The organism is Arachidicoccus rhizosphaerae (assembly GCF_900107765.1).
Classification (GTDB): domain Bacteria; phylum Bacteroidota; class Bacteroidia; order Chitinophagales; family Chitinophagaceae; genus Arachidicoccus; species Arachidicoccus rhizosphaerae.
In genome coordinates, this window is the sequence record NZ_FNQY01000007.1 from 1 (window position 1) to 57,671 (window position 57,671).

A 57,671-nucleotide genomic window follows, 5' to 3' on the forward strand; every position below is an offset into this window, starting at 1 on the left:
GTAAGCGTTCGGCGAGAACCGTCATTGTCATTAAATACCCGGGATTTACTTTTGCCATCTAAAATTGATAATTATGACAAAGGTAAATCGGGAAGAAGTTATGGCGTTAATCAACAGCAAGCCTGATGGGCAGCGAGTCAAGAATTTCTGCGCAGAAAAGGGAATCACTGAAACGTTTTATTACTACTGGCGCAATAAATTAAACAAGAGTAAATCAGATAGTGTATCTGCCGGATTTATTCCCGTTCGTATTAAGGATATCTCTCAAAACGGGCACCTATTGGCGAGTATTGATTTACCGGGAAAAGCCGTGATCCATGTGTATGATGCGACAGTTATAGCTGCGCTCATGCATATTTTATAGCCGTGTGCTCCGGAGACTGTCTGATTGCAGATTTATCAGCTCTGCTCCAGTGATGCGGCAAAAGCTCTTTGATATTTTTCTGTTTATGTGTACTGATACGACTGATGACATCCTTTAGATATTCATAGGGATCTACGCTGTATTCCTTACAGCATGCCATTAGCGAATACATCAAAGCGATCCGTTCAGCGCCATGATGCGATCCGGCGAACAGGTAGTTCTTGCGACCTAAGGCTAAACTTCTTATGAGGGATTCGATTCCATTATTATCTATGGGGATAAATGTATAATGAGTATAGGTCAATAACTTATCCCAACGGCTCAATGCATAATGTATAGCTTTACCGATAGGTGAGTCCGGCAACACCTGCGAAGCATTGGCTATCAGCCATTGTTTCAGTTCTTTAAGGATAGGCAGAGCCCTGGTCTCCCGCACTTCCACAATTTGTTTATCATTTAACTGCTGTTCTTTGATCTCCCGCTCAATATGATAGACCTTCTGGATCTCTGTCATATAATGATTAGCCCTCACCGGGTCATATGGTAACGCTTTTTCGAAGTACCTTCTTGAATGGGCGTGACAATGCACCAGGGTAATATCTTCCCTGCCGCCTACACGCGCATCCTCATAACAGGTGTAACCATCTACCTGCAAAAATCCCCGATAATCCTCCAGCATCTCTATCGGCCCCGATTTATCCCGGCCTCGCCGGTAATCAAACAGTACCAGACGCTTCTGAGGGTGTCGGTAGACCCACATCCAGCCGCGGTGTGTTTTACCTTTTTTGTCGCTATCCAGTACCCGTATATGGCTCTCATCCGCCTGAAGGACTGGACCGGATAAAACTTCTGTTTTCAGTGCATCCATCAGTGGCGCAAGCATTACATGGATACTGTCCATCCAGCCGTTGACAGTTCCGGCAGCCAGTTCGACGCCCAGATAAGCAAAGCGCTTCAACTGCCTGTCTATGGGCATATGATACAGAAACTTGTCTACAGCAATAGCTGCCAGCAGGCCTGCTTCAGGAATACCTTTCTCAATGGGTCCCTGCACCGATTCTGCCTGTACAATATGACGTACACGTGTCTGTTCGTCTATCTGGATATACTTTGGATAAACATACCTGTTAACGGTCAGTTTGGAGGGTTGATAATCCAGCCGCTCTGTTACGTCCTGGCCGATTTGAACATAACCGGTCAGATCCATCTGTGGCTCTTGCGTAATGGTATTTCTTTCTAAATGAGCCGGGAATGGGTTGCGGCCAGGGCGGACATACATTTTCTTTACAGGTGCGGGCTTTTGCTTTTCACCAACAGTCGTCACCCCTTTTACTTCAATATTACCAATCTCCTCTAAGGCAAACAAAATAGGCACCTGGCCAGCAGCGTTGGCTAAAGGAATGAACCGTTCCGTTTTGGAACCATAGATCACCCTGTTCTGCTCGTCAATAATTCTTTTCTGTTCTTCTACCTTAAGCTTAAGACCTTTGTTCTCGTCCAGCAAAGCAGCATTCTCTGCCCGCAGCGTCTTTACTTCTGCGGTCAGCTCATCTACTCTTTTGATCAGCGCATGAACAATATTTATGAGGTCCTTACTCATATTGCAAATATATGTAATATAAATTATCTAATCAAAATATTATACCACATTTTTTATTGAAAAACGCTTCTTTTTTCTATAGCGTTCCAACACCACACCACTGATCATTAATTGCAACTCGTATGCTTCTATCTGTCCATTAGGCGGTACGGCAAATGTACCTTTTACGAGGCGTTTGTGGAAAATCTCAAAGCCATCCTCTGACCACCGAAGCAACTTACACTGATTTTTTCGTTTGTTGATAAATATAAAAATATCTCCCGACAATAAATTTCCCTCCATATGGGCATTCACAATGCCACCGAGCCGATCGAAGCTGTATCGCATATTGCAGGCGTCTTGATAAACGTAGTAGCGGCAAGTATTTGAATAAGAGATCATATTCCAATAATTAGCCGGCAAATCTAATCTAGCTACTCATAAAGGCAATGACGGTTCTAGCCGAACGCTTACCTTGATACTGATCCAGATAAGGACAATAGTCGATTAGAACAGATTGTAAATATTAAGGCTGAATGCAGTAAAAAGATAAATTGGTTTGTTGTTGAAAGTAATCCTTGTTTCGAAGTCTGGTTATTCTATCATCAAGAAAATGAACTTCCCAATACCCCGATACCAGAAACCTGTAATAGTTGGAAAACGCTGGTAAATCAACTTATTGCAGGAGGGTTCGACTCTAGAAGACATCCGATTTTCATTGAAGATGCAATTAATAATGCCCAATCAGCTCACAAAAACAACAATTATGTTCTAGAATCAGGGTATACAGAAGTATATCTTCTGGGACAAAGCATAATGACAATTTTGGCTGAAAAAATCAGGATAATCAAGCGTAAAATGTAGAGCATTTATTGATATTTGGAATACCTGTTTTCCGAATTTCTTGAAAATTGATGCAGCAAAAAACTTGGAGAGATGTTCATTTGATATCGTTTAAATTACACCCTCGCGGCAAAAATGGATTTTTAAGATTTCGCACCATTGCAATTAGTCAAGAATATAGAGATTCATTAATAAATAGGGATTGCCCGTAAAATTCTCCCCCAGTCCCCTCGATTTAGGATGCCTTTACTGCTGTCCACATCTGCTGTAAAAACTGCTGCATAACACCGACATTTTCCACTGTGTTATTGATTAGTAGAAAGTTGGTGCCAGCCTGCTTGAGCTTTGCTTTATTAGTGCCTGTCTGCAGATAATTCAATATATTTTTGAATAGTTCACTGTCAAAATAAGGTGAATCGTTTTTACCAATAAAATAACAGCGTAGCACCTTATCCTTTAAAGTCATCTTCTCAAAACCCAGACTGATGGCCAGTTTTCTGCTTCGGATTACCGCAAACAAATCATCTACCTGTCTTGGAATAGGCCCAAAACGGTCAATCAGTTCCTGGTAGAAAGTCTGTAGTTCCGCTTCATTGTCTGCGTTATTAAGTCTGGTATAAAGTGCCAGCCTTTCTGTGATACTTTCCACATAAGCGTCAGGAATTAAAATTTCCTGATCTGTATCCACTGTACAATCTGAGACGTAATCATCCTGCTGAGAGATCTCTTCTTTGAACAGGTCTTTAAAATCGCTTCTTTTGAGTTCTCTGATGGCTTCCTGCAAGACTTTCTGATACATTTCAAAGCCGATTTCTGCCATAAATCCACTTTGTTCACCTCCCAGCAGATTACCGGCGCCTCTGATATCCAGATCGCGCATCGCAATCTGAAAACCACTTCCCAGATCACTGTATTGTTCGAGGGTCTGGAGTCTTTTTCTGGAATCAGCGGGAAGCGTACTGAGCGGTGGCGCCATCAAATAACAAAATGCTTTTTTATTACTCCGCCCTACGCGGCCTCTTAACTGATGCAGATCGCTTAATCCAAAATGATGGGCATTATTGACGATAATGGTATTGACATTGGGTATGTCTACACCGCTTTCCACTATATTGGTACAGACCAGCACATCATATTTCCTTTCTACAAAATCCATGATTTTCTCTTCGAGTTCCTTGCCCTCCATCTGGCCATGGGCAAAGGAAACGCTTAAGTCCGGGCAAAGTGTCTGTATGAGTGCTGACATTTCTTTAACCCCTTGGATGCGGTTAAAGATAAAAAAGACCTGACCGCCCCTTTCAACCTCAAAATAAATGGCTTCTCTGATAAAGTCCTGATTAAAAGTCACGACTTCCGTCTGGATAGGCTGCCGGTTGGGTGGGGCTGTATTAATGATACTCAGATCCCGGGCTCCCATCATACTGAACTGTAGGGTTCTTGGGATGGGGGTCGCCGTGAGGGTTAAAGAATCTACATTGGTTCTGAGTGTTTTTAGTTTCTCTTTATGACCCACCCCGAATTTTTGTTCCTCATCGATGACCATCAGGCCGAGGTCCTTGAACTTAACAGATTTGCCGAGCAGAGCATGCGTACCTACAATAATATCAACTTTACCTTCTGAGAGTTTCTGGAGGGTTTCTTTTTTCTCCTTAGCAGATTTAAAGCGGTTGATATAATCCACCGTGACCGGAAAATCTGCCAGCCTTTCAGAAAAGGTTTTAAAATGCTGGTAAGCTAAGATGGTCGTAGGTACCAGTATGGCCGCCTGTTTGCCGTCGATGACCGCCTTAAAGGCGGCTCTGACGGCAATTTCTGTTTTTCCAAAGCCGACATCCCCGCAAATAAGTCTATCCATTGGGGCAGCGCTCTCCATATCTTTTTTAACGTCTGCTGTTGCCTTACTTTGGTCCGGGGTATCCTCATAAATAAAACTGGCCTCCAGCTCGGTCTGCATATAATTATCCGGGGAGAAGGCAAAGCCGCTCTGTGCCTTTCTCTGTGCATATAATTTAATCAGGTCAAAGGCGATCTCTTTGACCTTGGTCTTGGTTTTTTCTTTCAGCTTATTCCAGGAATCGCTGCCCAGCTTATTGGCCTTGGGCTGCGTACCTTCCTTACCGGTATACTTAGAGATTTTATGCAGGGAGTTGATGTTGACATACAGAATGTCGTTATCCTTATAAATAATTCTGACCGCCTCCTGAATGGTGCCGCCTACCTCCAGTTTTTGCAGGCCGCTGTAGCGGCCGACACCGTGATCTATATGCGTTACGTAGTCTCCGGGCTGTAAATCCCTAAGGGTTTTTAAGGTTAGCGCCTTATTTTTATTAAAGGCCTGTTTTATATGGTATTTATGGTACCGCTGAAATATCTGATGATCCGTATAACAGACGACTTTTAAGTCGTCATCGATAAAACCTTCATGGATACTGGTTGCAACAGGGGTGAACTGAATCTCCGTCTGCAAATCAGCAAATATGCTGTGCAGCCTTTCCAGCTGTCTGGGCTGCTCAGAGAATAAGTAAATCTGGTATTTATTTTTTTCAAAGGTCTTCAGATCCTGGATCAGCAGGTTAAAATTGCGGTTAAAGGCAGGTTGCTGCCTAGTCAGAAATTCCAGGGATTCTGTAGTAAAATGACTCTGATAGCCAAATTCGATAATTGATTGTTGGATAAACTGCTCCTGTATGTTTGTTGCCCCCTGAAAATCTTCCTCCCTGATCTCTTTGAGTATTTTAGTCTCATCCGGATCATCCTGAATCTCCTGCTGTAGTCCGTCCTTTAATTTTTGCTGGAACTCTTCCATGTCCCGGTACTGCTTTGTTATCTGCTCAGAGATAACGTCCCAGTCTTTAATCCAGTAAATAGTGTTGTCCGGCAGAAACTCCAGTAAGGAGACTTTTTCTTCCTGCTCAAACTGCGTCTCTACATTCGGTATAATGGAGATCTGTAACAATTTACGTTCGCTGAGCTGGGTTTCGGGATCAAAAAGCCGGATACTGTCCACCTCGTCGCCAAACAGCTCCACCCGGTAAGGCTTGTCGTTGCCAAAGGAGTAGATATCCAGGATACCGCCTCTTAAGGCAAACTGCCCTGGTTCATAAACGAAGTCTGTCCGTACAAATCCATAATCCACAAATAATCCCATCAGAGAATCCAGCTTTATGGTGTCATTGGCCTTGATATGGATAATATTACCACTTAAGGTCTTAGGCAGGACGACTTTCTCAAATAAGGCCTCAGGGTAGGTGACCAGCGCTCCGGTCCGCTCCCCTGTCGGGGCGGAAAAACGGGTCAGCGCTTCCGTTCTGAGCATCACATGAGAGGCGTTCAGCAGCCGGAAGTTCTTTCTGGTTTTAAAAGAAGAGGGAAAATAATAAATATTCAGCGCACTGGTTAACCCGGATAGTGTATTATGAAAATACGCCGCCTCCTCACTGTCATTAAGGACGAACACATGGTTTAATGCGGCCAGATCCTTATGGTTAAATAAAGTGGCTGCCACAAATTCTGAGGCGGAGCCCTGCAGGTTTTTCAGAAAGATTTTTTGAGGGCCGGCCATAGCATACCTGTCCACTAAAGGTTTTAAGTGGGATGCATCCAGGTATTGACCCAGTAAGGTTTGTAAGTTCATAATGCTTCCGCAAAGTTACGAACAGGTAGCTTACCAGCCAATAGAGGTTTGCCGGTTGTAAGGGTAAACCACAAAAAGCCCGCAACCAAATGAATGGTTACGGGCAGGTGGTTGTTTGAAGTCTGACTCTAAATAGTTGACTTATACCTATTTGGGTGAATGGAGCCCTTACATAATTGCAGGCAGCGGAGCCCAGTAGAAACTATGGGTCTCATCATTAGGCTGTCCTACTATAGTTTCCTCTGCGGAGGAGCGGTCCTTATTGGCCTGGGCCACCGTTTCCGTACGGATCAGGTCAAACCATCTGGCTGCCGGTTCCGGGCCCGCAAATTCCCAGCCTCTTTCCGCGATAACGGAGTCTCTGAAGGCTGTTTGAGAGAGGCCTGTCTGAAGGTCCTCCAGGCCGGCTCTTTTACGAACCTGATTGATGGCGTCATAGGCGCTCTGGTCTACACCGGAAGACATGGCTTTGGCCTCTGCGTAGGTCAGTAATACTTCCGGATAACGGATAATATACATGGTGGCACTGCTTTCCCAGTTAGACATTGCGTGGGTCAAAGGATCTACCAGCAGGCCGGTCTCCCTGTATTTCCAAAAATAAGGGTGTGCTTTTAACAGCTTGGTATAATCCACGGCTTTACTATGGTCATTATTCTGATAGTATACTGTCTGATAGGTAGCGTCTTTTCTGGGACCAGCGGGGAATTTATTATAAAAAGAAATTTCTCCGAATAGTTCATCCCAGCCGCCTTCTTCTCCGGCTGCCGTGTTCATGGGGCCCATCTGGTTTTGGTTGGCCCAGCTGAACACATAATTATAAAATGCGCCAAAGACGATTTCTTTATTGACGTGATGCAGTCCGTCCCAAAGGTAAGAGCAGCTGTCCAGCAGGCCATAACCGTATTTAGAAGCGTTGTCAATGACCTCACCCGCTTTTTCAGCAGCCAGCGCATATTTATCGGTCTGTTTAAGGGGCCAGCCGGCCATGGTCAGATATACATTTGCCAGCAGCGCTTTTGCAGAGCCCGTAGTTGGCAGGGTCTGATAACCGCTCACAACGGATTCGCCTGTCCAGGCGTCAGGCAGCATGCTTTCTGCGTTTTTCAGATCAGACACAATCTGTGTATAGATCTCGTCAGGAGTGGACAAAGAAGTGGTATCGGTGGTGACACCCAAGGGCATCGGAACAGAACCCCAGGTTCTGGTCAGGAAAAAATAATCCATGGCCCTGAAAAAATAAGCCGCACCGGCTGCATTATTACGCTCGGTTTCAGTTGCCTGAGTGGCATCCTGATACTTTAAAATCAGCTGATTGGAGGATTTGATCACCTGATAGAAATAATCCCACCAGATAATCATCTTGGCATTGGAAGAATTGGGCTGATAGGTGTCAAAATCGGAGATATCGAATTTATTACCCCCTCTCCAGGTGGTGATGTCATCCGATCCGAAGGTGCAGGCCAGCCCGCCTGTTTGGTTCCAGGCCAGGTTATTCAGGACGATAATGCCTCGGACAGCCGCGTCAAGGTCGCTGGCTGATTGGTAGAAATTGGAAGGCGTGATGCTGCTTTTGGGATCCTCCTTCAAAAAATCCTTACTGCAGGAGCTCATGGTGAGCAGCGCCATGCCTATGATAACAAGATATTTCATGCTTTAAAATTTTGCTTTAGTTAGAAAGTGATGTTTAAGCGAAGGGTATAGGTTTTAGCGGAGGGGTAGGTGTTCAGGTCGATTCCCGCCTGTGTGTCACCACCGCTACCGGCTGCTACCTCAGGATCCAGCCCTTTGTATTTTGTAATCGTAAACAGGTTCTGAGCGCTTAAAGTCAGAGAAGCTGCGCTGATATTTTTGATCTTAGGCAGCCTGTAGGTAAGCCCTAAGTTTTTAAGACGGGTATAGCTGCCATCTTGTAAGAAGTGGCTGGAATATAATCCGTTATTATTGGTCTTGCTGCCAACGGTCGGGAACTCGGCTCCCGTATTGGTGGAGGTCCAGTAATTAGCCGCGGTTTTCAGGGTGGGGTAGCTGGAGGCACTGGTGCTGGAGCTGATAATGGCGTAGTTTTCATTATAGATATCATTGCCATAAGACCCCTGGATATAAATGTTTAAAGTAAAGTCTTTATAGGTGATGTCATTGCCAAACCCTAACTGATATTTTGGCGTGGCAGAGCCCATCACCATACGGTCATCCAGACCGCCACTTACATTATTGCCATTTGCATCTACAAAACGGTTGTCGCCTGCGCTGTAACCTAAAGCAGCGTCTGCCTGCTGGTAAATACCTGCCCATTTGGTCAGATAGAAGGATCCCATAGGTTTACCCACCTGCAGGGCCTGCACCTGAGCGCCCAGGATACCGCCAGTACTGCCTAACAACAATAAACTGTCCTCTCCCAGATCTACTACCATATTTTTGTTGTAAGACAGGTTCAGATAAGTGGACCAGTTAAAATTATCGGTGGTCACAGGGGTCGCATTAATACCTAATTCAAAACCTTTGTTATTGACTTTACCGACGTTCTGGTACAGGCTGCCACCTCCGTTATAATTGGCAATCGTTGTGGCCAGTAGCAGATCCGTCGTGTTTTTGTTATAGTAATCCGCTGTAATAGATAAGCGATCATTAAAGAATCCGACGTCCAGACCCGCGTCTGCCTGCTTGGTGGTTTCCCATTTAAGGTTAGGCGTAGCCGGATTGCCCACGTAGTAAGCAATATAGGCAGCGCTGGAACCATAAGCGTACTGATCCTGGCTCAGCAGACCCAGGGTGGTATAGGGAGAAATGCGGTCGTTACCGGTAATACCCCAGCCGCCTCTGAGTTTCAGATGAGAGAATGCTTTCCAGTTTTTAGCAAATGATTCGTTTAAGACATTCCAGCCAAGACCAATGGAGGGAAAACTACCCCATTTGTTGTTCTGGAATTTAGAAGAGCCGTCTCTTCTGAAGGTTCCGGTCACCATGTAACGGTTGTCATAGTTATAGATGACCCTGCCAACGTAAGACAGCTGAGACCAGTTGGAATAGGTCGAAGTGATGCTTTGCGTACTGTTGAGTGCCAGATTGTTATATCCGTCCACCATGCTGCTGAGTCCGGCACCGGTAGCGGTAAAACCGCTTCCTTTGCTGGAAGAACTTTCCATGACAGCGGTAGCTGTTAAATCATGGAGTCCATAAGCTTTATGGAAGGTCAGTACATTACTGTTCTGGATGGCATAGTTCTCACTATAGCTTTGAGAAGAGCTGGGATTACCCTGGCTGATCCAGTCATTTTTCAGCGTGGCTGTCTTGCTGGTAAGGGCGTCCAGACCGATATTGGTGGTAAAGCTCAACCAGTCAGTGAACTTGTAGGTGGCATTACCCGTGATCACGGCCTGATTGGCAAAATTGTCGACATTGGCTTCTTTTAAGGTCATGTATTCCTGAGAGGCTACCGTAATAATACGGGATCCTTTACGGTTATACTGGGTCTGGTCGGCATCAGTATAGATCGGTTCTGTCAAAGGCCATAAGAAGGCATTGTAAGACAGGGCCGCATCCGGGTTATGCCGGTTGACGCGTTTAATCCCCATATTTAAGTTAAAGCTGAGCTTTTTAGTCAGATTACCACCGATATTGGCTCTTAACCCATAGGTTTTCATGTCGTTATTGATAATCACACCGGGTTGGTCCTGATACTGACCGGAAATATAATAATGGATATTTTCTGAACCACCGGTAATGGACAGGTTATGATTCTGGATAACGGCATCATCAAAAATCAGACTCTGCATATCCGTACTGGTCGTTAAGGTATCGGTATTGAATAAGCCCGGAGAGATCAGATTGGCAATGTTGCCAAAAGTCTTCACATCCATTAAATCGTATTTCTTAATGGGTTTATTCATGCTTAAAAAACCATCATACGTGATTTTTGCAGCACCTTTTGCTCCTTTTTTAGTGGTGATGATCACGACACCATTGGCACCTCTGGAACCATAAATAGCGGTAGCAGATGCGTCTTTTAAGATATCCATGGTAGCGATATCGTCCGGGTTGATGCTGTTTAAGTCATTGGATGCCAGTGCAATACCATCAACAACGTACAAAGGGTCATTGGTGGTGTTAATAGAGTTGGCACCGCGGATTCTGATCTTGGGGGTAGATCCCGGTGAACCGGAAGTGCTGTTGACAGCCACCCCGGTGGCACGACCCTGAAGGGCAGTGGACGCATTTAAAACCGGCTGATCCTGGAAGGCTTTACTGGAAACAGTGGCGATAGCCCCTGTTAAATCTTTTTTCTTCTGGGTACCATACCCCACTACCACAACTTCTGAAAGATCAGAAGCGGTAGATTCCAGCTGCACGTCGATCGTTGTCTGGGTACCTACAACGACTTCTTTATCCTGGTAGCCAACGTAAGAAAACGCTAAGGTGGCTCCGGATGGAACATCAATCGAATACTTACCCTCTGCATCTGTGAGGGTACTTGCTTTGCCATCTTTCTGATGGACGGAAACCCCTTGCAGGGGTGTATTGCTCCCGGTAACCGTACCGGTAATGTGTTGCTGCGCTGCCGCCAGCAATACATTAAAGCAAAACAACAGGACTAATAATGGTTTCATAATAGAAATGTGTTCTAATTAAAAAATGGGCTAAATTGATTTTTATTAACAACAGAAACTGCCTGCAATTTAACAGCTTAAGCAGGCCGTGTAAGGGGGGTAAATCACTTAATAAGGGGGGTATATTCACGAATTTGAAGTGATAATTCATTGATTATCATAAAAACCTACTCATTCACAATAAGTTATTATGTATGACTTTATTTTGCTTGAAAATATTTTTTTAAACAAACTTGTTAATAAGGAACTGATAAAATCTTGGCGGGATTGTATAAAATTAAAGCAGCTTTATAAATGTTTAAACATTTATAAAGCTGCTTTATGGAGCGTTCAACATTATTTTATAGTCATCTTTTTCTTAAAGTCAGCATATCAGGCACCTTTTGCTGTCGCCAGTAGCTCTGAAAATTAAGTCCCAGGAGTTAAGAGAGGGGATCCGTTTTGGATGCACCCGGGTCTTCCATTTTTATGACGCTCAACTCCCGGTTAAAGAAGATGCGGTATCTTTTTTTATACTCAGAGGGGTTCATCCCATAGAGCTTATGGAACTGGGCCCTGAAATATTTAAGGTCGGCAAGGCCGATCTCAAACGCTACTTCATTGATATTTAGCTCTGTACTGAGTAACAGTACAGCGGCCCGTCTAAGTCTGATAGAGCGGATAAAGGCGTTCACGGACTGCCCGGAGATGGCCTTGATACGGGTGTAGAGGCTGGAATGGCTCATCCCCATCTTTTTAGCCATGGTTTTGACATTAAAGCCTTCCTCATCCAGATTGTTTTCCACTACCTGGATGCATTCATTTAAAAAGTCCTGATAACCGGCCGGTACTTTCACGGGGTTGGTTTTCAGGGTAATGGTATCCAGGTAGTATTGCTGCAGGTTATTTCTGCTTGTAAGCAGATTAGTGACTCTTGCCACTAACAGCTCCTTATCAAAGGGTTTGATAATGTAGTCATCCGCCCCGCTCTGGATACCTTTGAGTTTAATCTCCTGACTCATCACGGCAGTCAGCAGGATAACCGGGATATGCCGGATGGCGGGATCTTCCTTGATTTTCTGGCAGAGCTCAATACCGGTGAGCCCTTCCATATTAATATCACTGATGATGATATCCGGCGTGTAGCTATGGGCCATCTGTAGGCCAAGGATGCCATCACCTGCTTCATATACCTGCATTTGCGGTAAAAAGATACCTTTTATATAACGTCTGATCTCTTCATTGTCTTCCACGATCAGCAGGGTACGCTTGTCGGAGATCAGCTCTTCGGCTTTTAAATGAGTGCCGATGGCAGCGTGCGCTGCCTGCAGCTGCTGCGAGCTTTGTTCCGCTTCCTGTCCGGTATTGAGTTCACGCAGTAGCTGAGAGGGCCTGGCCTCCGGCCTTTGTTCCTGTCCCGTGGCCCTAAGGGCATGGAAGCTGGATTGACCTGCTTTTAGCCGGATGGTAAAGGTCGTGCCGGCCCCTGGTTTGCTCTGATAATAGATCTGCCCGCCATGCTGTTCAATAAATTTACGCGTTAAAAATAGACCAATCCCAAATCCCGTAAACTCTTGTTTACCAGCAGGTTTTACCTGGTAGAAATTATCAAAAAGCTGATCGCCCACCTCAGGACCGATCCCCTGGCCGCTGTCCCTGACATGGATATACAGATATTTAGCATCTTCTTCCATTAGTACGGTAACCTCACCGCCGGCAGGCGTATACTTAATGGCATTGGAGATGATATTAAATAAGGAGATCTCCAGTTTTTCCTTGTCGGCCTCTATTAAGCAGTGGCTGGCGCTGGTGCTGAACTGGTAGTTCAGGGTCTTGGATTTGGCCTGATGAATAAAAAACTGATAGACTTCTTCGGTTAAAAGGTTCATATCCAGTCTTGTGAGCATCAGCTGGTCCTGCTCACTTTCTGTTTTTCTAAACAGCAGCAACTGGTCTACCAGTGCCAGCAGTCTTCTGGCATTGCGGTAGGCAATTTGTAATTCCGGGGCGGCCTGGTCGGTGACAGGATGATCCAAGACCTCTTTTAACGGGTTGATGATAAGCGTTAATGGTGTCCTGAGCTCATGCGATATCTGGGTGAAAAAAGTAAGCCGCTTTTCATGAATCTCTTTTTCCTTTTCTTTTTCCAGATGGGCCAGTTTGACTTTATATTCCGCTAAACGCTGTCTGGCCCTGAACCGGTTAAAGATAATAATACCCGTTACCACAAGGGCTATATATAATAACCAGGCCCACCAGCTTTCATACCAGGGGGGCAGGATCGTCAGCCGGATCTGCTGGTCCGGACCGCCCCAGAGCTCATCTCTGTTGCTGGCCTTGACGTGGAAGATATACTGGCCCGCCGGCAAGCGGGCATAATTAGCCGTTCTGGCATTGCCGACGTAATTCCATTTTTTATCAATTCCTTCCAGATAGTAGGCATATTGAATTTTTTCAGGGGAGCTGAATTCCGGGCTGACAAAATTAATGGATAGGGTAGCCGTACCATAAGGCAGGGTAAGAGCGGTCACGGCGCCATCCCTGGTCCCTGATACAAAATCATTGTCTCCGTTAAGTGCTATATTGTTGATCTTCAGGGAAGTGATATAGACTTCCTTGGTGTTTAAATCGGGGTTGGTGCTGTTGACATCTGTAGGCAGAAATACATTAAAACCGCGGATACCGCCAAAAAGCATTTCACCGGAAGGCAGTTTGAGGGCCGCGTTATAGCTGAACTGATTGCTCTGGAGTCCGTCTGCCTGCGTATAATTTTTTATTTTATGGGTGATGACGGAAAACCGGCAAAGGCCATGATAGGAACTCAGCCAGATATTCTTATCCTCATCTTCCATAATGGAGAGGATGGAATTACTGGGTAATCCCTGTTTTTCCGTGTAGCGCTGAATCTGTCCCTTGCTTTCATTAAAGAGCAGCAGGCCGCCGCCTTCCGTTCCGATCCAGAAATTCCCTTCTGAATCCTGAAAAATGGATCTGACCGGATAATCAATTTTAAAACGCGTATTTGTTTTATGTCGCCGGTCTATTTTTATCAGGTGACTGAAATCTCCCACCCAAAGGTTGCCTTGCCGGTCTTCCCCAAAACTGATGATATTGGTCAGGCGATGATCGAAGAGTTCAAACTGGCGTGTGGCAGCGTTATACCGGTAGAGCGAGCCGTCATTACAGGTAGAGGCCCAGATGACACCTGTTTTATCCCGGTATAGCTTCCAGACAAAACGGTCTTCTTTCTGGGTCACGGTATTAAAACAGCGAAGCCGGTCAAAGTATCCTCTTGCTTTGTCCACCACCAGGATGCCTTCGCCCCAGGTGCTGGCTAAGACCTGCTGCCCGTCGCCTGTAAGCAGGCTGGTAATGGCGAGCCCTTTATTCAGGCTGTCTTTTTGCTGAGGCCTGGAATATTGCTTAAAGACGCCGGTAGTCCTGTCCCAGTAGTTCAGCCCTCCTCCGTCGGTTCCGATCCAGATGCCGTTATTTTCAGCGGCCAGAAAGCAAAGCACAAAATCGTTGGATAGGGCGCCCGGCTTATAACTGATATGTTTAAAAGTCCTGAATAAGGTCTGTTTCTGGTCAAAAATATTGATACCCCCTCTGATGGTACCAATCCAATCCCTGTTCTCCTTATCAAAATAAATGGAACAGATGGCATTACTGGACAGCGACAGTTTGGGATCACCCGGGTTAAAAATAAAAGGCTTTTTAGTGCTGAGCGGCATGAGAAATAATCCGCCGCCATCGGTGGCGATCCAGAGTTGGTTTTGGTGATCGATATTCAGAAAAAGCACTTTATTGCCGGACAGCACTGCTGAAAGACTGCCGGTGGCCGGTTGATACTGATAGAGACCGGCGTCGGTGCCTATCCATAAATTGCCTTCCCGGTCTGCTTTTAAGTAATTACCGCTTTTTAAAAAGTCGTTTTGCAGCCTGAGCGTCCCTTTGGCCGGGTCATACAGGCAGATGCCGATATCTCTGACCAGCACCCAGATTCTTCCCTTAGGGTCTGCTTCTATGGAGATGGCGTTATAGGAGGTGACTAGTCCGGTTTTCGTAGTCAGCGCAACGGGACGCGCCAACTTTTCCGGCTGATTATACAGCAGTAGCCCTTCTTTTTCCGCTGCCAGCAGCATCTTTTGCTGACCCAGGACATATAGAGATTTAACCGCACTCTGAATGGTGCTTACCTCTTTTTGACCGGGCAGCTGATATTTAACCTGCATAAAAGTCGAGTGCAGCGGATTATAGATTGAGGCGCCCACCCGGGTGCCTATCCACAGTCTGTTGCTCTTGTCTTCCGTAATAGCATAGATCCTGCTATCACTAAGGGAGTTGCTGTCCAGGGGCGCTTTTTTAAAGATGGTAAAATGACTGCCGTCATATTGATTGAGTCCCTCAAAGGTCCCAAACCACATGAAGCCTTTATGATCCTGATAGATGCAGGTGACATCATTACTGGAGAGCCCGTTTTCAATACCGATATAAGTAATACCGGGATAGGCCGCATAGCCGGACCCGATGCAGGCAAAAAGCAGACAAAAAAATAAAGCTGCCTTTGTCAATAACTTATTATATATCTCGCTTGGATTCAATGGGGGTGCTGCTAAAGAGTTAACTGAACCTGTTTTCAGGGTAGGTAATGAAGAGGTGGGGGTCGGACAGGGGCTGTTTTTTGGAGAATGAAGGCTATAAAAAATCCTTTCGCTCCGGGGTAAAGACATCCAGTAACCGGCCGGCCTCCAGACAGATACATCCGTGCATTACATTGGATGGCATAAAGCAGGCTTCGCCCTCCCGGATGATTTTCTTTTCGTCTGCTATGGTAAATTCAAAACTGCCTTTTAATACGTAAGTAGCCTGGGTGTGGAGATGCTGGTGCATGGCTCCCACGGCGCCCTGGGCAAAATCCATCGTCAGCATCATCAGGGTGTCATCGCGGCCCAGCAGGGTGCGGGTCGTCTGGTCATCCACTGGCTGACTTGAATGGGGGAGTAGGTAGAAATTAGGGTTATCGGTAGACATGTGTTTCAATTAATATTAAAGGAATGTACGTATTTAGTGTGACATGACAAAAATAGGCTAAGTCTTATTTTGGGGTGCCAGCCGGGCCAGGAAAATTGCCAAAACCAACTTCACTAAATAAATTGCCAATACCAGTCAAGTAGTGATTTACGATAAATATTATTGCATACAGCTAAAAGAACAGATAAGTATGTCCGGCAGGTCACCTGGATTGCTTCAAAGCCTCTTTAAGGAACGTAGCCGGTAGCAATATTCCGAGCGTCCCGATAATTACTCTCAAAATTCTCTGTTTACCAATAAAGCTCCGGCACCCGCACGGACTCTCGCATCTCTAACACTGCTCTACCATGTAGGTACTTACCTCCCGTTTTTCAGATGAGAATGTGATGCCTACCGCAAGTTTCTTCCTGTTATCTGCTGCATAGGGCTGCAGATACCCCTTGTCTTTGATCTGCTGCAGGGCTTCTTCCGCCGTTCCGTCCAGTTTTAACTCCAATGCATAAATAAACCGTTCCGTCTTGACGAGTACATCAGATCTGCCTTTTGCGCTATGTACTTCCGTATAAACGTCCACGCCCGTCAATTTAAATGTTAAGTATATAATTACATTGAAAATGGACTCCGTGCCGGCATTCCAATGATCATAAGGAATAGTGGCTATCAGACTGTTTAGCTGAGTAATCAGCCCAGGCACATCGCCATTTCTGAGCGCTTCTTTTACATCACTGATTACAGGCATTGAACCGGTCGGGTAAATTTCCCGGTAAGTGCTTAAGAGGCCATTAAGAAAACTTTCTTTTACCTCCTCATTGGGGTACCCCAGCTCAATAACCTTACGATCAGCCGATGTCTTTTTAATGGTTAAATAACCCGTCTGAAATAATAACGGCCCAGGATCGGCATTGCTTATGTCAAAGGTGGCCAGATCCGAGCGCCCTATCCGCATCCCATCCACATCAAATAGCTTACTTTTCTTTAATAACTTAAATAAAAAAGTCGGTGTTCCTGTTGCATACCAATAATTGTCAAAAATTGGATCATCCATGAAATTAAGAACAGAAAATGGATTATATACCCAGGTTTTCATATTCCAGGTATACCCGTTGTACCACTGCTTTATCTGAGGTAGAATATCCGGGTTCTCTTTTTTTAATTCAATAATTTCCGGGGCAAAATTATCTTCCAGTTCTTGTTGGGTAATGCCAACAATTCCGCCATAATGCGTGTTCAGGGTGATATTATTCAGGTTATTCAGATCAGAAAAAATGCTCACCTGACTAAATTGACTCACGCCGGTAATTAATAGTAGACGAATGTAGTCATCACTTGGTTTTAGGATGGAATAAAAGCTTTTCAAAATCGAGCGGTGGATATCGACCACTTCCGGTTCATCCAAGAAATCAATGATGGGCTTATCGTATTCGTCTATGAGGATGACAACCTGGCCTTTTGCCGAAGCTTTCTCAATTAATTCTCTAAAACAATCTTTAATATTATCCCCTGTAACCTCAATACCAAGATTTGTTGCGTTAATGGCAATGGCCCGATTAATTGCCTCGGTGAGCCCAACCTCTTTATAGGGCAACTTGGCAAAATCAAAATGAATCACCGGATTGGTTTGCGTCCAGTCCCATTTATCATGGATCCAAAGGCCTTCAAATAGTTCTTTGCTGCCAGTGAAAAGTTCTTCTATGGTATCCACAAGCAGGCTCTTGCCAAAACGCCTCGGACGACTGAGAAAATAATATTGTCCCGTTTCAACCAGTTGGTGGATAATCTTAGTTTTATCAATATAAACATAACCGCCCTGCCGGATCTTCCGGAAACTCTGTATGCCAATAGGGTATTTTCTTAACATACAGCGAAGATACGAATAATCCCTGGCTGTCACCTCAAAAATAGATTTAGCCTAAATCACTTAACTGCTGAATTTTTCATATCTTCCTTATAGAAAAGTTATTAATATGAAGCAACTAACTGACGTAATGCCCATTGAATTACAGGAGGTTTTTCAAAGCGCATGCTATGATGATCTGGCAGTCTGCGCCATGAAATTTCCAGGTAGTGACATCTATTTTGATTTTTTAATAACACTGGAAGATGGAGAACAAACTGAAACCCAAGTCTGGCAATTACAAGTAAAAAATTGCCCGGATTGTAAAATTGATATGGACAATATTGGAGGCGATTTTTACTTTTATTCTGATCACTATTTAATATCCGCCGTACTAGGCCCCAACATTGAGCTTTATTTTAAAAAGCCTGCCGCAAATCCAGAAGCACTTGTAGCTGATATATATAAAATTCATAAATATGTTTTGGAGGATCATATAGTTTTAGAAAAATATATCAATGGCGATAATCTACTGAACATCTGTACATCAGCGTTTGGCTTATTTGCAAAAGGACCAAAGACGATCTTGAAATATTATTTTGAATGTCTGGAAAAAGCAAATATGAGCCCTTATTATTATGATAACAACTTCCAAAAGGACCAGGATGCTGAAAAAAAAGGTCCTGAAGCCATTGATTTTAAGTTGGCAGTGTTAGGAGGAATATATTTCGTTGGAGAGAAATTTACTTTCATACGACTGGATAAAAAAGAACCCAAAAGGCGCTGGCGTTGGTTGTGGTTCTGAAGCTATTTTATTCAATAAAAACAATAACTGAGGAGCTGAAATGTATTGAGACGAGATAGACCGAAAATCGATATCTTTTACATTGCTTCACACTTTTAAGCAGGGTGCCTTGTGGATCAATTATAGCTGATCATCAGAAATGACGGCTTCAGGCTCTTTCAGGAAAGCCGGGATTTCCAAGCGGCCTTTCCCGAGTCGCTCATGAAAAATTAAATAACCCTCAATATCCCCGATCAGCAGCTTAACCTGGCCCCGACGTTTATTGAAAAAAATGAATAAATCTCCCGGTACCGGACTCGGCAGAAGTCCCCCTCGCATCGTATTGGATAAGCTTATTTATGGTGAGTGTAAGACTTACCTGTAGAAAAACTCTTTAATACCCTGACCGGATGGAAAGCCACTACTTCAAAACGTATAAATACACGATTCCTTTGCTGATGAACGCTGTTCAATAACTTAATAATTTATGACAAAAGTCTTGAACCCAAATTAAATAGCAAGGGCGCTTTTGCTCATGTATTTACAAAAGATGCATCTACATCCGATAATAATAGCCAGCCAATAAACTTATTGTCACAAACGGCCGCTATCCATGTCTTATCTTTTATGTAATTGTGCTTGTTGTAAAGCCCTACAGTCCATCTTTGTTCTATTTTAGTTCCTTTGTTGAAAGGAATTTTTTTAATCTTTGATTCACTGCAAGGATATTCATACACCCTCATCACAACCTTTTTGTTGGCTTTATAAAAAATAGGGTAATTTAAATAAAAATGAGAAACATTTTGTTGAGGTTTGTCATTAATAATTTTAAATCGATTTGCGTTTCTCTCCAAACTGTACGGTATAAATCCATGCTCCGATGTTCTTATTATATCAACAGTTTTATCCCTAAAATCCATTTTGAATTTATTATAATTGGATGCGTCAGCATAGGCTAATCCAAACACATTTTGATCGACTTTTGATATTATTCCGCATCCGACATTACCATGAGGATATTCAGGTGTATAAAATTCAAAATACTTAAGTGTGTCGTTAATGGTAAAGACGCTTAGGATTGTGTCTTGTAATTTATAAACTTGAGCATTCACATAATTAGTCGCAAATGCCAAACCTAAAAGCAGAAAAGATATTTTTTTCATTTATTTAATCTTAAAATATTTTGACCCTATCGGTTTATTGTAGGAATTCCTTTTGCAGTGTGTACCGCACCGTTGAGTCATTCATTGTTCTGTTGATAATATTTTCCAGCCACCAGGCTCAATAATTTATCCCAATCATAAATTCCGCCATTGACGAATATGTAGTTATATGATTTAGATTCGGCTTTATTTTATCGCCAATTCGTTTATAATTTTTTTTAATGGTACTGCTAAAGGTTTACCTAAGTATGTGGTAATAAAGAAGCTGGCGACAGTTGATTTGTTCCATTTATTGCCGGATTCGTCATAATGATAATTAGGATACTTTATCCCTTCTCGTAATACGTTCAGGTAAATTTAAATATTTGTGGACAAGCTATGAAATATTTTTATTGGCGACAGCGGCTATATTTTGATTACCGTCTTATGTATCATCCATGGCGTTTAAACGATGAGGGTCATAGAGCTGTTCCTGTCGGGTTTTAGAAGAAGCCTTTCTGCTTTAAGCCGGTAACCGGACCCGGACTACCTATTTAAAAATACAAGACAGGGATTTAAAAGAAGGCTGCCGTAAGGTAGGGTACTATTAACGGCGTGTTTGATTTAATCCCGCTTCTTAACAGCGTTTTTTTTGGCAAAAAAGTAAAACGATTTCATAAAAATGTCTGAAAATCAGGAGCTGCAAACGATGCCGGCATCGTTTGCGCATATTTTGAATAGGCATTGCTTTGAGGATTCATTTAGTATTGATTAACTTGTTGTTAAATATAACTTAATGTGTTGTATTGATTAACCCACTATTTAACCTATTTCCAATGAAACAAAATCTGTTGTTATGGCTATTACTAATGGTGACTTCTGTGACCTGGGCGCAAAGCCAGGTCATCAAGGGGCATGTTAGTAACGAGAGCGGGGCGCCACTCTCTGGAGCCTCCGTAAAATTACAGGGCACCAATATCGGGACCCTGACGAACAGCTCCGGCGATTTTTCGCTGGAAGCTTCCGCTGCAACGCTGAAAAATGCAGTATTGATCTTTAATTATGCCGGCTATGTGGAAAAGACGCAGCCGCTGGGTAGTAACACGACCGTGAATATTACCCTCGTGCCCAGTGAGAATAATTTAAATGACATCGTGGTGATCGGCTACGGTACGGTCAAAAGAAAAGATCTGACAGGATCGGTGGCCTCTGTTTCCGGTAAAGATATCGCAGCAGTGCCGGTGGCAAACGCCGCCCAAGCCCTGCAGGGTAAACTGCCAGGTGTCAGCGTGACTTCTCAGGACGGCCGGCCGGGTGCCAGCGTTTCCATCCGGGTCAGAGGCGGCGGGTCCATCTCTCAGAGTAATGAACCCCTGTATATCGTGGACGGTTTTCCGGTAAGTTCCATCGCTGACATCCCCGGTGATCAGATTCAGAGCGTAGATGTGCTGAAAGATGCGGCCTCCACCGCTATTTACGGCTCCAGAGGAGCCAACGGCGTGGTCATCGTGACGACCAAAAGCGGGCAGGCAGGCAAGGTTAAAATCGATTATGACGGATATATCCAGTTCAACCGGCCGATTAAATATTTAGGTACCTTGGGCGCTTATGATTATATCGCCTACAACTGGGCCTATGCCAGCGCCATCTCTTCCGCCTATGCCAAAGCCTGGGAGAGTCTCTGGGCCATCGGCGACTCCGCATCCGTGTATGGTAACAGTGCAGGTATTGATCATTATAAGTCAGTAGCGGCCACTAATTTTTCCAAGAAAACCTATGGCAATTCTTTTTCCCATAACCACAACCTGAGTATCAGTGGCGGAACGGCCAGCACTAAGTACATATTATCCGGCAGTTATCTGGATAATGACGGTATGAAAGTCAACTCCTGGTATAAAAGAGCCAACGCTTCCTTTAAATTAAATCAAAAGGTTTCCAATCGTTTGAACCTTTCCTTTAATTCCAGATTTACCAGTGATCAGACGGCCGGCAATGAGTCTACGACGAGTGGAAAAGGATCTATTCTTTCTTCCGCCTATCAGTTCAGACCCATCGCTACGGGGGATGTCCTGGGTACTTTAAATGATCAGATCAATACCCAGCTGGGATTATATGATCAGGTATTACAGGATGCTTATAATCCCTACAATATGATGAAGGATTATCTGCCGGTTTCCTATTCCAGGACTTTATTTTCCAATGCTTCTATAACCTGGAATGTAACCAAAGATCTGACGGCCCGTTCTGAGCTGGGATATAATTTATATTGGAATAAAGACAAGACCTGGTCCGGTGCCATCTATAATAATTATATAGATGCAGCCGGTGACCAGACTTACGCAGGGAACGCTGCCATTGCGACCAGTGAAGGCTGGGGGTTGCGCTGGGTAAACACCTTAAGCTACCAGGTACCCTTCCCTGAAAAGCACAACATGAATATCGTGGTTGGCCAGGAGCTCAACAACAGCGGTTCTGAAGGGACCAGCATGTATGGGTATAAATATCCGGCCGGCTTCAGTGCGGATCGTGCCTTTGCACAGATGGATCAGTATTATCACGATCCGAACGGAACGGTCAATTACGGCTTTAGCTCTTCCACCGGTACGCCCAACAGGCTGACCTCTTATTTTGGCCGTGTCAATTATTCTTATCTGGAAAGATACCTGATTACCGGAACCTTCAGAGCGGACCAGTCCTCCAGGTTTGCACCTACGCATAGGTCCGGCTATTTTCCGGCAGGTGCCGTTGCCTGGCGCATTGACCGGGAAGATTTCATGAAAAATGTAAACTGGGTGAATAATTTAAAGCTGCGTCTTTCATATGGTGCGGTGGGTAATGACGGCATCAGTGCCAACCTGTGGAAGACGCAGTGGTCTTCAGACGGCCTGACCAAGTACTCCATCGATGAACAGCAGCTGAGTGCTTATTCTCCGGCCTCTACCATTGCCAACCCGAACTTAAAATGGGAGACAACGATTACAAAGAACCTTGGTCTTGATTTTACCTTATTTGATAACCGTTTATCCGGTACCGTGGATGTCTATAAAAACAAGACCAAGAACCTGCTTTTGCTGACTTCTATTTCTGCTATCAGCGGGTTTACCTCTACGTATGATAATGTGGGGAGCACCAGTAACCGGGGTATTGAAGTCTCATTGAGCGGTGACATCTTCAGAGAAAAAGAATTTTCTTTAAGTGCCAGCATCAACGTGAATATCAATAAAAGCAGGGTAGATGCACTGGCGCCCAATGTAAACGGATTATATACCACCGCCTGGGGTTCCGGCAATGTGATGCAGCCTACCTATGATTATATCCTGGAAGTAGGCAAGCCGGTGGGACAGGTCAGAGGCTTTACCTACGAGGGCTGGTACACGGTGGATGACTTTACCTATCAGAATGGCATCTACACCTTAAAATCAGGTATTGCTGATATCGCTACCGGTATTATCGGCGACGTGCATGGCACGGACGCCAATAAACCCAGCGGTCAGGTCGCCTATCCCGGGGTAATTAAATTTAAGGATGTTAATGGCGACGGTATTGTTGACGGCAATGATGTGGGTATTATCGGACACATGACTCCTAAACATACCGGCGGCTTCTCTTTGAACTCCACCTATAAAGGATTTGACCTGGCGCTTAATTTTAACTGGAGTTATGGCAATGATGTCTATAACGCCAATTATCTGGCGGGTACTTACGGGGCAAAAGAGGACGGTCTGTACAGGAACCGTTACAGCTCTTTATCTTCTGCCTATAAAATCTATGACATCCAAAACGGACAGTTACAGTTTGTAACGGATCCGTCCGCTTTGCAGGCTTTAAATGCCAATGCGACCATGTTTTTACCCTATCATGAGACGCCGGTCGTTTCTTCCTTTGGTATTGAGGACGGCTCTTATCTGAGACTCAACACTGTGACGCTGGGCTACAGCCTTCCTGAGAAACTGGTGGGCCGTATGGGCATCAGCAGGCTCCGCTTATATGCTGCCGTCTACAATGCGCTGACCATAACCGGTTATTCCGGTCTGGATCCGGAGGTGAATACCAATACCAGTCAGGGCGGTGCGCAGTATCCTACTGTGGGGCTGGATTTTGGTTCTTATCCCAGAGCCAGGTCCTATACGTTTGGGCTGAATGTTCAATTTTAATCCTTAGAAAGAAAAATTATGAAAAAGCTACTATATATATTCATGGGAGTGCTGATTATAGCCGGTATCTCCTGTAAGAAAGATTTTTTAAATGTAGAATCTCCCTCCGCGGTCGATGAAGACTTTGTCTTCTCTTCTTCCGGAGAAACCTTTAAGGTGCTGGCCGGGATGTATGAGCTCTGGCGCGGGGTCAATAATAATTTATTCTATGCGCTGGATGTGCCGGGATCCGATGCTGAAACGCATCCTGAGGCCTTTGCCGCCCAGGTAAGACATGTCTGGGAGGGACTCTATCCCAGTGAGCCCAATATCGATGAAACCAATTTTACCAGTGCCTGGGCCGGATGGTATCAGATTGCCAACCGCGCTAATATCGTCATGGAGGCCCTGGACCAGAAAAGTGAATATACCAGTGCCATAGCGGCCGGAACCACCAATGACTGGACCCAGATGTATGGAGAGGCCGCTGTTTTCAGGGCTTACTCTTATTTTCAGCTGGTGCGGTATTTTGGGGATGTGCCTTATTTTACCACCACTATCCGTACTGCCAGCCAGACGGACAGTGCCAGACTTACTTCCAGAGACGAGATCTATAGCGGAGAAATCGCGAACCTGATTAAGGTATTACCCAATATGTACCGGCTTGGAGCAGGTGGTATTACAGCGGAACGGTTTTCCAGGACCTTTGCCGAAGGTTTGATTGGTAAGATGGCGCTGTTTGCAGGTGGATACTCGCTGCGCAGAACAGATTTTGATTATGGCGCAGCTACTTTTACCCAGATCGGGACAGAAAAATGGAATGCCAAGTACGTACGGCTGACTAATTACAAGGACTATTATCAGATCGCGAAAACTTATCTGCAGGCTGTAGTGGATAATCCCGGATCTGCTTATCTGATTACTACAGATACCAGAGGGGCCGGTTATGATAATCCCTTCCAGCTGAATTTTCAGTATAACATGAACCTTGAAGTGAGTCCGGAGTCTTTATATGAGATCGGAGAAACCCAGGGGCAGTTCTCGGAAAGACCTTATGCCTTCGGCAGACCTTCCGGCGGGGGCAGCTCTAATGCCTATCCCTGTAAGTCATACGGGCAGAGCCGCATCTATCCTGCTTTTTACTATGGAGAGTATGATCCAAAGGATAAAAGAAGAGACGTGACGGTAGGGGTGACGGCCAATTCCGGATCCTGCTCCGAAAAACTGGTGGATTTTACACCCGGTTCCCGCAACCTGGGCGGTTTGTTTAATAATAAATGGGATGACAGCCGCATGGCGAACCCTTATACCGCTTCCCAGAGGCAGTCAGGTATCAACTGGCCGCAGATGCGGATGTCGGATGTGATCTTAATGCTGGCGGAAGTGGACGCTGAACTGGGGGATGAAGGTGCTGCAAAAACGGAGCTCACTAAAGTCAGGTCAAGAGCTTTTGACCAGCAGGACCAGGCCACAAAAGTAACGGCTTATATTGGCACGCTTTCCGGTGACGCCCTCAAAGATGCTATTTATGAGGAGCGTAAGCTGGAGCTTGCCGGAGAGGGCCTCTTGCGCTATGACCTGATCCGGGAAGGAAGGCTGCCGGCTGCCATCAAATCCATTCGTGACAGAGAGACGGCCATGGTCAGCGGCCTTACGACAAATGGTTATTATACCTTTGCCAATGGTAACCAGATTGCTAATTATATCTGGGTCAAAGCGGTGAATGTAGCGGATCTGGGCATGAGCAAGATGCTGACCACGCAGTGCGAGGTGGATTCCACGGATCCCACCTATCCGGTCCGTTTCCCGGGCTGGCGTGGTAACTGCGATCTATGGACCTCCAGTGGCTTTACCGACGCCTCCGGTAACAGGAACCTGGCCATTGAGGGGCTGTTTCATTATATCGCTCCCGGCAGCGCTGAAGCGACGGCGCTGGAAGCGTCCGGTTATGTAAAAACAGCCTGGGGGATTAATATTGTCAATAACGCTTCTCAGTATTCCAGTGACATATTTAAAGGATATCCGGACGCTTATTTAGCGGCAGGTGTTCCGCCCAGATATTTACTGCCTTTATCCACGGAGACGATCTCTCAGTCTAATGGCCTGATATCAAATGGATATGGATTTGAACAGTAAAGCAAGGAATACCAGAGCTTTACAATGAAGCCTGTACCTGGATTAAATAAGTGTTTGCAGTTGGGGTAGCCGTTTTTATTTTTATTCTCCTATAACGCGTGGGAAACAGATAAAAATAACAGGCTGCCCCTTTTTTTGAGAAGATCAGACGCCCGCTTTGCAGAGGTTAAATTACCTCATGCAAACAATAAAATGCAAACAATAACTGCCGGTTTATTTAGGGCGTTTTGATCATGGCACTGGTCTGCTGGGAGCTATCCGCGGTATCAATCAGTAAAATATCCGCTGCATTTTGTAGGGATTCGAACTCTATTTTGCCTTCCAGTAAACTCTGCCCTGTATCTCCCGGGTCATTACCGCTGCCAAGGGGCCACTGTCCGGCGGTCTGCATGATCTTTAAACCGGATATATCCGCTACGGCAAGGGCAAAATCCGTACAATTACGTCTGGACAGATGATAGTGCTGCCGGGCATATTTTCTGGATAAATGGATGATTTTATGGAACTGTACTTTTGTAATAAACAGCCCGACGGACTCATCCCAGGTGTGCAGGCTGTCATTTTTAAAATCAGAAGAAGCGAAGGGTATAATAGGAGTCGCTTCCAGCATAAAATGCTTTTTAGGATAATACCCGAAGGTTCTTTGCACAAGCGTGCCATCCTGGTTGTATTTAATCAGCGTAATAAAACTGTGACCTACCGTGCCAAACCATTTGAACCTTTTCCTTTTCCCCGGTATGGGTTGCTTGACGTGTATATACAGACCGTAACCGCTGGCTTTTTTGCCATCCTGAAAGCTGCTCAGCAGCCGGTTTATTTTAACAGGTCTGGAAGGGGGCACCTTGTCGACGGTCTCAGGCTCGTCCAGCTCCCGAAAACTACTTAATACAAAAGAGGCGTCTATATGCTTTTGTTCGCCCCTTAAACTGCCTCCCATACTGGCCCTAAACAGACGCAGGGCCATGGCATATTTTTTACGAAGGGCTGCCTTTATCGCCATATGGTATAGATCCTGAGCGGATAAATAGGCGGCTGCCACCGGTACCTGGAGTCCGGCGCTATGGCTTAACAGCGTATCGCCAATCAGTAAAGGATGCCCGGTCGTTATCTGAGAACAGGACGGAGCCTGAAAGGTTTGTGCAGCCCCGTTTTTTATCACCATAAGGCTCACCAGGAGCGCCAGCATTAGCCTATTCATAACTATACATAAATCGTTTAAGGTAAACGGCTGCATTAAAAGAGAGCTACCCCTAAATCTCAGATCAGGATTAAGGATAGCTCGGGAACAAATGGATATCTTTTATTTCTGTAATTGTACTTTGTAGTTAAGCCGGACTAGGGATGCTTAAAAACTGCTTTCTGGCCATGACGCAGGTAATGGGCGTCCTGGTAAATCCGGGTCAGGATCTGCCTTACAAATCCCTGCTGGTATATCTCGCCGCTCTCAGGGCTGTAGGTCCTAAAATTATAGTCTACATAATGGTAGCTGATTTCTCCCGAAGGCAGCACTACGTAAAAGGCGGGCAGCGGGATATTGTCATCAATGCCGGAGAGCCAGTCGCCGATAGGGTTTTCCGGCGTATATAAACCAAACTGTTCAGCCAGGCTATTGTGCGGATCGGATAATACCCAGAGGTGATTATGCTGTCCCAGCTGCCTTCTTAAATATCGGATATTGGCATTGGATACGACCAGTAAAGAACCGCCCATGATCTGGATATCCCTTTGAAAAGAATCCAGAAAATGTATATCATCCTTGGGGGTATGCTGGATGGAGGGCCTGAAGGCGATGACCAGGGGTTTATTAATATGACTGAGCTCTAAGAGCGATACGGGAGTAATGTCTTTTACGGTTTGTTGCTCTGGCTTTACCCCCGGATAGATGATATGACTACCAGGATGGGTAATAACGGGCAACAGATCTCCTTTTTTAAGGGGAGAAAATCCGTAGTAATTACTGATGGAAGGAGCGCCTTCCAGTACTTCGGTAAAGGGAAGGACGTGTTTATTGACTTTTGCGGTTGACTGACTCATTGCTATTATTTTTTTATAAGTAAAGGCCTTCAGGTAATTTGTTTTTCTTAAAGGCTATAAGACTAAGGGGTGATACGCTGCTTTTTTGGGGACCTATCTTCCCGCCTCAGCAGGATGGGTGTCTTCAGGTTAGCAACATCGCGCCTTTGTCGAACTTATATGGAGATAATAATAGAAATTACGCATGTGTTTTATTTTAAAAGTCTACTAAAATGATAGACTAAAAGTCTAATAAAAAAGCCTTTATTTTTGAGGCTGTTTAAAAGGCCGCTAGTGCTGTGACGGCTGTTTACTGATGCAAAAATAAGGGCAGATGATGAACTGGCCAAATAAATCTACTAAATTAGTAGACTAATAAATAAAATAAATTATAACTTAATGATAGTTAATTATTTGTATTTTAAATTTGTCGGGAAAATAATGGTAAGGCATTGGTAGGTGGCTAAAAAAAAAGCTCCCCTGATCGTGTCAGAGGAGCCTTACAACTAAAAACCATTTAAACCAAAAATTGTGCATCCGTTCAGCCGGATGACTGGTCGGCTGTTGATCAGTCCGGCTTTTTACCTTCTAAGAAGGCATTCAGGCTGGAGATATTAGCGCCGTCTTTATCATCTTTATTAACGGTGTATTTGCTGTAATAATTTTCTGCAGTACTGCTCTCTGCACCACCCAGCATTTCCAGGTTTCTGCGCACGTATGCAGGGACCGCATCAAAATCACCATTGGGGTCACCGCTTTGAACATTGTAGGAAAGATTGCGCAGCTTTTGTATTCTCTCTTCTGCTTTCTTTCTTTTCATTTCTTCTTCTGAGAGATCCTGCTGGCCACCCAGGGCAGCGGCCCCGTATGGGTTTGCTGCAGGCTGCGGGGTTGATTCTTTATATACAATCTGCATTTCCTCTTCTTCCTGTTGAAAATCAGGGATGCTATTGATAATAGGGCGCTGCGGCTCAGCGGGCTGTGGCCTTTGTGTATAAACCGGCTGTTGAGCAGCTGGTTGATAAGCAGGCTGCTGCGCTACAGGCTGCGGCTGCGACTGAGTAGCAGGCGCTTCAGGTCGCTGCACATAAGCGTGCTGCGGCTGCTGTGGCTGCGGTTGAGGAGCCGGTGCTTTAGCCGGTTCAGGTGCATAGATATTGGAAGGTTTGTTTAAAAACCCGGGTACGCTGGAGGGCTGCTCCGGCTGGGTATTTTCTGCGCTCTGTTTTTCTGTATATCCGAAGGCCAGTTCCGGCGCCTGCGGCTGCTGTACCTGAATCTGCGGCTGCTGTACGGGCATCTGAGGCTGCGGCTGCGGCTGCGGTTGTTGAGCGGGCTGCTGTACCTGTGCTGGTATTTGTTCCTGATTCTGTTCCTGGTCCAGGGTAAAATGTATGACCTGTGGCTGCGCTATATTTTCAGCAGGTGCTTCCTGAGCAGGTGCGCTGTATACAGGTACAGGTGCCTGCGCTTCCGCGGGCGTTTCTTCCATCAGTCTAGGCGTCAGGCTTTCCATTTCGCTTGGCTGAGCGGCTGCCGGCTGTTGAAAGCTGGGAGCTGGAGCTGGCTCGGGTGTGACAGTTGCTGCAGGTGCTGCAGCCGGGCTGCCTGCAAGTTCAGCCGGGGTGACCGGTTTTGCTTCCGCCGCTACTGCATTTTCCTGGATATTGAGTACATACAGTTCTTTGTCTTTTTGCGCTACTTTTTCCCGGACTGTTTTATCAAATGGATCTTTGTGCTCAAAGCCCGTAGCAATGAGGGTCACCGCCAGGCCTTTGCCCAGGCTTTCATCAATGCCCATACCGACGATCACATCGGTGTTCTCGCCCGCTTTTTCACGGACAAAGTCATTGATGAGTTCAAACTCATCTGTACCGCATTCAAATTCTCCTTCACTGGTGTTGATGTTCAAAAGGATCCATTTGGCACCGCTGATATCATTGTCATTTAAAAGCGGAGAGTTGATGGCGTCTTCAATAGCGGTCTTTGCTCTGTCATCTCCTTCAGCTACCGCGCTGCCCAGGATGGCCACTCCCCCTTTACGCATCACGGTGCAGACATCAGCAAAGTCTACGTTGATCTGTCCGTTGGAGTTGATAATATCGGTGATACATTTAGCAGCGGTAGATAAAACGTCATCTGCCTTGCCAAATGCTTCCCGCATTTTTAAATTCTTATGCTGCATGCGGAGTTTGTCATTACTGATGACCAGTAAAGTATCCACATGTGGTTCTAATTCTTTAATACCGTTTTCAGCCTGGCCTCTTCTTCTGGGGCCTTCAAAGCTGAAGGGGGTGGTCACGATGCCCACGGTCAGGATGCCCAGGTCCTGGCAGATCTTGGCGATGATAGGAGCGCCGCCGGTACCGGTTCCGCCGCCCATGCCTGCACAGACAAAAGCCATCTTGGTGTTTACTTCCAGGATTCTTTTTATCTCTTCCAGGGATTCCTCCGTGGCCTGGCGTCCGATGGACGGGTTGGCGCCGGCGCCCAGGCCTTGCGTCAGATGGGGCCCCAGCTGGATTCTGTTGGGGATGGCACTGTTATCGAGTGCCTGCGCATCTGTATTACAAATAATAAAGTCTACATTTTCAATTTTTTGCCCAAACATGTGGTTGACAGCATTACCGCCGCCACCGCCAACACCGATTACTTTAATAATGGATGACTTTTGTTTGGGGATATCAAAGTCGATCATAACGTTTCAATTTAAATGGTTAGTAGTTATAAGTGTTTTTCCTGGCTTAAAGATTACAATTAAAATCTAAAAAGAATTGTAATCTTTAAGCAGGTAATTTTTTTATCGGATGACCTGATCTTCCTCTTCTTTAAAAAGGTCAATCAGATTGTTCTTGAATTTTTCCCAGAACATGATCTTGCGCGCAGGACGTGGCGTGGGCGCGGGTTTATCGTCCGTTGCAGTCGACTGCGTATGCTCAGGCTGCTGAGTGGAAACGGGCTCCGTTGTCTGCGTCTGACCGTCCGGTCCCTGTGTAGTCAGAATCGGCGTAGTCGGATGTTTGACTACGTTAGATCCGGCAAAGACCTTCGTGTGGGTTTCGTAATCACTGTAGCCTTTCAGGATTAAACCAAGACAGGTGGAGTATATCGGGCTTTTTAATTGCTCGATATGATTGGGAGCCAGGTGTTCATTAGGATAACCGATTCTGGCATTCAGCCCCGTCACGAATTCGGTTAATTGTTTTAAATGTTTTAACTGCGCACCACCACCGGTCAGGATAATCCCGCCATTGAGTTTTCTGTTATCCAGACCCACTTGTTTTAAGTGATAGGTAACAAATTCCAAAATCTCTGTCATTCTGGCCTGGATGATATTGGCCAGGTTTTTAACACTGATTTCTCTGGGTGGTAAACCACGTAATCCGGGTATGGTGATAAAAGCATTGGCTTTCGCTTCGTCCGTCAAGGCTGAGCCAAATTGCTTTTTCATGGCCTCAGCCTGTTGTTTTAAAACGCCCAGACCCAGACGGATATCATGGGTGATGTTTTCACCGCCAAATGGAATAACGGCGGTGTGTTTAAGCACCCCTTCGTAGAATACGGCCAGATCCGAGGTGCCACCACCGATGTCCAGTACCGCTACGCCCGCTTCCATGTCCATGTCGCAAAGAACGGCAGAGGAGGAGGCCAGTGGCTGCAATACCAGATCTTTTGTTTTCAGGCCGCTTCTTTCGACAGCCCGGTTGATATTGCGGATGGCATTCCTGTCCCCTGTAATAATGTGAAAGTTAGCACCAACTTTCACGCCATTAAACCCAACGGGGTCTTTAATGAACTGAAAGTTATCCACATAAAAATCCTGCGGAATCACATCGATGATCTGATCTCCTGCCGGAATAAAGGTTTTACGCTGGTTGTCGATGAGCTGCTCGATTTCCACACGCTGGATTTCCAGTTCGGCATTCTGACGGACAATATCGCCGCGGGTCTGCAGGCTTTTGATATGATGTCCGGCGATACCGACATAGACTTCATTGATATCCAGGTCAGGATTGCTGGTGCGGCAGTTCTCCAGGGCAGCGTTGATCGCACGCATGGTCTGATCGATATTTAAGACCTGACCGTGCTGAACACCATTGCTGGGCGCATGACCGAAGCCAAGAATCTCCAGTTTGCCCTGTTTGTTTTTACGACCTGCGATGGCGGCGATTTTGGTGGTACCGATATCCAGCCCTACAATAATGGGGGCATCACTGTCTGGGGTCATCTGAACCATTTCTTCCGCAATTTTCCTTTGCTGTGCGTTTAGATTTTCGTTCATTATTTATTTGGTTTTAGTTGTTTTTGTATGGGGTGTCTTTTTTATCGTTTTTTTGGCGGGTGCCAGTATCGCTTTTGCTTTTGGCGGCGCCGTTGTTTTTTTAGGGGTAATAACCGCAGGCGGCGGGATCCCGGTGGCCTTATCTGCCGTTACTGCGGGCTGGGCCGTGGCCGCCTGGGTGGATTTGCCGGCCGGTATCGCTACCACCTGTCCCTGATACTGTACGTCAATCTCTTTATAGGCATCCAGCCCGGTGCGGGCGATGACCTGTCTGTAAAAGCTGTACAGCCGGTTAAATTTACTGTCCAGGGCCTCTGCATTACCGATGCGGATAACCTGATTGCCCACCGTGGGTTGTAATTCAAAACCGCCGGCAGGATCGTAATTGACCTGTGCAATAAAACTGTTCCAGAAAGTATCCTGTATAACGAAGGAGGCAATGGTTTTTATATCCTGCAGCACAAGGCTGTCCGGATGAGACAGTACTTTCTTATCTGACGGGAAACCGGTAAATACCGGGATCCTCGCTACAATATTTCTGTTGGTCGGTAAAAAATGCGCACCACTGTCCAGATAAAAGGATTTGCCGCTGACGGTAAATATGCGGGCAATGGGATCTGTCTCCTCCAGCACGGCCTGCAGAACCTGGTCATTATCAAAATATAATTTAATATGACTGATCCAGGGGTTCTGCTGCAGGTTGTTCTCAATGCGGCTCAGGTTGATCTGACCTACGGGTATGCCCGGTTTGCCGCCTGCCTCTGCGATATTTTGTTTGACACCCTGAATATCGGTAAAGACCTGCCTTGCTTTGCGGCTGATCTCTACATTGATACCCTGACACAGCTTATCTTCCTTGGAGCCGGCTCCGATAAAAAATAAGGCCGCTGCGCCAAAGCCCAGTAGTAGCCAGATGATTAATATGAGTTTCTTTTTTACCATTAACTTGTATGCTTGCCGGGCGATAATATCGCTTTAACGGGTTCTATGAGTTCGGCGATGTCACCGGCACCGCAAAGAACCAACAGTTCCGGGTTTTCTTTTTGTATTGTGGATAAAAGCGCCTGTTTTTCCAGGATTCTTTTTTGTTCCAATTGCATGTTATTTAATATCAGAAGGCTGCTGACGCCTTCCATGGGCAGTTCCCTGGCCGGGTAGATCGGCAAAAGGATCACTTCGTCTGCTTTGTCCAGCGCCTCGGCAAATGCTGTTGCCAGGTCTTTGGTCCGGCTATACAGATGCGGCTGGAAGACGACGGTCAGCTTTTTTGCATATAGACTGCGGACTCCTTCAATCAGGGCGGCGAGCTCTTCCGGGTGATGTGCATAATCATCAATTAATATATGCTGATCATCTCTGAGGTGATATTCAAATCTTCTTTTGACACCTTTAAAATCAGCTACTGCTGCTTTTATTTTGTCTGCCGCGATGCCCAGCTCTAGGGCCACCCCAACGGCTGCCACCATATTTTCCACATTATGCAGACCGCCGATTGTAAGCGTTAAGCCGGGTATGAGCTGCTGCTTATGGTGGACATCAAATACATAACTGCCGTTTTGAACCTGGAGATTGGAGGCGTACAGATCCGCCTGTTCGTTGAAGCGGCTATAGTGCAGGTGCCGGTCTGCTTTGAGTTCGCTGTCTCTGGTAAGGCCGTATTTACTGATCAGCAGGCCGCCCGGTTTGATTTTTTCAGAAAAGGCGATATAAGCATTTTCTACTTCTCTGGGCGTACCGTAGATATCCAGGTGATCGGCGTCCATAGCCGTGATTACCGCAATATCCGCAGATAGCTTTAAAAAGGAGCGGTCATATTCATCGGCCTCAATTACGCTTACCTGACGGTCGCTGCTCCAGAAATTACTGTCATAGTTGACGGCGATGCCGCCTAAAAAAGCGTTACACCCGTAGCCTGAGTGCCTCAGGATATGGGCTGTCATCGTAGAGATGGAAGTCTTGCCATGGCTGCCCCCGACGCAGATATTAAAGCTCTGCTGGGTAATCCAGCCCAGTACATCGCTTCTTTTGACGATTTCAATACCGGTAAAATGTGTTCTTACATAGGCCAGTTCCAGGCTGTCCTTAGGGATGGCCGGCGTATAGATCACCAGATCGGTACCCGCAGGGATCTGGCTGGTATCTTCTGTAAAGTGAATCAAAATGCCTTCTGCCGCCAGCTGATCTGTAAGCGTCGTCGGGTGGCGGTCATAGCCTGCCACGGCCGCGCCCTTGCTTTTGAAAAACCGGGCCAGCGCACTCATACCGATGCCGCCTATGCCGATAAAATAGACCTGACGGTAATCAGCCAGGTTTTTGCCTGCCTTAGTAATATAATCCGCTTGGTGACTCACTGATGATGATATAATTTATTATAATATTGATGTATGTTTACTTGACCGTTTTTAAAATTTCCTCCGCGATGATCTCATTGGCGTTGGTGACGGCTAATTTTTTGATGTTCTGCTCAAAGGCTTTCAGTTTGTCTTCATCAAATAATATATCCGTTACGGTACCAAAGAGTTTGGTAGGCGCTTCACTGTCTGGTACCATCGCCCCTGCATTTTTTCTGATCAGCCGCATGGCGTTTTCTGTCTGGTGGTCCTCTGAAGCGTAGGGGTAGGGGACAAATACGGTGGGTTTGCCCGCCACACACATTTCCGCTACAGACATGGCGCCCGCTCTGGAGATCACAATATCGGCCGCCGCATAGGCTTTGTCGATTTCCTGTATAAATTCATCGACCCAGACATTGCTTTTATGGGTCTTGCCGCTCATGATATAACGGGAAGAGTTGTTTTTCCCGGTTTGCCAGATCAGCTGGATATTTAAAGGATGCAGGTCAATTAAATGGGTCAGCATGACTTCATTGATGCTTCTGGCCCCCAGCGACCCCCCGACGGCAAGGATGGTTTTTTTGTTTTCATCCAGCCCGAAGAACTTCAGTCCTTCTGCCTTGCTGACGGTATATTCAGAAATGATTTTTCTGACCGGATTGCCGCTAATCAGTATTTTATCCTTTGGAAAGAACTTTTCCATGCCTTCCGAAGCGACAAAGATCTTCACCGCATGCTTGCCGAGCAGTATATTGCTTTTGCCGGCAAAGCTGTTGGACTCATGTATGAAAGTTGGGATGTCTCTTTTTTGCGCATACTTCAGCACCGGGAAAGTAGAGTATCCGCCCACGCCTACCACCGCATCCGGCTTAAATTGTTTGAAGATCTCTTTTACCTGACAGAAACTTTGTATTAATTTAAACGGCAGACTGAGGTTTTTAAAGATGGAGCTGCGGTTAAAGCCGGCAATATTCAGCCCACGGATTTCATAACCCGCCTGCGGTACTTTTTCCATTTCCATTTTACCCTTCGCGCCGACGAACAGCAGTCCAATGCTGGGGTCAGACTTGCGCAGCGCATTGGCAATGGCGATGGCCGGGAATATATGACCGCCGGTACCACCACCTGCTATGATGATGCGTCTGGGCTTTGTCGGTATGTTGTTTTCTTTTTCCATTTTCAGAACTCCTAAGGATTTTAAAGGGCTGCTGCTTTTAATTTCTCTTTCACCGGTGTCGCCTCACTGGGCACCGCCAGCTGTTTGCCTTCCATTTTTTCTACGTTACAGGCCACGCTGAGAATAATACCGATGGAGGCGCAGGTAAATAGAAAGGAACTGCCCCCCATGCTGATCAGCGGCAGCGTGACTCCGGTGACCGGCATCAGGTTGACATTGACGGCCATATTGGCCAGCGCCTGAATAATTAAGGTAAAGCTTAAGGCCAGCGCCAGAAAAGCCCCGAAGGCAAAGGGACATTTTCTGAAGATCCGGATACACCTGAACAGAAAAACCAGGTATATAAAGATGATAAAGGCCCCGCCCAGTAGCCCGTACTCTTCTATGATAATAGAAAAGATAAAGTCATTATAGGCCTGAGGCAGGTAATTGCGTTGTCTGCTGTTGCCGGGACCCAGACCAAAGAGCACATTGCCGTTGGCAATGGCGATTTTAGCCTGTTTTACCTGATAAGGGACTTCCGTATTATCAGAATAAATAAAATTCTCAACCCGGGAGCGCCAGGTGCTGAAGCGTTTAAAGATGCCGCCGCCGGAACCTTCCACGGTCTCTATCTGATGCCCCTGGCTATCGGTCGTGGCACTGTGATGGATGACGGCTGAGGCAATCAGCAGGGCAACCGGTATTAAAGCCACCAGGATGACCATACCGATATGCTTTAAACTGACCCTTCCGATAAACATCAGCATCAGGGCGGTCGCACCGGTCAACAGGCCGTTGGACAGGTTGGCCGGGAAGATGAGCAGACAGGTAAGTGCTGCCGGGATAAAGACGGGCAGAAAGCCTTTTTTAAAGTCTTTGATGACCTTTTGCTTACGGCTGAGCTGGCGGCTCATAAACATAAACAGGGCTAATTTGGCAAAATCACTGGTCTGAAAGGTCATATTAATGATGGGCAGCTTGATCCATCTGCTCCCGTCATTGATTTCCGCGCCGAAAAACAGGGTATAGAATAATAAAGGAATAGAAATGGCATAACAGATCAGCGCTATTTTAGAATACAGCGAATAATTCACCCGGTGTAAAAAATAGATGACACCCAACCCTAATATGATAAAGACTATCTGTTTGAATAAATAAACTTCCGTATTGCCATGATTCATTTTATAGGCCAGCGAGCCGGTCGCGCTATAGACGACCAGTAAGGATACCAGTGCCAGCAGGGCCACGGAGGCCCAGATATACCGGTCGCCTTTGGTCTTTTGGGAAAGGCCTTTAAAGGGGTTCTCTATTTCTAATAAATCATTTATCATCGCTGTTATGACTCCTATACTGCTTGAATATTGCTGTTTATGCTGACCTGTGGGGGCTGACGGCCCGGCTTTTCTACTATAAGTTTTTAACGTTTTCCTTGAACTGATCGCCTCTGTCCATATAATTTTTAAACAGATCAAAGCTGGAACAGCCGGGACTCAGTAAAACGCAGTCGCCTTTTTCTGCCAGGTGATAGGCCTCGTCCACCGCATCTTTCATGGAGGCGGTCTGCACGATCGGGCTTACCACGTCTTTGAACGCGTCGGCTATTTTCTGGTTATCCAGACCGATGCAGACAATGGCTTTCACCTTTTCTGCCACCAGATCAGCGATCAGCGAATAATCATTGCCTTTGTCTACGCCCCCCATGATCAGGACCGTAGGCTTTTCCATGCTTTCCAGGGCGAACCAGACAGAATTTAAGTTGGTGCCCTTGCTGTCATTGATAAAATCGACGCCTCTGATGGTGGCGACAAACTCCATGCGGTGGGCCAGACTTTCAAAAGTCTGGACGGCAGAGCGGATTTTTTCTTTACGGATGTCCAGAACGGAGGCTGTAATGCCAGCTGCCATAGTATTATATTGATTATGTTTACCTTTTAATGCTACAAAATCATAGATATTCATACTGACCTGTTCTTCCTGGACTTTAATCAGCATTTCATTGTTCTTGATGTACGCGCCTTTGGATAATTCTTGTTTCATAGAAAAAGGTAATAAGTTAGATGAGATGGAAATATTTTTTAATTGACCGGTGATCAGTGAATCATCTATGTTATAGATAAAATAATCATCGGACGTCTGATTTTGTACAATTTTGAACTTGCTTTCAATATAGTTCTGGATGTTATATTCATAACGGTCCAGATGATCTTCCGTGATATTGAGCAGGATGGCGATATCCGGCCTGAAATCCTGTATGTCATCCAGCTGGAAGGAGCTGATTTCCGTGACATAAATGTCTTTGGGCTGGAGGGCTACCTGTCTGGCAATGGAAATACCGATATTGCCCACCAGGGCTGCATCCTTACCCGCCTGTTTACAGATATGATAAATGAGGCTGGTGGTGGTGCTTTTCCCGTTGGTGCCGGTAATGCCTATAATCTTACTGTCGCCTTTATATCTGTAGGCCAGCTCTATCTCGCTGATAACCGGGATGTTCCGGCCCCTTATTTTTTTAACCAGTTCGTTTTTTTCCGGGATGCCTGGACTTTTGACAATTTCTGTTGCGCTAAGGATGATCTGTTCGCTATGGCCGCCCTGTTCAAAGGCGATACCATGGTCTTCCAGTTCTCTTTGGTAAAGCGGAGCCAACTGACCTGCATCACTTAAAAATACGTCCAGGCCTTTGGTGTGTGCCAGGATAGCAGCGCCGACACCGCTCTCTCCGCCACCCAGGACAACGACCCCGTATTTTTTAAGTTGTTCCGTATGTTGATTTTCTGTTGCCACTTTTATTGGATAATTACGAGTATGAGGATGCTTTGTTATAATGGATGACTAACGAATTTTAAGTGTTGCGATAGAGAATACGACCAGCAGCACGGTGATAATCCAGAACCGGATGGCGATTTTGCTTTCATGGAACCCTTTTTTCTGATAATGGTGGTGTAAAGGGCTCATCAGAAAAATACGCCGGCCTTCGCCATATTTCTTCTTGGTATATTTAAAATAACTCACCTGGATGATCACGCTTAAGGTCTCCACAAAGAATATTCCGCAGAATATCGGCAGCAGCAGCTCCTTGCGTACAATAATGGCCAGTGAGGCGATAATGCCTCCCAGTGCCAGGGAACCGGTGTCGCCCATAAAGACCTGCGCCGGATAGGCGTTGTACCAGAGAAATCCGATACAGGCACCCACGAAGGCACTGATAAAGATGGTCAGCTCTCCCAGATTGGGGATATACATGATATTCAGATAATCGGCCATCTTGATGTTACCCGATACGTAGACCAGTATGCCCAGGCCTACGCCTATAAAGGCGCTGACGCCTGCTGCCAGTCCGTCAAGGCCATCTGTCATATTGGAGCCGTTGGAAACGGCGGTAATGATAAAGGTGACAATCAGGATATAGACAACCCAGGTATATTTTTCTGCGCCCGGACCTATCCAGCTGATCAGCCTGCTATAGTTAAACTCATGATTTTTGACAAAGGGAATGGTCGTAATGGGTGCATTGACCTTGACATATTTCTTATCTACGCCGTCTACCTTACGGATGGACTCATTAGGACCGTTGAGCGTGAGTTCAACGGCGGTGTTACTGCCCGTAGGAATCACCTCCCTTTCCATGGATACGTTGTGGTTAAAGTATAAAGTAGCCCCGATGATAATGCCCAGGCCAACCTGTCCGATGATTTTAGCTGTGCCGGCCAGACCGTCAGAATCTTTTTTCTTATACTGTTCTCCTTTTTGCTGTGCTTTTTTGCGGGATTTGATTTTCAGATAATCGTCTAAAAAACCAATGGCTCCCAGCCAGACCGTACATAGCAGCATGAGGCGCACATATACTTTATCCAGATCAGCCAGCAGGAGCGTGGGGATGATGATGGCCAGTAAGATGATGATGCCACCCATGGTAGGGGTGCCTTTTTTCTGGGCTTCGCCAGCCAGGCCCAGGTCGCGGACCGTTTCCCCGATTTGTTTACGGGAGAGTAAATTGATGACCCGTTTGCCGTAAACGGTGGCAATAAATAAGGACAGCAGAATGGCCATCGCTGCGCGGAAGGTGATAAATTGAAATACACCTGCCCCGGCGATGTTAAATTCCTGTTTTAACCATGTAAAAAGACTGTATAACATTTATTGTGTATTAATGGTTATGTGGATGCTGATGCTGCCTGTTGAAAGACCCCTGCGCCCCGGTGTTTGATCCTTGTTTTTACTTCTTTTATTTATTTATCCAGGAGGCTGAACATCTCCCTGACCACTTCGTGGTCATCAAAATGATTTTTGACTCCTTTTATTTCCTGATACTTTTCGTGGCCCTTGCCGGCAACCAGGATAATGTCTCCCGCTTGAGCCAGGCTGATGGCTGTTTTTATCGCTTCTTTTCTGTCGACGATGCTGATGGATTTCTTGCGTCCCGCGCTATCCAGGCCTGCTTCCATCTCCCGGATAATCTCCGCCGGCTCCTCGCTTCTGGGATTATCGCTGGTCAGAATCACCCGGTCGCTTAAGGAAGCGGCGACCGCTGCCATTTCCGGTCTTTTGGTCCGGTCCCGGTCTCCGCCGCAGCCCACCACGCTGATGATCTGTCCGCCATTATTTCTAAGCTGATTAATGGTGGCAAGGACATTTTCCAGGGCGTCCGGCGTATGCGCATAGTCCACGATGGCTATGATCTGCGTGTTGCTGACCAGGTAATCAAAGCGGCCTTCCGCCCCCTTGATCATGGACAGCACCCGGAGTACTTCTTCGCTGCTTTCGCCAAGTAAGGTGGCGGCACCGTATACGGCCAGCAGATTATAGGCGTTAAAGGTGCCGATCAGTCCAAAATTCACTTCGGTGGCGCCTACCAGCATGGTCAGTCCCGTCAGGTTATTTTCCAGAATCTTTCCCTTGAATTCTGCTATATTTTTCAGGCCGTAATAATGCCTGGAGGCCTTGGTGTTCTGCAGCATTACCGTGCCTCTCTTATCATCGGCATTGGAAAGGGCAAAAGCATCAGAGCTCAGATCATCAAAAAAGCGCTTTTTGGCCTTGATATAATTATCAAAGGTTTTATGATAGTCCAGGTGGTCATGCGTGATATTGCTGAACAGGGCGCCTTTAAAGTGCAGTCCTGCGATACGCCTTTGGTCGATGGCATGACTGGAGCATTCCATAAAGGCGTGGGTGCAGCCTCTTGAGACCATTTCAGCGAGCAGGGCGTTTAACTGAATCGCGTCCGGCGTTGTATGGGTGGCTGGTATGATCTCGGTGCCGATTTTATTTTGTACGGTACTCAGTAGTCCGCAGTGATACCCCAGTTCAGAAAACAGATTAAATAATAAGGTAGCGATCGTAGTCTTGCCATTGGTACCTGTTACGCCGACCAGTTTTAACCTGGTGGAAGGCTCATCATAAAAGTTATGCGCCATGACGCCGGTGGCTTCATGCGCATTTTTAACCTGAACATAGGTGACGCTGTCATGCAGCGTGGCCGGTAGGTCTTCGCAGATAACGGCCACAGCCCCCAGAGCGATGGCTTTATCAATATAGGCATGACCGTCTGCCTGCAGGCCGACCACTGCAATAAAGACACTGCCTTCATGTACCGCTCTGGAATCCAGCTGTAAGTCCTGTAAAGAGATATCCGTGGATCCGTACAGACCAACCAGGGCTACTTTATGTAATATGTCACGTAACTGTTTCAAATGCTATTATTGCTGCTGATGAATATTGTCTTTATCTGTCTGATCTGCTATCCCTGTTTAGGCGTGTCGCCCAGCGACAGCTGAATCGCCTGTCCTCGCTCTACGCTGGCACCTGCTGCCAGCGACTGCGCACTTACTCTGCCAAATCCCTGTACATCTACCTTTAACCCTAATCCTTCACATATATATAAGGCGTCTTTAAGGCCTAGTCCGCTTAGATCCGGCATCTTATTGCCTTTCAGCCCTTTTTGAAACCCGTCCTGAATCGTACCGAGGGGGGCCATATAATTTTCTGACTGGTCATTGGTATAAAACCGGGCCCAGGTGGCATCCTGATCTTTGGAGGCAAACTGGTATTTCCAGCCCAGGGTGCCGGCGATCGTCTGAAAAGAGGAGCGCTTGCCGTTAAAACTATATCCTCCGGCAACTTTTTTCAGGCTGTCCAGCCCTTCGTAATGATTGGGGTTATTGCGTCTCACATATAAAGTATAGAGTCTCTCCGCAATTTCCTTAAAGACGGGACCGGCCACGGCAGCGCCGTAATAACGGGCAGCGTGGGGTTTATTGACGATTTCCACGACGCAGGTATACTGCGGATCATCTGCCGGGAAATAACCGGCAAAGGCGGACTGATAGATTTTTGAGCTATATCCGTTTTTCCCTTCTGCTACCAGGGCCGTACCTGTTTTACCGCATAGCTGAAAGGGAAGATCTTTCAGCAGTGTATAACCGGTGCCGTGCTTTTCATTACAGACCCCATAGACCAGGGACTGTAGCTGTTTGATGACAGCAGAATCTGCTATTGTTCTAAGCGTTGTAGGCTCGATTTGTTTGATGACCTGGCCCTCTTTGGCAAAACCGGATACCAGATAAGGCTTCATCATGACGCCGTTATTGGCCACTGCATTGTATAACATGGCAATACCCAAAGGGGAGATCAGGGTGTTATAACCGAAAGCCATCCAGGGTAGCGTGGTCGCGCTCCATAATTTACTTTGCGGCGTGTATAGGAAAGGATGTCTCTCGCCCGTGATGTCCACACCGGTTAAGCTGCCCAGCCCGATTTTTTTCAGATGGTTGACAAACTGCATCGGGTTGTTCTTATAGGCATTGTAGACGAGTTCTGCCATCCCGACATTGGAGCTGACCTCAAAGGCTTCTTTTACATTGGCGACATTGCCATGGTTCTCTGCGTCATTGACCACCCGGCCGTTAATGGCCCAGTGTCCGCCGTGTAAATCAATAGGCGCATCCAGCGATGTTTTTTTGTCTTCCAGAAGTGCCAGCATGGTGGCCAGCTTAAATATGGAACCTGGTTCGGTAGGAGTGACCGCATAATTGAAGTTTTCCCAGTAATTGCCCTCGGGTGTTCTGCCCAGGTTGGCGATGGCTTTAATCTTCCCGGTCTTGACTTCAAGGACGATGGCGCAGCCGTGGGTGGCTTCATTGGATACCATCATCTTCATCAGTGCGTTCTCGGCAATCTCCTGTATATGCGTATCGATGGTGGTAATGATATCTTTACCATTCTCCGGATCAATATCAGCGGATTCATCCACCGGTACGGCTACGCCGCCTGCAATAAAGCGGACCAGTCTTTTACCGGGCGTGCCCTTGAGCACAGAATCATAAGTGCCTTCCAGCCCCACTTTCTGAGAATTGCTGCGGTTCAGGCCAATGGTTCTGTAGGCCAGGATCTGATAGGGGTTCAGGCGGATATTCTGGGTCTCGGCGATAAAGCCGCTCTTGTTGCGGCCTTCTCTGATCAGGGGTAACTGCAGCATTTTCTGGTAGTTCCTGTAAGAGATGCCTTTTTTGAGGCTGAAATAGCGGTTGCCTTTTCTGTATCCTTCCTTTAAGAGTTCTTTGTAGACGGAAGCGGTTCTGTCTTTAAAGAGGCTCGCCAGTCCGTAGCTGAGCGAATCCAGGTTTTCAGTGAATCTTTTACCGTTTTTCTCTCTGAGGCCGTCGGCCTCAAAATCAATATAGATGTCAAACTGTGGAATACTGGTGCTGAGCATCTGCCCGTTATCGCTGTAGATCGTACCGCGGTCTGCGGCGATTTCCTGGATTTTCTGGTGCAGGCTGTCACTCATGGATTCCCAGTAGTCGCCCTGTACCTGTTGGATGTAGAAAGCTTTCCCAACGATGACAATGCAAACAAGTACCACCAGCAAAAAGCAGAGGTACACACGCCAGAGTATGTCGCGTTTTATTTCCATTGTTAATTATCCTTTGGTTTTCTTGTTTCTAATTTAATATGTATGGGGGGCGTCTCACTGATTTTGAGCCCCGCCTCTTCTACTGCCTTTACTAATTCTGACTCTCTGGTCTGATACATGAGCTCACTTTTTAGTGTCTTGTATTCAAACTGAAGGTCTTTGATCTCTCTTGTCGTACGGCTGATATCGCGGATGGCTTTATCTGCCATATGACCGTTGGCGATATACAGGACCGTCAGCATGGCCAAAAACAGGAAGTAGCCGATATTGTTGGTAATCCAGTCATATCGGACGACTTTTTTAAATGATGCTTTAAATTTATTTTTCTCCTCTGGTTGTTGCATCATGGGTGGTGTTAATGGTTCTGCTGTTTTACTCTTGTGATAAAGCTATTTTTTCTGCTACTCTTAATTTTGCGCTTCTGCTTCTGTTGTTGGCCCTCAGTTCTTCTGGCCGGGCCGTGACCGGTTTACGGGTAATCACTTTTAAAGGGCTCCTGAAAGTGGAGTTTAAAAAAGGATGTTCCTCTTCCACTTCCAGTCTTCCGTTTTTAAAAAAGTTCTTCACCATCCTGTCCTCCAGCGAATGAAAGGTGATGATGGCGGCCCTTCCGCCTTTTGCCAATACACCGGGTATCTGTTCCAGTAATTCCTGTAAGGCCAGCAGCTCTTCATTGACCTGGATCCTGAGCGCCTGGAATACCTGGGCAAAATACTTATTGGGATTGCCCTTTACCATCGGATGGATAAACTCCTTAAAAGCCTGCACTGTTTTCAGATGACCGGCTGTCCGGTTGGTGACGATAAACTTGGCCAGGGTTTTAGAATTGGAGACTTCACCGTAGTTGCTGAAAATACGCAGCAGCTCCTGCTCGGAGTACTGCTCCAGTAGCTGCTGTGCGGTGAGGCTGGCTCTTCTGTCCATCCGCATGTCCAAGGGACCGTCAAAACGGATGGAGAAACCTCTTTCTCCCTGGTCGAACTGATGACTGCTGACACCTAAATCCGCCAGCACGCCGTCTACCGCCTCAATTTCATTTAAGCGCAAAAAGCGCTGCAGGTACCGGAAATTCTGAGCAATGAATAAGATTCTGTCATCCTTGGGGATGTTGGCCTGTGCGTCACTGTCCTGATCAAAGGCGATCAGCCTTCCGTCAGGCCCCAGTTTTTCCAGAATACCGCGGCTGTGCCCGCCGCCGCCGAAAGTGCAGTCCACGTATATGCCGCCCGGACGTATATTAAGGCCTTCCAGTGTCTCTTTATAGAGCACCGGCAGGTGATAGTCGTATGCGGGGGACTGGCTACTCATTATTCGGTGCTGGTTTTACCATGACATCCTGAGCTAACTGGCTAAAGTTATCCGCTGAGAAATCTTCAAAGATCTGTTTGTAAGCCTGGGCATCCCAAATCTCAATTTTATCTACCGCTGCTACCAGAATGATGTTTTTGGTGAGCCCGGCAAAATCACGAAGGGTGGAGGGGAGCAGCAGTCTGCCTGCGGTATCCGCTTCCACTTCCGTTGCTCCTCCTAAAAACTGACGTCTAAATGCCCTGACTTTTGGGTCAAAATCATTTAGTGTACTAATTTTGGCGAACATGGGTTCCCAGCTCTGCATGGGGTAGAGTGTGAGGCATTTTTCAAAACCGCGGTTGACGATGAAACGCAAGGATGACTCCTCCGGGATTTGTTTTTTAAATCCGGCGGGCAAAAGAAATCTTCCTTTTGCATCGAGTGTTACTTCGTATTCGCCTAAAAAATGCACCATTACGGTTGAATAAAGTTGTTTTTTGGAACTTTCTACCACAAAATAACACTTTTTCCCACTTTTAACCCAAAAATTGGAGGGGCTATTTTATCCACAAGTAAAACAGCCCTCAAATCCGCTACAGTAGTAGCTTTGGAGATATTTCACAATAATAGCTGTGCATAGACTGTGCATAAGCATTGCTAATTTGTGGATAACCTGTGCATAGCATGTGTATAAGCTTTTGAAAAAGCAGCCCTTATTCTGTGCAAAGCTAACAGTCATGAGGATTTGAGCAGATCAGTCTGCTTTTTTGAAAAAAGAAGCATTGAGTATGTGCATAACCTGCATTTTAGGGGAACCTCAAAAATTCCGTATCTCGAAATCCCCTTTAAGGGACGGATATTAGCTTTGCAGGGTTCATAAAATCAAAGCAAAAGCGTTATAATTTAACATTTCATTATTAAAGTGGCTTCTACTTCTTATACAAAAGCGCACCGGATCTTACATTGGCTGATTGCAGGTGTTTTCTTATTTATCCTTTTAACCGTCCTGCTTCGCCAGAACTGGATGAATAAAACCCAGGTGGGAGCAATCGTTGCTCAGAAATTATCAGATAAAGGCATCAAGCTGTCCCCAAAGGATGCCGAAAGCATCGGCAAGGCGGTCCGCTATCCCATGTGGCGTTACCACGTATGGGCAGGCTATGTGTTAATCGGGTTATATCTTATCCGGATGCTGGTATTCAGACTGCAGGGGTCCACCTTTAAAAGTCCGTTTAAAAAACAGCTGCCTGCAAAAGAACGGTTCAAATCCATGATCTATGTGGTGTTTTATATCTGTTTTGGCCTTACCCTGCTGACGGGTATGTTAATTGTCTGGCTGCCCAGAGGGGAAGCCTTTATTGAAGCGCACCATATAGCTAAACTGATTCATATTCAAGCGCTTTACTATTCGGTGGCATTTATTGTCCTGCATTTGGGAGGCCTTGTGCTGGGGGAACTTGGCAAGGATAAAGGCATTATCTCCAAAATGATTCATGGCGGTTAGATAGATAGAAAACCGTATTAACCGGTAACATGCATAAAAACCCGGGTGGCCATTGCTGTATTACAGCATAGGACAACCCGGGTTTTAGAATAGAACCGCTGACTACTAATAAGTATCGATGATGTCAGCAGGCTGAATGCGGGATTTGACCGCCAGGCCGGGCTGATTTTTATCCTCCGGATGCCGGTAACCGAGCGCCACGGCAAATAAAGGCTGATGGTGTGGTAATCCCAGTATTTCCCTGTAGGCAGCAGCCTGGATGCCTTCCATTGGTGTGCTGTCAAGGCCCAGGTGGGCGGCAGCTGATAAAAAGAAGCCTAAAGCGATATAAACCTGGTTGTTGAGCCAGGCTTTAATGCTGGAATCTCCAAGAGGTTTTAACATCTGATTGTAATAGGCTACTGCGCCCTCAGGCAGATGCCGGTGGATCTGCTGTTCAAACTGCTCCACATTATCCAGGCCGCTGAAGACAACCAGGTGGCTCGCCTGATTAATTTTTTCCTCGTTAAAGTAAGAAACCGCCGCCAGTCTGGCCTTCAGCTGAGACTCGCCGACGAAAACGAATTTCCAGGGCTGACTATTGATGGAAGACGGCGTTAATCGCAGAATTTCCTGTAATTCAGCGATAACGGACGGGTCAATTTTCTTAGCTGCATCATATTTTTTGGTGGTATACCTGTTTTTTGCCAGTTCCAAAAAGCTCATATAATTTAATTTTTATGGTTACTATACTTTTTAATGCTGCAAAATTAAGTATAGCATCTTATATTTGCAATAACCGTCAAAATGTATAGTAACCGATGTATCGTATAGACAACAAAGAATATCCCTGCAGTACCAGCCTCACCATGAAATACATTGGAGGCAAATGGAAAGCCGTGATCTTAATGCACCTGATGAAACCCAAGCGATATAATCAGCTCCGAAAGGAACTCCCTATGGTGACAGAGCGCACCATCAGCCTGCAGCTAAAGGAACTGGAGCAGGACGGTCTGGTGCTTAGAACGGTATATGCTGAAAAACCGCCTTTAAGAGTAGAGTATGGTCTCACGGAATTTGGCAGAACTTTAATTCCGCTGTTGACCAGTATTGCTGCCTGGGGGAAAAAGGCCGCCAGTCGGCAGACGGGCATTGAAGAGTTGCCGCAGCAGGGAACCGGAGGCGCCTAAGAAGATCTCACCATCCTTAAAAAAAAGAGCCAGCCCTTAATATATTCAGGCTGACTCCCGGTTCTTTATTTTAAAATTTATACAACGCTTCAGTCTTTGCATCAGAAGTGAATCATGATGCTGGCAGAGACATTACGCATCTGTTGCAATTGCAGGCGGTTATTCCAGTATCTTTCATTGCCCAGGTTGTTGACTTTTAAAGTCAGCCGGTAAATGGATCTTTCATAAAAAAGGCTGCCATCGGTGATCAGATAATCAGGTACGACAAAGCCGGTGAAACCTTTCAGATTATCTAACTGGGTGCCATAGATACCCCCAAAGCCTATACCCAGCCCTTTGGCCCAGCCACTTAACACTTTATAGCTCGCCCAGAGATTAGCCGTGTTTTTCGGACCGGCTCCATCGGGTCTGGTTCCTACAAGACCGTCATCTGCCTTTAGGTACTTACTGTCGTTATAAGCATAGCCGGCAAAGATATCCAGTCCGGGCAAAGGATTACTGGTCAGCTCTGCCTCAAATCCCTTACTCTGCTGGGTGCCGTTTTGTATAGAGAAGCCGTCATGCTCAAGGTCGTCTCTTAAGGTGTTTTCAACTTTGATATAATAATAACTCAGCGTTCCGGTTAATAAACCGTGCAGCAGGTTGAGCTTTGTTCCTGCTTCAAACTGTTTGCCGTTTTCCGGTTTAAAGCTATTGCCTTCATAATCTGTGCCTGCGACATTATTAAAACCGTCCTGATAATTGGCAAATAAGGATACTCTGTTTAAGACAGGCTGATAGACCACGCCAAATTTAGGAGAAAGGGCCGTCTGCCCGTATTTACCGGAGAGCTTACCGGTTAAATCATTAGCCGTGCCTCCGTCTTCAAAACGGTCGACTCTGACACTGGCCATCAGGTTCAGGTTCTCCCGCAAGCTGAACACATCGCTTACATAGGCGCTATAGGATTTCTGATCGCCCGCGTTTTTCTTATAGGTGGCATCAGCCAGCCGGTTATTAACGGCTGCCATATTGAAATTATAATAAGAGTTATCCGGATGTAAAAAATTGGCGGTATCCATCTTTATGGAAGTGGTATTGGAACTGCTGTTAAAGTCCAGGTAGTTAAGCCCCAGCACGATGCGGTTGCGCTTATCTGCAATTTTAAAGTCTCCGATAAAATTTTGCTGGATCTGGAAGCTCTGATAGTTATTAAGTCCCGCGGATATAGAGCGGTACAGGGTGGAATCGGTGACACCCGTCAGAGAGACGGTAGGGCCGTTTACATCATTGGTCGTATGGGCAAAGCTGGTCTGGCTGAGCCACTGTTTACTGATCTGGGTTTTAATTTGTGCGTTGACATTAAACTGGCTGGCCGTAAAATACACATCATTGTTGATGAAAGAGAGGTTGTAGTTAATCGGCAGATCCGGTGCTGTTTTGTACACCGTTTTTTTGGATGGGGTAAACCAGTAAGGGCTGGTGGCATCTCTATGGAAAAACTCGGTATTGACATTGACGGAGACTCTGTTGTTTACCTGGACATACAGGCTGGGTGCCAGAAACGTACTTTTTAAAAAGCCGGCGTCCTGATTGCTTTTGTTGTCATTATGGGCACCTGTCATCCTAAATAAAACAGTGTGGTCACTGTTGAGCGGCGTATTGCCGTCAAAAGTAATGCGGTTAAGTCCATAGCTGCCACCGGTATAACTGGCAGAGCCGCCTACACCGTCATAGGGCGTTTTGGTGACAATATTTACCACGCCGCCGAAGGAAGTCGTGCTGCCACCTGCACCTGCGCCAAACAGGGTGCTGGAAGGGCCTTTGATGACTTCGATTCTTTCAATATTGGCGGGATCAATGTCGGTCATGGTATAACCTGATACGCCATCCACAATCTGGCTGCGGACCTTAAAGCCTCTGGAGCTCATGGTAACACGGCCATTATTGGCCGTGGAAGGAACGCCCGATCCGGAAATATTTTTAAAGGCATCCTGATAGGACGTTAGGTTCTGTTCCTGCAGCAGCTGGCCGCTGATGGAGGTATAGACTTGCGGATTTTCCATATCAGAGATAGGAAGCCGCATCACATAAATGGAATTCTTGCTTCCGTATCGGTTGCGCCGTCCTTTGACGGTGACCTCAGACAGGCTGTGTATATCTTCCTGAAGATGAATAGGCTCCAGGTGTACCGTATCTGCTGCTATAATCTGTACATAGCTTTCAAAGGTTCTGGAACCGGTGTAAGAGACCAGCATTTTATATTTACCGGCCGGTGCTTTTAATTGAAAATAACCGTTTTTATCCGTGATGCGCACAACTCTTGTCTCCGCCAGTTGGACGGTCACACCAGGTACAGGGCTGTCATCACTGGTCAGCACATAGCCGTCCAGCACACCGGTGGCTGCGGGGCCGGGCCTGGTGGCGTTTGCCGGGTTTTGTCGGTTTTTCAGGGTAGCGGGGCCGCTGTTTAAAGCCGTATAAGTATGATGGGGCTGTGTCTGCTGCAGTGCTGCAGTATCCATAGCCTCAGGCCGGCTTGTCTGGGCGCTTAACTGCCAGTGACAAAATATACTTAGAAATAATAAGGAAATACCGGGACGAAGTTGCATGGCAGATGGATGACGTAGTTTTTTACTTGTCTGAGAAGTCATTTAAATAATATTTTTTGTTTTGCGGAAACCTAATGGCGCAGTAAAGATGTAAAGCCAGATACGCTGTTAAAACTGCAGTTGAGATTCCTTTGCTTAATTGCGCAGCGAAATAACTCCATTTATCTTACGAAGGGTGTCGATATCGGGAAACCTGTTATCGCAATCAGAAAAAATGATAAATTTTTATTATGCGGTTCATAACAGGCCTGCCTTTATTTGCAGGTGTTTTGCAAAATGCACAAATACAAAACAGAATCTTAATAAGTTTTTGATACCGACGCAAAAAAATATCTTTGATACGAATGCTTTATACACCTGACAAATACTGTAAAACCAGACAGTATTTGTTGCTGTATTTTTTATTTAATTAAAAATTTAATGCATGCGGAAACGTTTTTATTATCTCTTGCTGTTGTTGGCAGGGATTTGTCTGGGGGCTGCACAGAGTTATGCGGGAGGCTATACTTTTGGCTCTTTTAACCTGCGCTATGATAATAAGGGAGATTCAGTCAATGCCTGGCCCAATCGTAAGGATAAGGTCGCGACGCTTATTCGTTTTTTTGATTATGATTGTATCGGCACACAGGAAGGTCTGCATCATATGCTCACGGATTTAACCGACAGGATGCCGGAATATAATTATGTGGGTGTGGGCAGAGATGATGGCGATCAGAAAGGAGAATATGCCGCCATCTTCTACAAAAAAGATAAGTTTACCGTTGAAAATAGCGGCACCTTCTGGCTGTCCGGCACGGATATCGATCATCCTAATAAAGGCTGGGATGCGGTCTTGCCGAGGATCTGCACCTGGGCTGCCTTTAAGGATAAAAATACAGGGCTGGTCTTTTATTATTTTAATACGCATTTTGATCACGTAGGCACCAGGGCCAGATCAGAGAGCGCACGACTGATTACCGAACAAATAAGGAAGATCGCCGGCGCGGCGCCCTTTGTACTTACCGGTGATTTTAATGTCGATCAAAACAGTGCCAGCTATAAAGTGATGCATGATAACGGCATCATGCAGGACGCTTTTGAGACCGCTCCAATAAAAATAGCCTTTAACGGTACCTTTAATGCCTTTAACCCCAATGCCTTTACTAATAGCAGGATCGACCATGTCTTTTTGGGCAGTGGCTTTACTGCCGCCAGATACGGCGTGCTGACAGAAACCTACAGGCTGCAGCCGGGGGCGAATGCACAAAAGGCGGCCTCGGATAATTTTCCGGGACAGGTACATCAGCAAAAGTCAAGGGCTATGCTTTTCTCGGATCATTTTCCAGTACTGGTGACCTGTACTTTTGATAGTGCTCACGGCGCTAGGACAGCCTTACCCGACTGGGCTATGGGACCTTTTTTAAGACCGAGCCCCGCCAGTCCTTTGTTACAGCCGGAGGCCACTGCCACTTTTAAAGATCCGATGACGGGTAAAAACGTGCACTGGGAATCCGGCGCTGCCTTTAATCCGGCAGCCACCGTTAAAGACGGAAAAATCGTGGTGTTATACCGGGCGGAAGATTTGTCGGGAGAGCTGAAAATAGGCGGACATACTTCCAGAATTGGCTATGCCACCTCTACGGACGGCATCCATCTTCAGAAAAAGTCAACACCGGTATTATATCCTGCAAATGATAACAGAAAGCCCCATGACTGGCCCGGAGGTTGTGAGGATCCCAGAGTAGCCGTGACAAAAGACGGTCTGTATGTAATGATGTATACGGAGTGGGATCATAAACTGCCCAGGTTATCGGTGGCGACTTCCAGGGATCTGATTCACTGGAAAAAGCACGGGGAAGCCTTTAACAAAGCATTTGACGGTAAGTTCGCCCGCGTGGCCACCAAAAGCGCTTCCATCGTTACGGGTCTTGACAACGGTAAACAGTATATCCAGAAAGTTGATGGTCATTACCTGATGTATTGGGGAGAGCAGTTTGTCAATCTAGCCACTTCTGATAACCTGATTGACTGGACACCGATGGTAGATGATAAGGGGGAACTCGTCCGGTTATTTGCTCCCAGGGACGGACATTTTGATAGCCAGTTGACAGAATGCGGTCCGCCGGCTATCATAACGGATAAAGGGATACTACTGTTATATAACGGAAAAAATGAAAAGGGAGAAAAAGGGGATACGCATTATCCTGGCGGCGCTTATTGCGGCGGCCAGGCCTTATTTGATATCCATCATCCGGCTAAGCTAATCGGAAGACTGGATAAACCGTTTTTTGTACCTACGGAGCCTTTTGAACGTACAGGCCAGTATAAGGATGGTACCGTATTTTTAGAAGGAATGGTTTACTACGCAGATAAATGGTATCTGTATTACGGTTGCGCTGATTCCATGGTGGGCGTGGCTATTTTTGATCCGGGAGCGGATAACCATTAAATAAGCATAAGGGGCAAGGATCAACCGGCCCGTTTACTGGTCTATTGAAAAGAGGGCGCAAGCTTCCGGAGTTTATTATTCTCCCGAAGCTTGCGCCCTCTTTTTATGATGATACTGTCTGCCGGTCGAACTTTACTTACTGACGCCCCAGCTTTTATTGGGTCTGTCACCCATCACCAGTTTGAGTGTCCCGCCTTCCATGATATCCTTATGGGTAATAAAAGGCGTATTCAGCGGCCGGCCGTTTAAAGTAGCCGACTGGATATATTTACCCAGTTTGGAGGCACCGGGTGCCAGCACGGTAAAATCCTTGCCGTTTTGCAGGTGAATGGTGCTCTTGGTAAACAAAGGGCTGCCAATGGTATAGATGGGTTTGCCTGGTACCACCGGATAAAATCCCATAGAAGAAAACACGACGAAGGCAGACATGCCGCCGCCATCTTCATCGCCCGGGATACCAAATATGCCGTTATTAAACCAGGTGCTCAAAAGTACCCGGATTCTTTTTTGGGTTTTCCAGGGTGCATCTGTGAAGTTATAGAGGTAAGGGATAAAAAAGCTGGGTTCATTACCCATGGAGAACTGACCTACCAGACCGGTCGCGTCGGTGAATTTGACCCAGAAAAGTTTCTTTTCCATGCCCAGGCTGGCTCTGAAGAGTTCATCCAGTCTGTTTTCAAAGCCCTGCTTGCCACCCATTAACTGAATCAGATCCGGTATATCCTGCTGTACCTGCCACATATAGGTCCAGCCATTATTTTCATCATAATAATCCCTGCCGCCGGGACCGCCGTCAAAGGCCGGATTGATGTCAATCCAGTTGCCGGCACTGTCCTTGGGTAAAAAGAATTGTTTATCGGCATTCCAAAGGTTTTTATAATTTTTACTGCGGGCCATAAAGTGAGTATAGTCCTGTGTTTTACCCAGGCTTTTAGCCATCTGGGCTACCGCCCAATCGTCATAACTGGTGCCTAAAGTAACTGCTACGGCCTGCCTTTTCTCAAATCCATTGACATAGTCATAGGGCTCTTTCTCGCCCGGATGTAAGGCCGGGAAATATCCGTGCTTATAATAAAAACTATCCAGCGCGGTAGCCGGGCCGTTTCTCCAGGGCAGTATCGTGGCGCTCGCTGAATTTTTGCGCATGCCCTCATAGGCGGCGTTTACGTCAAAATCTCTCAGGCCTTTGTTGTAGGCGTCCAGTATGGAAACGGAGCTATGAAATCCGTTCATGCAGGCATGGTCGCCATAGAGTACCGGGAAAGTGGGCATCCAGCCACTTTGCTGGTACATCCTGACGTAAGACTGCAGCATATCCTGCTCTATCTGTGGCTGCAGGATGGTTCTGAGAGGATGCAGGGCCAGATAGGTATCCCAGGCCCAGTCGTCTACATAGAAATCTCTTTTGTCCGTGTGCACCTGATGGTCATAACCGCTGTAGTATTTACCGTTCTCGGAGATATTGACCATGCGCTCATAACATCTGTAAAGTGCCGTATAGAAACTTTCTTTTTGTTCTACGGTGCCGCCTTCCACCTGAATCTGACCTAGTACCTTTTCCCAGGGTGCCCTGGCTGTCCGGGCAAAGGCTTCCAGGCTCGGGTTTTGCTGCAGTTCAAGTGCAAAGTTTTCTTTAGCCTGCTCAATACTGATATAGGAGATGGCGTATCTGAATTCAACCGGTGCGGCGTCCCGGGTGAAGCTGGCATAAAACCTGGTGCCCTTTGCCTGGATGTCGCTGCCCCTGGCAATGGCGGTGCCGTCCGGTTTGAAGTAAGCCGGGTCGGCGTTAAAGCGTCCGTACATATAGACTTTGACCGACTGCATGCCGGCTTCTGCCGGGAAATACTGCATGCCTTCTAAAGAGCCGTCTGGATTAAAATGCCACTGGTCATCCATATGATTATAGGATCCGAACAATACTTGTCTGGGGCTGCTTTTAGGAAATGCAAAACTGAAAATGCCGGTTTTTTTGCCGGGAACAAAATCCATTTCTATCTCCGGGTCGGCAAAATAGTTATGATAATGCCAGGGGTTTCTGATTTCCAGGTCCTGGTCATAGGCCAGCTTTTGCTGCCAGCTATCCCTAGTCACTTTTTGATCTGCATTAGGCAGGATGGGAAAAACCTGACCCAGTCTGTGGGATACCAGTTGCAAAGGGAAACTTCGGATCTGGTCATCCAGATAATCATCCCGGTCCGGGGTCATACGGATCATCTGATAGGGTTGCTGGATGGTGGGTCTTGTGGGAACAAGCAGCCTGCCAACACCGCCTATTTCTGATTTGAGATACTGCAGGTTATCGGATGCGTGCTGCGCATGTAAGAACCCTGGCAGGCTGACAGCCCCCAGCCACAGCCATGTGCTGACAATGGTACGGCTCCATTTTCCCTTATAGCTTTTGATTTGTTTGTTTGTATCCATCTGAATTGTACTTGGTTTTGAAAAGCTCCTAAAAATAAGCAGGCTTTTAGCATGCCTGAAATTATTAACGTTTGGTTCAGCCTTTAGTAGCGGTAAACCGGTCATGACACGGATGGATCCCGTAGGGTAAATTACCGGAATATCTAAAGGGCCGCATAATTTAATTGCGGATAGGCAGTGGCCATAAAACGCAGCATCTGCTGCAGGCTCAGCCAAGTTTTTTGATCAGATCTGCCCCTGTGGGACAATAACAGACAGGTGCTGAGTGCCGGTACCTCAAAAGGGATAAAATACTGATGCAGCCATTCAGCCCTTTGCGGGGCCTGCAGAAATAAACGGTAGATCCTGAAACGCTGATTGCCCTCCATGGGTTCCAGCAAGGTATTTTGCCGGGCCTTGTCTTTAAAAAAGCTCCTTTCTCCCATAAACCCGAAACTCGCCTCCGGAAACTGCCCGGTCAGCTCTTTTAAAATCGCAAAACAAGTCCTGAGTATTTCTGGGAACCCCCCTTTATGGGTTCTGACCGCATATTTATTCAGGCTCTTGAAGTTTTTATTATAAAACTTCAGCATAAAGGTATGGATACGCGGATAATAAAAAGCCCTTAGGATGATCGTGCCCCTTGCCCTGGGTAACTCAAACTGATAAGCAAGCACCAGACTAAAGGGAGGTTTATTTTTACCTCCCCGGTGGCTTAGGTTGCGTTTAGATATTAATTTAAAAGGCAGCGGTGCTGTTTTGTCGCTGTTTTTAGCCCCCACTTGGTTATCAGCCGGTTTTTTTTGCAAATACTCCTTGTTATGAAGGGTAGCAAAGGCCGTATCTGGCAGGCGTTTTTGTGCAGCAGTCAGCTTTTTGAGGATGTTTTTTACGGGGATCTCTGCATGACTGGCTGCGTCCTGCCAATGCAACCTATAGGCTTTGGCCTTAGCTCTTTGATAGGTGGACGTATACCTGCCTGTTGTTATCGGAGCAGAACGTTTACTGATTTTTCCGGTGGATGCCATTTTTTGCCAATTGCTGCTAATGCATTAAAAAAAGATATCGAAAATAAAGGATGATGATAAAGATACTGTAAACCAAGGGTAATTTACTGTTTATATTCTCTGGAATTCCCTGAACCCGGGCCAATGTGCATGCGGTCTTCAAAATCCGGCGAATCTGCATAATCCTTTGGGTAGGCGATTTTATTACCCGTTTGGTCGATTTTGGCTTGTAAAAAATGTTAACCATTGATAGTTTTAATCAAAATCATTATTAAAAAAACCTTGGGAAGCATGGAAAGAAAAGAATTTTTAAAACATTCATTGTCGGCATTGGGCTTTGTGGTGGTGGCACCACTCATTCAGGCCTGTAGTACCGGATCGGTGACGGAACCCGATAACACGAGTGGCGGCAGTGTCAGTGGAAGTGGATCTGCAACGGAAGTAACACCGGATACGGATTGTAAAGTAACCCCGTCGGAAACAGAGGGGCCGTTCCCGACGCATGACCCGGCCAGTTATCTGCGCAGTGATCTGCGCAAGGGCGACGGGGTAGGAGCCACTCTCGTTTCCACCATCACGGTAGTGGACGTGAATAACAGCTGTAACCCGCTGGAAAATGTCTATGTGGATATCTGGCACTGTGATGTCAACGGGGATTATTCAGAGTATGGCGGTTCTCAGATGCAGCCTACGGATTACACGGAGCTGCACTGGCTGCGCGGCCGTCAACTGACAGACAGCAATGGACAGGTGGTGTTTACCTCTATTTTCCCAGGCTGGTATCAGAGCAGGGCTACGCATATTCACGCCCATATCTTTGACAAAAGTGGTAATTCCCTGTTGGTGACCCAGATCGCTTTCCAGGATAGCCTGGCCACGGCGGTCAATACGGACGGTTCAGATTATGGGTACACAAAAGGCATGAGTGGGTATACGTATAACAATGCAGATAATGTGTTCAGTGACGGGTTCACCCAGGAAATGTCCGTCGTCAGCGGCACGCTGGCTAAGGGCTTTGCGCTGAGTATCACCTTACACGTTAAAGCATAATACATGAAAATCGCAACCACTTCATAATGAGTTTGATAACAGTTTTAGTCTCGGTTTACCGAGGCTAAAACTTTCATAAAATGGCAACATTTTTACAGTTCTTAACGAACTTATAAAAGCGGTCATTGGGCGATATTTGGTTCTAATTTGTCGATTTCTGCCATGGGGATTTAAAAGACTTTGTACGTTTATAGCACAATGATGCGAATGATTTGGAAGCAAAAGCGTGAAAGTGTTTTAATAATGGTCTGTTCAAAGACACTGATCGCAAAAGCAGGATACATCCGCCATCAGAGGTAAGTCTAAACCCTAACTTTTAATTTGAATAGTATGTCTTTCCCTTTAACAATTGCAAACGGTAAGTTCTATCCTGTAGCATTCAGAAAAGGCCCCCAGACTTCTTTTTACAGAAGCCTGCCGGTACTCTCTAAAGGTCCTACGGAACACAGCTCCGCCTTAAA

The 57,671-nt window shown here is 46.2% G+C and carries 38 protein-coding genes and 1 pseudogene (1 of these 39 running past the window's edge); 10 read left to right on the forward strand and 29 right to left on the reverse strand.

The features are described 5' to 3' along the window. Positions 1 to 73 precede the first annotated feature (73 nt). On the forward strand, positions 74 to 364 hold the full coding sequence (gene tnpA / locus BLU80_RS07335; protein WP_091395897.1) for an IS66 family insertion sequence element accessory protein TnpA: 291 nt from the start codon (positions 74 to 76) through the stop codon (positions 362 to 364). On the opposite strand, the gene tnpC is transcribed toward tnpA, so the two are convergent. Beyond that, positions 348 to 1,964, reverse strand: coding sequence for an IS66 family transposase (gene tnpC, locus BLU80_RS07340; protein ID WP_091395900.1), 1,617 nt, complete (start codon positions 1,962 to 1,964; stop codon positions 348 to 350). The genes tnpA and tnpC overlap by 17 nt on opposite strands. A gap of 39 nt (positions 1,965 to 2,003) precedes the next feature. Beyond that, entirely contained in the window at positions 2,004 to 2,345 is a 342-nt protein-coding gene (gene tnpB, locus BLU80_RS07345; RefSeq protein WP_091395903.1) for an IS66 family insertion sequence element accessory protein TnpB, read from the reverse strand. 87 nt (positions 2,346 to 2,432) lie between these two features. On the opposite strand from tnpB (BLU80_RS07345), the pseudogene BLU80_RS20070 reads away from it, so the two are divergent. Next, positions 2,433 to 2,807, forward strand: a pseudogene (locus tag BLU80_RS20070) (RloB domain-containing protein); the annotation flags it as partial. A 214-nt stretch (positions 2,808 to 3,021) separates the two neighbouring features. Here the strand turns inward: BLU80_RS20070 and mfd are convergent. The 6 genes from mfd to BLU80_RS07385 form a co-directional block, all read right to left on the reverse strand. Next, on the reverse strand, positions 3,022 to 6,420 hold the full coding sequence (gene mfd / locus BLU80_RS07355) for a transcription-repair coupling factor (RefSeq protein ID WP_091395906.1): 3,399 nt from the start codon (positions 6,418 to 6,420) through the stop codon (positions 3,022 to 3,024). A 168-nt stretch (positions 6,421 to 6,588) separates the two neighbouring features. Next, positions 6,589 to 8,070: a RagB/SusD family nutrient uptake outer membrane protein gene (locus BLU80_RS19710; protein ID WP_211481788.1), complete on the reverse strand. Its 1,482-nt coding sequence runs from the start codon at positions 8,068 to 8,070 to the stop codon at positions 6,589 to 6,591. 20 nt (positions 8,071 to 8,090) lie between these two features. Continuing rightward, positions 8,091 to 11,024 carry a SusC/RagA family TonB-linked outer membrane protein gene (locus BLU80_RS07365; RefSeq protein WP_091395909.1) on the reverse strand — a complete coding sequence of 978 codons (2,934 nt, stop codon included), beginning with the start codon at positions 11,022 to 11,024 and terminating at the stop codon, positions 8,091 to 8,093. 422 nt (positions 11,025 to 11,446) lie between these two features. Next, a complete protein-coding gene (locus BLU80_RS07375) occupies positions 11,447 to 15,577 on the reverse strand; it encodes a hybrid sensor histidine kinase/response regulator transcription factor (RefSeq protein WP_170831175.1) in 4,131 nt (1,376 codons plus the stop codon). Positions 15,578 to 15,701: 124 nt separating this feature from the next. Continuing rightward, positions 15,702 to 16,037 carry a cupin domain-containing protein gene (locus tag BLU80_RS07380; protein ID WP_091395920.1) on the reverse strand — a complete coding sequence of 112 codons (336 nt, stop codon included), beginning with the start codon at positions 16,035 to 16,037 and terminating at the stop codon, positions 15,702 to 15,704. 331 nt (positions 16,038 to 16,368) lie between these two features. After that, positions 16,369 to 17,895, reverse strand: coding sequence for an ATP-binding protein (locus BLU80_RS07385; protein ID WP_091395923.1), 1,527 nt, complete (start codon positions 17,893 to 17,895; stop codon positions 16,369 to 16,371). Positions 17,896 to 18,085: 190 nt separating this feature from the next. On the opposite strand from BLU80_RS07385, the gene BLU80_RS07390 reads away from it, so the two are divergent. Next, entirely contained in the window at positions 18,086 to 18,676 is a 591-nt protein-coding gene (locus tag BLU80_RS07390; protein ID WP_139188105.1) for a hypothetical protein, read from the forward strand. Positions 18,677 to 18,796: 120 nt separating this feature from the next. Here BLU80_RS07390 and tnpB (BLU80_RS20075) read toward each other — a convergent pair whose 3' ends face one another. Both tnpB (BLU80_RS20075) and BLU80_RS07400 read right to left on the reverse strand, forming a co-directional pair. Further along, on the reverse strand, positions 18,797 to 18,994 hold the full coding sequence (gene tnpB, locus BLU80_RS20075) for an IS66 family insertion sequence element accessory protein TnpB (protein ID WP_091395931.1): 198 nt from the start codon (positions 18,992 to 18,994) through the stop codon (positions 18,797 to 18,799). Positions 18,995 to 19,188: 194 nt separating this feature from the next. Continuing rightward, a complete protein-coding gene (locus BLU80_RS07400; protein ID WP_091395935.1) occupies positions 19,189 to 19,818 on the reverse strand; it encodes a hypothetical protein in 630 nt (209 codons plus the stop codon). An 815-nt stretch (positions 19,819 to 20,633) separates the two neighbouring features. On the opposite strand from BLU80_RS07400, the gene BLU80_RS07405 reads away from it, so the two are divergent. Together BLU80_RS07405 and BLU80_RS07410 are read left to right on the forward strand one after the other, a co-directional pair. Next, a complete protein-coding gene (locus BLU80_RS07405; protein ID WP_091395938.1) occupies positions 20,634 to 23,951 on the forward strand; it encodes a SusC/RagA family TonB-linked outer membrane protein in 3,318 nt (1,105 codons plus the stop codon). A gap of 18 nt (positions 23,952 to 23,969) precedes the next feature. Continuing rightward, positions 23,970 to 26,066 carry a RagB/SusD family nutrient uptake outer membrane protein gene (locus BLU80_RS07410; RefSeq protein WP_091395941.1) on the forward strand — a complete coding sequence of 699 codons (2,097 nt, stop codon included), beginning with the start codon at positions 23,970 to 23,972 and terminating at the stop codon, positions 26,064 to 26,066. A 217-nt stretch (positions 26,067 to 26,283) separates the two neighbouring features. Here BLU80_RS07410 and BLU80_RS07415 read toward each other — a convergent pair whose 3' ends face one another. The 15 genes from BLU80_RS07415 to mraZ form a co-directional block, all read right to left on the reverse strand. Then, complete coding sequence (locus tag BLU80_RS07415) at positions 26,284 to 27,264, reverse strand: hypothetical protein (protein WP_139188106.1); 981 nt, start codon at positions 27,262 to 27,264, stop codon at positions 26,284 to 26,286. Positions 27,265 to 27,401: 137 nt separating this feature from the next. Further along, positions 27,402 to 28,100, reverse strand: coding sequence for a redoxin domain-containing protein (locus BLU80_RS07420; RefSeq protein WP_091395949.1), 699 nt, complete (start codon positions 28,098 to 28,100; stop codon positions 27,402 to 27,404). Positions 28,101 to 28,647: 547 nt separating this feature from the next. Beyond that, positions 28,648 to 30,777, reverse strand: coding sequence for a cell division protein FtsZ (gene ftsZ / locus BLU80_RS07425; RefSeq protein WP_091395952.1), 2,130 nt, complete (start codon positions 30,775 to 30,777; stop codon positions 28,648 to 28,650). A 102-nt stretch (positions 30,778 to 30,879) separates the two neighbouring features. Further along, complete coding sequence (gene ftsA, locus BLU80_RS07430; RefSeq protein ID WP_244518799.1) at positions 30,880 to 32,361, reverse strand: cell division protein FtsA; 1,482 nt, start codon at positions 32,359 to 32,361, stop codon at positions 30,880 to 30,882. 3 nt (positions 32,362 to 32,364) lie between these two features. After that, on the reverse strand, positions 32,365 to 33,303 hold the full coding sequence (locus tag BLU80_RS07435) for a cell division protein FtsQ/DivIB (RefSeq protein ID WP_091395956.1): 939 nt from the start codon (positions 33,301 to 33,303) through the stop codon (positions 32,365 to 32,367). Beyond that, on the reverse strand, positions 33,303 to 34,712 hold the full coding sequence (gene murC / locus BLU80_RS07440) for a UDP-N-acetylmuramate--L-alanine ligase (RefSeq protein ID WP_244518801.1): 1,410 nt from the start codon (positions 34,710 to 34,712) through the stop codon (positions 33,303 to 33,305). The genes BLU80_RS07435 and murC overlap by 1 nt, the downstream gene beginning before the upstream one ends. Before the next feature lie 37 nt (positions 34,713 to 34,749). After that, positions 34,750 to 35,871, reverse strand: coding sequence for an undecaprenyldiphospho-muramoylpentapeptide beta-N-acetylglucosaminyltransferase (gene murG, locus BLU80_RS07445; protein WP_091395959.1), 1,122 nt, complete (start codon positions 35,869 to 35,871; stop codon positions 34,750 to 34,752). Between the two features lie 20 nt (positions 35,872 to 35,891). Further along, entirely contained in the window at positions 35,892 to 37,184 is a 1,293-nt protein-coding gene (locus BLU80_RS07450) for an FtsW/RodA/SpoVE family cell cycle protein (protein WP_091395962.1), read from the reverse strand. 76 nt (positions 37,185 to 37,260) lie between these two features. After that, positions 37,261 to 38,637 carry a UDP-N-acetylmuramoyl-L-alanine--D-glutamate ligase gene (murD, locus tag BLU80_RS07455; protein ID WP_091395965.1) on the reverse strand — a complete coding sequence of 459 codons (1,377 nt, stop codon included), beginning with the start codon at positions 38,635 to 38,637 and terminating at the stop codon, positions 37,261 to 37,263. A gap of 48 nt (positions 38,638 to 38,685) precedes the next feature. Next, the gene (gene mraY, locus BLU80_RS07460) at positions 38,686 to 39,990 is read right to left on the reverse strand and encodes a phospho-N-acetylmuramoyl-pentapeptide-transferase (protein WP_091395967.1); all 1,305 of its coding nucleotides are present in this window, start codon (positions 39,988 to 39,990) and stop codon (positions 38,686 to 38,688) included. Positions 39,991 to 40,082: 92 nt separating this feature from the next. After that, on the reverse strand, positions 40,083 to 41,546 hold the full coding sequence (locus tag BLU80_RS07465; RefSeq protein WP_091395970.1) for a UDP-N-acetylmuramoyl-L-alanyl-D-glutamate--2,6-diaminopimelate ligase: 1,464 nt from the start codon (positions 41,544 to 41,546) through the stop codon (positions 40,083 to 40,085). 47 nt (positions 41,547 to 41,593) lie between these two features. Continuing rightward, a complete protein-coding gene (locus BLU80_RS07470; protein ID WP_091395973.1) occupies positions 41,594 to 43,768 on the reverse strand; it encodes a penicillin-binding protein in 2,175 nt (724 codons plus the stop codon). A gap of 2 nt (positions 43,769 to 43,770) precedes the next feature. Continuing rightward, the gene (locus BLU80_RS07475) at positions 43,771 to 44,115 is read right to left on the reverse strand and encodes an FtsL-like putative cell division protein (RefSeq protein WP_091395976.1); all 345 of its coding nucleotides are present in this window, start codon (positions 44,113 to 44,115) and stop codon (positions 43,771 to 43,773) included. 25 nt (positions 44,116 to 44,140) lie between these two features. Further along, positions 44,141 to 45,076 carry a 16S rRNA (cytosine(1402)-N(4))-methyltransferase RsmH gene (gene rsmH / locus BLU80_RS07480; protein ID WP_091395979.1) on the reverse strand — a complete coding sequence of 312 codons (936 nt, stop codon included), beginning with the start codon at positions 45,074 to 45,076 and terminating at the stop codon, positions 44,141 to 44,143. After that, positions 45,069 to 45,572 (reverse strand): division/cell wall cluster transcriptional repressor MraZ, encoded by a 504-nt coding sequence (gene mraZ, locus BLU80_RS07485; RefSeq protein WP_244518803.1) that lies wholly within the window; start codon positions 45,570 to 45,572, stop codon positions 45,069 to 45,071. The genes rsmH and mraZ overlap by 8 nt, the downstream gene beginning before the upstream one ends. A 408-nt stretch (positions 45,573 to 45,980) precedes the next feature. Here mraZ and BLU80_RS07490 point away from each other — a divergent pair, with 408 nt between their 5' ends. Next, a complete protein-coding gene (locus BLU80_RS07490) occupies positions 45,981 to 46,562 on the forward strand; it encodes a cytochrome b/b6 domain-containing protein (RefSeq protein ID WP_170831176.1) in 582 nt (193 codons plus the stop codon). 105 nt (positions 46,563 to 46,667) lie between these two features. Here BLU80_RS07490 and BLU80_RS07495 read toward each other — a convergent pair whose 3' ends face one another. Further along, positions 46,668 to 47,267: an NAD(P)H-dependent oxidoreductase gene (locus BLU80_RS07495; protein ID WP_091395987.1), complete on the reverse strand. Its 600-nt coding sequence runs from the start codon at positions 47,265 to 47,267 to the stop codon at positions 46,668 to 46,670. 95 nt (positions 47,268 to 47,362) lie between these two features. On the opposite strand from BLU80_RS07495, the gene BLU80_RS07500 reads away from it, so the two are divergent. Continuing rightward, the gene (locus tag BLU80_RS07500; protein WP_091395990.1) at positions 47,363 to 47,731 is read left to right on the forward strand and encodes a winged helix-turn-helix transcriptional regulator; all 369 of its coding nucleotides are present in this window, start codon (positions 47,363 to 47,365) and stop codon (positions 47,729 to 47,731) included. A gap of 101 nt (positions 47,732 to 47,832) precedes the next feature. Here the strand turns inward: BLU80_RS07500 and BLU80_RS07505 are convergent, their stop codons facing one another. Beyond that, on the reverse strand, positions 47,833 to 50,364 hold the full coding sequence (locus BLU80_RS07505) for a TonB-dependent siderophore receptor (protein ID WP_091395994.1): 2,532 nt from the start codon (positions 50,362 to 50,364) through the stop codon (positions 47,833 to 47,835). A 382-nt stretch (positions 50,365 to 50,746) separates the two neighbouring features. On the opposite strand from BLU80_RS07505, the gene BLU80_RS07510 reads away from it, so the two are divergent. Continuing rightward, a complete protein-coding gene (locus BLU80_RS07510) occupies positions 50,747 to 52,750 on the forward strand; it encodes a glycoside hydrolase family 130 protein (protein WP_091395999.1) in 2,004 nt (667 codons plus the stop codon). A gap of 132 nt (positions 52,751 to 52,882) precedes the next feature. On the opposite strand, the gene BLU80_RS07515 is transcribed toward BLU80_RS07510, so the two are convergent. Both BLU80_RS07515 and BLU80_RS07520 read right to left on the reverse strand, forming a co-directional pair. Continuing rightward, complete coding sequence (locus BLU80_RS07515) at positions 52,883 to 55,174, reverse strand: GH92 family glycosyl hydrolase (RefSeq protein ID WP_091396002.1); 2,292 nt, start codon at positions 55,172 to 55,174, stop codon at positions 52,883 to 52,885. A 143-nt stretch (positions 55,175 to 55,317) separates the two neighbouring features. Then, on the reverse strand, positions 55,318 to 56,181 hold the full coding sequence (locus BLU80_RS07520) for a hypothetical protein (RefSeq protein WP_091396007.1): 864 nt from the start codon (positions 56,179 to 56,181) through the stop codon (positions 55,318 to 55,320). A 270-nt stretch (positions 56,182 to 56,451) separates the two neighbouring features. Here BLU80_RS07520 and BLU80_RS07525 point away from each other — a divergent pair, with 270 nt between their 5' ends. Both BLU80_RS07525 and BLU80_RS07530 read left to right on the forward strand, forming a co-directional pair. Beyond that, on the forward strand, positions 56,452 to 57,210 hold the full coding sequence (locus BLU80_RS07525) for a dioxygenase family protein (RefSeq protein WP_091396383.1): 759 nt from the start codon (positions 56,452 to 56,454) through the stop codon (positions 57,208 to 57,210). Positions 57,211 to 57,540: 330 nt separating this feature from the next. After that, positions 57,541 to 57,671 carry the 5' portion of a pirin family protein gene (locus BLU80_RS07530; RefSeq protein ID WP_091396010.1) on the forward strand. 601 nt of this gene lie beyond the right edge of the window, so only the first 131 of its 732 coding nucleotides appear in the window; the start codon lies at positions 57,541 to 57,543; its stop codon lies beyond the right edge, outside the window.

Bases quoted from the DNA above. Each gene is read 5' to 3' on its own strand.
- tnpA (WP_091395897.1), top strand. From the start codon at position 74: ATGACAAAGGTAAATCGGGAAGAAGTTATGGCGTTAATCAACAGCAAG.
- tnpC (WP_091395900.1), bottom strand. From the start codon at position 1,964: ATGAGTAAGGACCTCATAAATATTGTTCATGCGCTGATCAAAAGAGTA.
- tnpB (WP_091395903.1), bottom strand. From the start codon at position 2,345: ATGATCTCTTATTCAAATACTTGCCGCTACTACGTTTATCAAGACGCC.
- mfd (WP_091395906.1), bottom strand. From the start codon at position 6,420: ATGAACTTACAAACCTTACTGGGTCAATACCTGGATGCATCCCACTTA.
- BLU80_RS19710 (WP_211481788.1), bottom strand. From the start codon at position 8,070: ATGAAATATCTTGTTATCATAGGCATGGCGCTGCTCACCATGAGCTCC.
- BLU80_RS07365 (WP_091395909.1), bottom strand. From the start codon at position 11,024: ATGAAACCATTATTAGTCCTGTTGTTTTGCTTTAATGTATTGCTGGCG.
- BLU80_RS07380 (WP_091395920.1), bottom strand. From the start codon at position 16,037: ATGTCTACCGATAACCCTAATTTCTACCTACTCCCCCATTCAAGTCAG.
- BLU80_RS07385 (WP_091395923.1), bottom strand. From the start codon at position 17,895: ATGTTAAGAAAATACCCTATTGGCATACAGAGTTTCCGGAAGATCCGG.
- BLU80_RS07390 (WP_139188105.1), top strand. From the start codon at position 18,086: ATGAAATTTCCAGGTAGTGACATCTATTTTGATTTTTTAATAACACTG.
- tnpB (WP_091395931.1), bottom strand. From the start codon at position 18,994: ATGCGAGGGGGACTTCTGCCGAGTCCGGTACCGGGAGATTTATTCATT.
- BLU80_RS07400 (WP_091395935.1), bottom strand. From the start codon at position 19,818: ATGAAAAAAATATCTTTTCTGCTTTTAGGTTTGGCATTTGCGACTAAT.
- BLU80_RS07405 (WP_091395938.1), top strand. From the start codon at position 20,634: ATGAAACAAAATCTGTTGTTATGGCTATTACTAATGGTGACTTCTGTG.
- BLU80_RS07410 (WP_091395941.1), top strand. From the start codon at position 23,970: ATGAAAAAGCTACTATATATATTCATGGGAGTGCTGATTATAGCCGGT.
- BLU80_RS07415 (WP_139188106.1), bottom strand. From the start codon at position 27,264: ATGAATAGGCTAATGCTGGCGCTCCTGGTGAGCCTTATGGTGATAAAA.
- BLU80_RS07420 (WP_091395949.1), bottom strand. From the start codon at position 28,100: ATGAGTCAGTCAACCGCAAAAGTCAATAAACACGTCCTTCCCTTTACC.
- ftsZ (WP_091395952.1), bottom strand. From the start codon at position 30,777: ATGATCGACTTTGATATCCCCAAACAAAAGTCATCCATTATTAAAGTA.
- ftsA (WP_244518799.1), bottom strand. From the start codon at position 32,361: ATGAACGAAAATCTAAACGCACAGCAAAGGAAAATTGCGGAAGAAATG.
- BLU80_RS07435 (WP_091395956.1), bottom strand. From the start codon at position 33,303: ATGGTAAAAAAGAAACTCATATTAATCATCTGGCTACTACTGGGCTTT.
- murG (WP_091395959.1), bottom strand. From the start codon at position 35,871: ATGGAAAAAGAAAACAACATACCGACAAAGCCCAGACGCATCATCATA.
- BLU80_RS07450 (WP_091395962.1), bottom strand. From the start codon at position 37,184: ATGATAAATGATTTATTAGAAATAGAGAACCCCTTTAAAGGCCTTTCC.
- mraY (WP_091395967.1), bottom strand. From the start codon at position 39,990: ATGTTATACAGTCTTTTTACATGGTTAAAACAGGAATTTAACATCGCC.
- BLU80_RS07470 (WP_091395973.1), bottom strand. From the start codon at position 43,768: ATGGAAATAAAACGCGACATACTCTGGCGTGTGTACCTCTGCTTTTTG.
- BLU80_RS07475 (WP_091395976.1), bottom strand. From the start codon at position 44,115: ATGATGCAACAACCAGAGGAGAAAAATAAATTTAAAGCATCATTTAAA.
- rsmH (WP_091395979.1), bottom strand. From the start codon at position 45,076: ATGAGTAGCCAGTCCCCCGCATACGACTATCACCTGCCGGTGCTCTAT.
- BLU80_RS07495 (WP_091395987.1), bottom strand. From the start codon at position 47,267: ATGAGCTTTTTGGAACTGGCAAAAAACAGGTATACCACCAAAAAATAT.
- BLU80_RS07500 (WP_091395990.1), top strand. From the start codon at position 47,363: ATGTATCGTATAGACAACAAAGAATATCCCTGCAGTACCAGCCTCACC.
- BLU80_RS07505 (WP_091395994.1), bottom strand. From the start codon at position 50,364: ATGACTTCTCAGACAAGTAAAAAACTACGTCATCCATCTGCCATGCAA.
- BLU80_RS07510 (WP_091395999.1), top strand. From the start codon at position 50,747: ATGCGGAAACGTTTTTATTATCTCTTGCTGTTGTTGGCAGGGATTTGT.
- BLU80_RS07515 (WP_091396002.1), bottom strand. From the start codon at position 55,174: ATGGATACAAACAAACAAATCAAAAGCTATAAGGGAAAATGGAGCCGT.
- BLU80_RS07520 (WP_091396007.1), bottom strand. From the start codon at position 56,181: ATGGCATCCACCGGAAAAATCAGTAAACGTTCTGCTCCGATAACAACA.
- BLU80_RS07525 (WP_091396383.1), top strand. From the start codon at position 56,452: ATGGAAAGAAAAGAATTTTTAAAACATTCATTGTCGGCATTGGGCTTT.